This window comes from Streptomyces capparidis (assembly GCF_054782095.1).
On sequence record NZ_BAAGTD010000023.1, the window covers coordinates 57,672 to 115,342 of the forward strand.

The window sequence follows — 57,671 nt, forward strand, 5'->3', positions numbered from 1 at the left end:
CACCGCCTCCAAGGCCCTCAACGGCCGCAGCCAGGTGCGCGCCGAGACCCGGCAGCGGGTGATCGAGGCGGCCGAGCGGCTGTCGTTCCGGCCGAACCAGTTGGCCCGCGGCCTGCTCGCCGGGCGGACCGGCACCGTCGGCCTGCTCACCAGCGACCTGGAGGGCCGGTTCAGCATCCCGATTCTCATGGGCGCGGAGGACGCGTTCGGGGCGGGCGAGGTCGCGGTCTTCCTCTGCGACGCCCGCGGCGACGCGATCCGCGAGCAGCACCACGTCCGCGCGCTGCTCGGGCGCCGGGTGGACGGCCTGATCGTGGTGGGCAGCCGGACCGACCCGCGCCCGTCCCTGGGCCGCGAGCTGCCCGTGCCCGTGGTGTACGCGTACGCGCCGTCGGAGGACCCGGCGGACCTGTCCATCGTCCCCGACAACGTCGACGCCGGCCGGATCGCGGTGGAGCACCTGCTCGCCTGCGGCCGCACCCGGATCGCGCACATCACCGGCGACCCCGGGTACCTCGCGGCGCGGGACCGGGCGCAGGGGGCGGCGGCGGCCCTCGCCGACGCCGGGCTGGCCCTGGTCGGCGAGCCGCGGTTCGGGGCGTGGTCGGAGGGCTGGGGGCGGGCGGCCACGGCGCTGCTGCTGGACCGGCACCCAGAGCTGGACGCCGTCCTGTGCGGCAGCGATCAGATCGCCCGCGGCGTCATGGACGTGCTGCGCGAGCGCGGCCACCGGGTGCCGGAGGACGTGGCGGTCATGGGCTTCGACAACTGGCAGGTCCTCACCTCCGCCTCCCGCCCGCCGCTGACCAGCGTGGACATGAATCTGGAGCAGGTCGGCCGGGCGGCCGCGCGCGCCCTGTTCACCGCGATCGCCGGGGTGCGGCGCTCGGGAGTGGAGGCCGTGCGCTGCCGGGTGGTGATCAGGGGCTCGACGGCGCCGCTGTCCTGAACCCCGCGGCCGGCGCCACCGGGCCGCACCCGCCTCCCTTGACACCACACCACCTCGCTCCTACGTTGCGAAAACCTTTCAGGTCCTTTTCGCACTCCCCGGGCCGTGATCACCGGCCCCCATCGTGAGCGATCGCTCGTCGTCAACGGGACAGGGAGCATCCGATGAGAAGACGAAGGACGGCGGCCCCGGGCGGGGCCCTGCCCATCCCCACCGACCGGAGCGCCACCCGAGGACGCCGAGGAGCGGCGGGCCCGGCGACGATGAGGCGGCTCTCCGTCGCGCTGGCGCTCACCGCCTGCTCCGTCGTCGCCGCGCCGCCCGCCCACGGCGCCCAGACCATCGGGTTCCCGACCTTCACCGGCCCGGCGGTACCGGCCCCGCCCGTCGCCCACACCCCGGGCGACATGATGCGGGCCATCCACGACGCGGAGAGCTCGGGCACCGACTTCTGGATGGACCGCCTGCTGGCCCGCTCCGGCAACGACCCGGCCGGTCCGTGGCTGATGAGCCGCGGGCGGGCGCTGTTCATGAAGGAGCACGACCCGTCCCGGCTCGGGTTCGGCGGCAAGGTCGCCTACTGGGAGAGCATCGACGACAACCACGCCTACACCGTCGCGATCACCCCCGGCACCTTCACCGAGCAGGTGTCCCAGCGCAGGCAGGCGCCCAGCCACTGGAAGAGCGTGCACACCGGCGGCTCGGTCACGGTCGAGCAGACCAAGTTCATCACCGAGCACAACGTCGCCGTGACCAACCTGTCGATCAGGAACAGCGGCACCGGCTCGGCCACCCTGCGGCTGCGGGCCACCTCGCCGTACGCCGCGACGGGCAGCGGCAGCGAGCTGACCGGGCAGGTGAGCGCCCGCAACAACCTCACCACCATCCGCCCGCGGCTCACCGGCGACGGCTTCACCGCCTCCGGCGGCGGCCTCGACCGGACCGTGACGGTCGCGGCCGGGGCCACCGTGACCGCCAAGGTGGTGATGGGCTTCGTCACCGACGAGATCCCCGAGTCCCTCACGGAGTACCGCGCCTACGCGGGCCACTCCCCCGCGACCGCCTTCGCCACCCACGTCAGGGCCTACAACCTGTGGTGGGCGCAGAACGTGCCCTACATCGACGTGCCCGACCCCGCGATCAAGAAGAGCATCTACTACCGCTGGTGGCTGATGCGCTTCAACCACCTGGACGCCGACATCCCCGGGCAGACGTTCCAGTTCCCCACCTCCACCGAGGGCGTCCTCGGCTACAACAACGCGATCGCGCTGACCCAGCCCATGCACATCGACGACCTGAAGTACCTGCGCACCCCCGTCCAGGCGTACGGGAACTGGCTGAGCGTCGGGCAGGTCTCCAAGGGCGGCCGCTTCCTGGACAACCCGGGTGACCCGGAGAACTGGTCCAACAGCTATACCCAGTACATCGCCGAGGCGGCGTGGAGGAGCTATCAGATCCACGGCGGCCAGCCCGCCATCGCCCGCAGCCTCGCCCACTACGCGGAGGGCGACGTCAAGGGGCAGCTCGCCCACTACGACCGCGACGGCAACAAGCTCATCGAGTACGACTGGGGCGCGCTGACGGGCAACGACGCCGACGCGGTCTCCTTCCACTGGAAGCCCGGCGCCATGGACCGCGCCGAGTCCGCCTACCAGTACAGCGGCGCGCTCGCCGCCGCACAGGCGTACGAGACGGTCGGCGACACGGCCAAGGCCGCGGAGATGCGCACGCTGGCGGCGCAGATCAAGGACGCCATCACGAGCGTGCTGTGGAACCCCGACCGCCGATTGTTCGAGCACCGGCTGAAGTCCACCAACGAGTGGGTGCCCTGGAAGGAGATCAACAACTACTACCCGTTCGCGGTCGGAGCCGTCCCCGACACCGCGACGTACCGGCAGGCCCTGCGGCTGTTCAACGACCCGGCGCAGTACCCCGTGTTCCCCTTCTACACCGCCAACCAGGTCGACAAGAAGGCGGCCGCCGACGCCGGGAACCCCGGCTCGAACAACTTCTCCACCATCAACTCCACCGTGCAGTTCCGGCTGTACTCCTCGGTGCTGCGCAACTACCCCAACTCCTGGATGACCGCCACCGACTACAAGAAGCTGCTCTACTGGAACGCCTGGGCGCAGTACATCGGCGGCAACACCCAGTGGCCCGACGCCAACGAGTTCTGGGCCGACTGGAACGGCAGCACGATCGGCTACCGCTCCTGGATCCACCACAACATCCTGGGCAGCAGCAACTGGACGGTCATCGAGGACGTCGCCGGGCTGCGGCCGCGCAACGACGCGAAGGTCGAGCTGTCGCCGATCGACATCGGCTGGAGCCACTTCACCGTCAACAACCTGCGTTACCGCAACGCCGACCTGTCCATCGTCTGGGACGACCCCGCCGACGGCGTGGTGCGCTACCCCGGCATCCCGCAGGGCTACTCGATCTACGTCAACGGCGACCGGGCCGCCACCGTCGGCTCGCTGGTGCCCTTCACCTGGGATCCGGCCACCGGCGAGGTCACCACCAGCGGCACGGTCACCCACCGCACCGCCGTCCCCGGGCTCCGGGCCCCCGGCCAGGTCGTCCACACCGGCACCCGGATGGTGGACATGCTCGCCAAGGCGGGTGTCGACCTCACCGCGGACCTGCCCGACCTGGCCTCCGGGGCGACCGCCTCCGCCTCCCACACCGGCTCCGGCAGCCGCGTCTCCGGCGCGGTCGACGGATTCCCCACCAATGAGCCGTTCTGGGGTTCCGGCGGCTCCTCGGCCGCCCAGGACTGGTACGAGCTGGACCTCGGCGCGGCCCGCACATTCGACGAGGTGCGCCTGCACTTCAAGGACAGCCGCCCGGCGAGCTCCGCCTACCGGGCCCCGTCCGCGTACGCCGTCCAGTACCACGACGGCAGTGCCTGGGTGAACGTACCCGGCCAGACCAAGAGCCCGGCCGTGCCACGGGCCAACTACAACCTGGTGCGGTTCCCGGCCGTCAGCGCCCAGCGCGTACGGGTCCTGGCCACCCACGCCGCCGGGGCCAGGACGGGCCTGACCGAGATCAAGGTCCACCACCGGGGCGGCACCCCGCCACCGGCCAACCTGGCCGCGTCGGCGACCCCGTCCGCGTCGTACACCTCCCCCTGGGAGAGCGTGACCGCGGTCAACGACGGGATCGACCCGCCGTCGTCCGGCGACACCGTCAACCCGCGCTGGGGCACCTGGCCCGAGAGCGGGCAGCAGTGGGCCGAGCTGACCTGGCCGTCGACCCGGACCGTCGACAGGGCCGAGGTGTACTTCTTCGACGACGACCAGGGCATCGACCTGCCCGCCTCGTGGAAGCTCCAGTACTGGAACGGCACCGCCTACGCCGACGTGCCCGGCGCCGGCGCATACCCCCTGGCGAAGGACCGGTACAACAGCGTCGCGTTCACCGCCACGGCGACCACGCGGCTGCGGGTGCTGCTCACCGGCAGCGGCACGAACTCCGTCGGCCTGCTCGAAGCGAAGGTGTACGGCCCCTCGTCTCCCTCCTCCCGCCCATGAAGGATGTGCCCGCGGTGAACCGTTCCCGATGTCCGGCCGTGTTCCTGGCCGTCCTCACCATGGTGGTCGCCTTCCTGGCAGCGCCGCCGCCCGCCGCCGGTGCCGCCGCCGCGGCGTTCACGTCCACGGCGGTGAACCAGCACGGCGGCAACTGCCTGGACCTCCCGGGCGGCTCGTCGACCGCCGGGACACGGCTCCGCGCCTTCACCTGCGAGGCGGGCGCGCACCAGAGCTTCGGCTTCTCCCCGGTCTCCGGGACGGCCGACACCTACACGATCAGCACCCGGTCCGGCCAGTGCGTCGACGTCAACGGCGCGTCCACCGCGGACGACGCCGCCATCGTCCAGTGGCCCTGCCACGACGGGGCGAACCAGCGGTGGCGGCTGGTGCCCGCGCAGGTCGGCGGCACCGACAGGACGTACAACCTGGTCTCCGTGAGCTCGGGCAAGTGCGTCACGCCGAGCGGCGGCTCGGCGGCCTCCGGCACCGGCCTGGTGCAGTTGCCGTGCGGCACCGCGAACGGTGGGGTGTGGCGGCTGCCCGGCTCCACCGGCGGCGGCACCGGCGGCACCTTCAGCAATCCGCTCGTCCAGCGCGGGCCCGACCCCTGGCTCACCCACCACGACGGGTACTACTACCTCGCCACCACGACCTGGAACTCGACGATCACCATGCGCAAGGCCACCACGCTGGCCGGGCTGAAGACGGCCCCGGAGACAGTGGTGTTCAACCTCACCCGGCCCAACGGGGCGGGCACGATGTGGGCCCCCGAGTTCCACTTCCTCGACGGCCCCAACGGCAAGCGGTGGTACTTCTACTACACGGCCGGGCGGGAGCCGTTCGACCTGGGCACCCAGCGGATCCACGTCCTGGAGAGCGCGGGCCAGGACCCGATGGGGCCCTACACCTTCAAGGCCGACCTGCTCGACCCCACCCAGGACAACACCTGGGAGCTGGACCCGGGCATACTCCGGTTGAACGGCAAGCTGTACCTCCTCGGCACCTACTACAACGGCTCGCAGCCCATGTTCATCCGGCCGCTGTCCAACCCGTGGACGGCCAGTGGCACCCGCCGGGTGCTGTCCACCCCCACCTACGACTGGGAGACGGTGGGCGGCGCGGTCAACGAGGGCGCCGAGGTCCTCCAGCGCGACGGCAGGACGTTCATCGTCTACTCCGCCAGCCACTGCTCCACCCCCGACTACAAGCTGGGCATGCTCACCCACAACGGCGGCGACCCGCTCAGCTCCTCCTCCTGGGTCAAGTCACCGAACCCGGTCTTCCAGAGGTCCAACGCCAACGGCGTGTACGGCCCTGGCCACAACGGCTTCTTCAAGTCACCCGACGGCACCGAGGACTGGATCGTCTACCACGCCAACAGCTCCGCGAGCGGCGGCTGCGACATGAACCGCAGCACCCGAGCGCAGAAGTTCACCTGGAACGCCGACGGCACGCCGAACTTCGGCACCCCGGTGGCGCTCGGCACCACCCTGCCCGCACCGTCCGGGGAGTAGCCGCTCGCCCGGTCCGCCGCCCCGGCATCGGCCGGCGTCAGCGGGGCATTCGCCGCGATGCCCCGCTGACGCCTCGCCGCGCTCCTCGGGTCGTTCGGGGTGCGGGGCGCGGACGTTCGGCCGGCCCCGCCGTCCTACCGTCTGCCTTACGGGACCCCTCCCAACGTCTCCCCTCTACGGTCGCGCCTGATGACACCTCACGGCCCCGGGAGGCTGCATCGTCCGGGGCCGAGGAGGAGAACGCCAACAAGGAGGACGACCCCGTGCGGCACACCCTGTCAAACCCTCACCCAGCCCACAGACACAGGCAACTGCCCCTGGCGGTCGCCGTCCTCGTGACGGTGATAGCAGCACTCCTCGCCACCCCCCACACCGCCCAGGCCGCCAGCGTGGAGATCACCCCCTCCGCCACCGCCGTCACCGCCAGCACCCACGACGGCAACCTGCCCGCCAACACGGTGGACAACGACCACACCACCCGCTGGTCCGGCAAAGGCGACGGCGCCTGGCTGCAACTGGACCTCGGCACCACCAAGACCGTCAGCCACGTGAAACTCGCCGTCCACCAAGGCACCACACGCCAAAACATCTTCGAGATCCAGTACTGGAACGGCAGCACGTGGGTCACCACCCACAACGGCCGCACCAGCGGCACCACCACCAGCCTGGAAACATTCACCTTCACCCCCGTCCAGACCACCAAGATCCGCTACCTCGGCCACGGCTACACCGCCCCCACCGGCACCGGCGACTGGAACAGCCTCACCGAGGTCGAAATCTGGAGCGGCGACGGCGACGGGAGCACCCCGACACCCGGAACCCCCGTGAAGGTGCCGGTCGGCGGCACCGCCGTCACCGCCAGCACCCACGACGGCAACGTGCCCGCCAACGCCGTGGACAACGACCACACCACCCGCTGGTCCGGCAAGGGCGACGGCGCCTGGCTGCAACTCGACCTCGGCACGGCCACCACGGTCAGCCACGTGAAACTCGCCGTCCACCAGGGCACCACACGGCAGAACGTGTTCGAGATCCAGTACTGGAACGGCAGCACGTGGGTCACCGCCCACAACGGCCGCACCAGCGGCACCACCACCAGCCTGGAGACGTTCAGCTTCACCCCGGTCCAGACCACCAAGATCCGCTACCTCGGCCACGGCTACACCGCCTCCACCGGCACCGGCGACTGGAACAGCCTCACCGAGGTCGAGATCTGGACCGGCGACCCGGGCAACGGCGGCGGCGGTGAGGCGAAGGTCCCCGCGGATGTGCTCAACCTGACCAACTGGAAGCAGACGCTGCCCATCGGCCCGTCGGAGAGCCCCACCGAGATCAAGCAGCCGCAGCTCGACAGCTACTCCCACGACCCCTACTTCAAGGTCACCTCCACCGGTGACGCCGTGCAGTTCCGCGCCCCGGTCAAAGGCGTCACCACCAGCGGCTCGAGCTACCCGCGCTCGGAGCTGCGGGAGATGACCAACGGCGGCACGACCAACGCCGCCTGGTCCACGACGTCCGGCACCCACACCATGACGGTCCGCGAGGCGTTCACCCACCTGCCCAACAACAAGCCGCAGGTCGTCGGCGCCCAGATCCACGGCGGCGACGACGACGTCACCGCCCTGCGCCTGGACGGCACCAACCTCTACATCACCAACGGCGACGACTCCCGTTACCACCTGGTCACCAGCAACTACCAGCTCGGCACGGTGTTCGAGGTCAAGTACGTGGTGAAGGACGGCAGGATCTCCGTCTACTACAACGGCAGCCTGCGGACGACGCTCTCCCACTCCGACTCCACCAACTACTTCAAGGCCGGCGCCTACACGCAGGCCAACTGCACCAACTCCTCCCCGTGCAGCACCGACAACTACGGCGAGGTGAGGATCCACGCGCTGAGCGTCACGCACGACGACGGGCAGGCGTCCGACGAGACGCAGGCCGCCGTGCGGTACGGCTGGGGCACACCGCAGCCGATCTCCGACGAGTTCGACTACACCGGCCCGGTCGACCCCGAGAAGTGGGCGGTGCCCTCCGGTGAGGTCGGCGGCACGGCGGGATGCTGGGAGGGGCACGCCGGCAACGGCCGCCGGTGCGCGAAGAACAGCACCGTCGCGAACGGCATGCTCACCATGCTCGGCGAGGCGAACGGCGACTCGGGCTGGCTGCGGCAGAAGCTCGACATCCAGTACGGCCGGTGGGAGATACGGTCCCGCTCGCGGAACATCGGATCGAGCGGCGGGCTCTACCACCCGCTGCACCTGATCTGGCCCACCGCGGGCAACCGGCTCGAGAACGGCGAGTACGACTGGGTGGAGTACTCGAACCCCGACGCGCAGTGCCTGACGGCGTTCCTGCACTACCCGCAGAGCCCGTCGGACGAGAAGGAGCGCCGCGACCTCTGCCCGATGGACATGACGCAGTGGCACAACTTCGCGTTCGAGTGGACCTCGCAGGCGCTGGTCGGCTACGTCGACGGTGTCGAATGGTTCCGGCTGTCGGGCGGCGCCAACGCCGACCGCGGCAACATCCAGGCGATGCCCTCGGGGCATCTCAACATCCAGCTCGACAACTTCACCGGCGACGGCGGCCTGCGCCCCGCGGTGTTCGAGGTCGACTGGGTCAGGTTCTACAAGTGAGGCATCGCTGAATCCGTGCGACGGCGGCCGGGCACAGGCCGTCGGCGCGGCGCCGGGACGGCCCGCCGGTTCTCCGGCGGGCCGTCCCCCGTGTCCGGACCGTCCAGCCCGGCCCCATTTTCCTTGTGTGGCGCCACATGGGACTTGTTTGCCCGTACCGGCCGAATCGTAGTGTCTGGGCGGGACGCGGCATGCCGAATGTACCCCGATGAGCGGGAATGTCGCGGGCCATTCCATGCCCGTCCACACTAAATCTCAACCTGTGATACATGTCATATCCCGCCGGCAGATGATCATGCCTTTGGATATCCACATCCCCGTGGCGCGTGTGGCACGATGCCACCGTGCCGGCCTCGAACGAAGGAACTGACCGCAAGACCGCCGACGCGGGTCCCGCCACGCCGAGATTCGATCTCTCCGGAAATCGCTTATCCGGCCCGCGGACCCACTGATCACGCGATTCAATCGGGCGGCAAAACAGCGGACGACTTCCTGGAAGTCCTGGTCGGCTGTAAAACGGGGAGACAGAAATGCCGACGATGATTGTCATCGGATACAGGGAAGACCTGGACCGGGCTTTGCGACGCCGAAGCCTGGATCCTTTCTATGTCGTACAGACGTCGATGGGCTCGCCGGGGGGTCGGCGCTGCACTCACGTATCCGACGTCGAGAACGCCCAGGAGATACTGCGCGCCGTGCTCTCCGCGGAGATCGGAGATGCCGCGGGGGCGCTCTCCGTCCATGAGATGGGCGTGTTCGGGGCTGCCTATCTGCGGCAACAGCTCAGCCTTCCCGGGAACGCGGACCCGAAGACGGCGCTGTATTTCCGCGACAAGTACCTCCAGAAGAGCGGGTTGCCGGCCGACGTCAAGCGGGCGCGCTGCCGGTATGTGACCGGGGGCACGCCGTTCACGGAACTCGCCGACGAGCTCGGGAACGTCTTCGTCGTCAAACCCGCCACCGGGGCCGGCGCCCTGCGCACGAGCATCGTCCGCTCGCCGGAGGAATACGCCCGTGCCCTTGAGCTCTTCCCGGGCCGGTCGGACGTCGAGATCGTCGCCGAGTCCTTCATAGACGCCTCGGAAGTCTACATCGACGGTGTCTGGGTGAACGGCGACCTGAAATGGTCGTCCATGAGCCGCAACCACATCTCGCCGCTCAGGGCCGTACAGGGCGGCGTCCTGGCCGCGCACGTGCTGGACAGAAAGCGGCACTCGGCGATGTTCCAGCAGGCCGAGACCCTCGCCCGGCAGGCGCTCACCAGCCTCGGCGCGCCCGACTGCGTATTCCATCTGGAAGCGTTCACGGAAGAGCCGGGACTGACTTTCGGCGAGTGCGCCATCCGCCTCCCCGGCGCACTCTCCCCCCAGGTCAACAAACTGACGTACGGCGTCGATCTCCTCGACGTCGAAATCAGCCTCGCGCTCGGCAAGGAAGCGGACCGGCACGTCAGCGGCGGAACGCCGGACCGCTTCCACGGATACATACTCCTGCGCCGCCCCCGCAGCGGGAAGCTGACCCAGCAGGACTTCGAGCGCAACTTCGCCTTCGACGCCATCGAGTACGACTCGTCCCCCGACGCTCCGACCGGACCGTACGGCCGCGTGGGCACGGCGATCGTGTCCGACGAGGACGAGCTGAAGTTGCAGGCCACGATCGAGGACATCGTGCGCTTCAACGAGACCGGCGGCGGCTAGCGGGCGCAGCCCCGCGTTCGGCGGGGAAACACGGCGGTACGCGTCCCACCCGTGGCCGGCCCCATCGGCGGCGCTCGCCGTGGCCCGCGTGCCCGCGCCGTGGCCGGTGACGGCGCCGAGCGGGGCGGCCTGCCCGCGGCGCCGGACCGGTCCGGACCGGTCGTGGCGGCCGTCCGCGCCGCGTGCCCCCTCCCGCCTTCCCGCCCTTCCCGCGCGCCGCCGTCGAACCACCGTGCGCGCGTGCTCACGGCCGTGCGCCGTCATCCGTCCTCAGCATCAATGAAACGGTTCAAGAAGAAGTCTCGGGGCGAGCTCCGCCAACCGCCCGTCGCCGTCCAACCGGTGACGGGAGCTCAGCACCGCCGTCCCGGTGCTTCTTCTTCCGATCGGAGGTCTTCACCACCATGCCGGACCAACGTCAGGCTTCGACGCTCCCGCAGTTGCTCGCGCTCGCGGCTCGCGACACGTCCCGGGGCGTCACATTCGTCGGCGGATCGTTCCTGTCGTACGCCGAGTTGCTGGAGAGCGGCCGCCGGACATCGCACGGCCTGCGCGCCCACGGCACCGCCCCGGGCGACCGGGTGCTCATCGCCGTCAGCGACCCCGAGGCGTTCTTCCCCGCCTTCTGGGGATGCGTGCTGACCGGTGCCGTGCCGTGCCCGGTCGCGCCGCCGGCCGACCCCTCCCGGTGGCGGGCGCAACTGGAGCACCTGCGCACGCTCCTGGGGGACCCGCTGGTGCTCGTCTCCAAGGCGGCCCCCACCGACCTGCCCGACATCGGGCTGCGGACCGTGACGGTCGAGGAGTTGAACCACGCCTCGGCCGGGACCGACCGGTTCCACGAGCCCGCCCCGGACGACCTGGCCCTGCTGATGCTCACCTCCGGGTCCACCGGGTCGAGCAAGGCGGTCAGGCTCACCCACGCCAATCTGCTGGCGGCACAGGCCGGGAAGGCGGGGGCGCTGGAGCTGGGGCCCGAGGACACCTCGCTGAACTGGATCTCGGCCGATCACATCGCCGCGTTCGAGGCGCACCTGCTGCCGATGTTCAACGGCGCCGACCAGGTCATGACCACCCCGGCCACCGTGCTGGCGGACCCCGTGGAGTTCCTCAGGCTGATCGCGGCCCACCGGGTGAGGGTGACGTTCACGCCCAACTTCCTGTTCGGGCAGATCAACCAGGCGCTCGCGCAGCGGCCTGTCCCGCCCGGGGAGATCGACCTGTCACAGGTGCGGTACATCATCTCCGGCGGCGAGGCCACCGTGACCGCGACCGTGCGGGCGTTCCTGGACACGCTGTCCCGCCACGGGCTGCGCCGGGACGTGATCGTGCCCGCGTTCGGGATGACCGAGACGTGCGCGGGCAGCGTGTTCAACCGGGACTTCGCCGCCCGCGACCTGGAGACGGAGTTCCCGCCGCTGGGCCGCCCGGTGCGGGGGCTGCGGATCCGCATCACCGGCGGCGACGGCACGGTGCTGGCCTCCACCGACGAGCCGGGGGTGGCCGAGGCGGGCGAGGTGCAGTTGCACGGCCCGATGGTCACCGCCGGGTACTTCGGCAACGACCAGGCCACCGAGCAGGCGTTCACGCCGGACGGCTGGTTCCGCACCGGCGACCTCGGTCACCTGGACGCCGAGGGCCGGTTGATGCTGGTCGGCCGCACCAAGGACTCCATCATCGTCAATGGCGTCAACTACTACAGCCACGACCTGGAAGCGGCCCTGGACGAGCTGGACGGGGTCAGGCGCGGCCAGATCGCGGCCTTCCCGATCCGTCCCGACGGGGCCGACTCCGAGCAGCTCGCCGTCGCGTTCGTCCCGGCGGGCGATCCCGCCGACGACACGGCCGTGTACCGGACGATCGTGGCGATCCGCAGCTCCACGGTGATGCACTGGGGGTTCCGCCCCCAGTTGATCCTCCCCGTCACCGAGGCGCAGATCCCCCGCGGCAACCTCGGCAAGGTCCAGCGGTCCCGGCTGCGCGCGGCCGTCGAGGCCGGGGAGCTGGACCAGGCGGCGCGCCGGTCGGAGGAGGTGACGACCCGGTTCCTCGGCGGCTGGGTGCCGCCCGAGGGGGACGTCGAGACCACGCTCGCCGGGATCTACGCCCGGGTGCTGAACACCGAGAAGGTGCCGGCGACCGCCAGCTTCTTCGACCTGGGCGGGACCTCGCTCGACGTGCTGCGGCTCAAGCTGGAGATCCAGACCGGGTTCGGCATCGACGACGTGCCGATGTCCACGCTGCTCCAGGCCCCGACCGTGCGCGCGCTGGCCGGCCGCCTCACCGCCGGGCAGGGCGCCGGCGGGGACGCCGCCTACGATCCGCTGGTGCCGCTCCAGGTCACCGGGGAGGGGACGCCGCTGTTCTGCGTCCACCCCGGCCTCGGCGAGGTGCTGGTGTTCGTCAACCTCGCCAAGTACTTCACCGGCGAGCGGCCGTTCCACGCGCTGCGGGCACGCGGCTTCGGGGAGGGCGAGACCCACTTCGGGTCGTTCGACGAGATGGTCTCCACCTATGTGGCGGCGATCCGCCGGGTGCAGCCCAGCGGGCCGTACGCCGTCGCGGGGTACTCCTACGGCGGGGCGGTGGCGTTCGAGATCGCCAAGCGGCTGGAGGCCGAGGGCGACGAGGTCGGGTTCGTGGGCGTCTTCAACCTGCCCCCGCGGATCTCCGGCCGCATGAACGAGATCACCTTCACCGACGGCGCGATCAACCTGGCCCTGTTCCTCGAGTTGATCAGCGCCGCCGACATCGAGGAGCTGACCGCCGAGCTCCGCCCGCTGCCCGAGGCCGAGCAACTGGCCCGCCTGATCGATCAGGCACCGAAGCGGCGCCTGACCGAGCTGGACCTCACCGTCGAGCGGTTCACCGCCTGGGTGCACCTGGCGCAGAACATGGTGCACCTGGGCCGCGACTACGAACCGTCGGGGTCGGTCGAGCGGGTGCGGGTGTTCTACTGCACCCCGCTGCGCGGCACCAAGCAGGAGTGGCTGGACAACCAACTGCGCGACTGGGACGAGTTCACCCGCCGCCCCAACACCTACATCGAGGTCGAAGGGGAGCACTACACCCTGATGAGCCCGCAGCACGTGCACACGTTCCAGGCCACGCTGCGGCAGGAGCTGGCCCGCGCGCTCGGCCCGGGGCCGGCCGGGACCACCGCTGACACGACCGGGAGCCGCTGATCATGCAAGGCAGGAAGATTCTCGTCACCGGCGGGACCGGCCAGGTCGCCAGGCCCGTCGCCGAGGCGCTGGCCCGCGGGAACGAGGTGTGGTGCCTGGGCAGGTTCGGCGACGCGGACGCCCGCAAGGCCCTCGAGGCGGCGGGCGCCCGCACCGTCACCTGGGACATGGCCACCGATGACCTTCAGGGGCTGCCGCGCGACTTCACCCATGTGCTGCACTCGGCGGTGCACCGGGGCGACGGCCGGGACTTCGAGGAGGCCGCCCGCGTCAACGCCGCCGGGACCGCGCGGCTGATGGCGCACTGCTCCGCCGCCGAGGCGTTCCTGTACGTCTCGTCCGGGGTGGTCTACAACCGGGCCGACCGCACGCACCGGTACCGGGTGGGCGATCCGCTGGGCGCGGTGGCGCCGTGGCTGCCGACGTACCCCGTCGCCAAGCTCTCCGCCGAAGGGGTGGTGCGGGGCCTGGCCGAGGCGCTCTCGCTGCCCGCGGTGATAGCCCGGCTCAACATCGCCTACGGCCCGTACGGCCACGGCGGCGTGCCGATGATCCTGTTCGAGGAGATGCGCAGGGGACAGCCGTGCGCCGTGCCCCGCGAGGGGCAGAACCACTGCAACCTGCTGCACACCGACGACGTCGTCCGCCAGGTGCCGCTGCTGTGGGCAGCGGCGCGGACGCCCGCGCTGGTGGTGAACTGGGGCGGTGACGAGGAGGTCGGCGTCACCGACCTGCTGGAGTACATGTCGGCGCTCACCGGAGTGCCGGTCCGCCTGGAGCGCAGCGACTACAGCCGGGAGACGGCGATCTTCGACCACGACGCCCGCCGCGCCCTGATCGGCGACTGCACCGTGGACTGGCGGACCGGCATCGCCCGGACCCTGGCCGAGCTGTACGAGGAGTACCGCGAGCGCATCGAGGCGTACACCGAGGCGCACGGGGCCGATCCGGGCCCGCCGGACGCGAACCTCGACACCGCCACCGACACCGGAAGGGGCTGACATGCGCAGGCCCGCGGACATCGACGCGCTCCGGCACGTGCTGTGCGCCGCCCTCGGCTCCCCCGAACCGGTGTGCTCCCTGGCCGGGCTGGACCGGGACGCCGACGCGTTCGCCGCCCTCGCCCCCGCCGTGCTCGGGCGCCCCACCCTGGTCGGCGGGGCGGCCCTGTACGGCCCGACCAGCCCCGCCCCCACCGCGCAGGCCCTGGCCGAGCTGGCCCGCCGCGCCGAGGCGCTGGACGTGCCGCAGCTCCTGGTGCCCGGCGTGCGCCGCACCGACGACACCCGCGCGCTGCGGGCGGCCGGCCTGGTCCCGATCGCCGCCGGCGACGAGTGCGTCGTCCGGCTGAACGGGGAGGTGGACGACGTCCTGCGCACCCGTGTCGGCTCCGGCCGGCTGCGCGATCTGCGGCGCCGGCACCGCGCCGCCTCCCGCGACGTCACCTGGGAGCGGATCCGTCTGAGCGAGCTGGAGCGCAGGCCCTGGGCGCGCGAGGCGTTCGCGGACCTGCACCGGCGCCGCGCGGAGCGCCGAGGCGGCCGCCGCAACCCCTACCCCGTCGAGGCCCTCGACGCGCTGGCGGCCGGCCCGCTGGCGGACCGCACCGAGATGTTCGCGCGCCGCCGGGGGGACGCCGTCGTCCAGGTCGGGCTCACCACCAGGTCCCACAACGGCCGGGGGCTCTACCTCCTGACGCAGGCCGTCGACCACGACGATCCCGTGGCCCGGCGCGACCTGCACCTGGCGAGCCTGTACCGGCTGTACCTCGACGCCCGGCGCTCCGGCCTGGAGTGGGTCCACCTCGGGCGGGGGGACGCCGACCGGGCGCGCCGCCTCGGAGCCGACCTGTTCGTCCCCCTCGACCACTGGCTGCTCGCCGACGGCCTCGCCGCCCAGGAGCCGGCGGAGGAGGAGCCGGCGCTGTCGGAGTTCGCGGCTCCGCCCGTCACGACGGTGCCGGTCCCGGGCCCGGCCCGGTTCCGCAGCCGGCCGCGGTTCGACATGGTTGACCTGTCCGGCAACACCAACCCGTTCGTGGGCGCCGGAAGCCAGTACCCGCACCTCGACACGGCGGAGCTCGCCAGGACGTATCTGGCCGCGATCGCCGGGCTGCCCGGTCACGACGGCGTCGAGGCGCTGGGCCCGGACAATCTGCTGTTCACCAGCGGGGCGGTCGACGGGGTGGCGCTGCTCCTCGCGGCGCTGGCGTCGCCCGGCGAGCCCGTCTGCGTCACGCCGCCCACCTTCGAGCTCTACGGCCACTTCGCCCGCCTGCTGCGGCTGCCCGTCGTCGAGGTGCCGCTGCGCGGCGAGGACCTGTCCGAGCTCGACGTCGAGCGGATCCTGGCGGCCGACCCGCGGGTGACCGTGCTGTGCGACCCGAGCAACCCCGTCGGGACCAGGCTCGATCCGGCGCAGGTGCACGCCCTGGTGACCCGCACCCGCGGGCTGGTGGTGATCGACGAGGCCTATGTCGAGTTCAGCGAGGGCCCCTCGTACGCAGGGCTGATCGGGCAGTACGACAACCTCATCGTGCTCAGGACGATGTCGAAGGCGTGGGGGCTGGCCAGTGCCCGCTGCGGGATCGCCCTGGCCCGGCCCGGCGTCGTGGACGCGCTGCGGCGGGTGCAGGTGCCGTTCGGGTTCACCGACGCGTCGCAGCGCGCCGTGCGGGAGCGGCTGACCGCCTCCCGGCGGGTGCTCGCCGCCATCCGGCTCATCCGCGAGGAGCGCGAGCGGATGGCCGCGGCGTTGGCCGATCACCCCGCGGTGGACCGGGTGTTCCCCTCGGAGACCAACTTCCTGCTGGTCAGGCTGCACAAGCACGAGCGCGTCATGGACCACCTCCGTGGTGCGGGGATCATGGTCGCCGACACCGGGCAGCTCGTCCCCGCCACCTGCCGCGTCTCCATCGGCGACCGGCGCGCGAACAGCGCCCTGCTCGACGCGCTCTCCTCCGCCCTGTGAGCCGGACCTGGCAGCCGCCGAATTCCGCCGGAACACCCGCCGGAACACATCAAGACCGAAAGGACCCGGTTCGTGGGTGCTGATTTCCGATCCGATCTCCTCCTGGCGTCCACGGTGGTCGCCGAGGCATTCGCCCGCTGGAGTCCCCCGCTGCGGAAGGAATTCGACGACAACGCCGGCAACGGCCGGATCGGCCACACGCTGGTGAAGGAGGACGATTCCCTGCGAATCTGGGAGACCGATCTCCGGCCGGGCGAGCGCATTCCCGTCCACCGGCACGTTCTCGACTACACCTGGATAGCCCTGACGGACGGCCGGGCCCGCCAGCACTGCGGTGACGGAACCACCCGGGAGATCTCCTTTCTCCGCGGGCAGTCCCGCCATTTCCGTTTCACCGAGGGGCGGTACCACCTCCACGACCTGAAGAACATCGGCGACGAAGTCCTGTCGTTCCTGACCGTGGAGATGAAACTGGAGGCGAACGAGCCCATTCGGCTCTGACCGGAAAAGGGCCGTCCCCGTTGCGGAGTGTCGGCCGCAGGGCGCGTGCGCCCTGCGGCCGACGGCTCAGCGGTCCTTCTTGGTGACCACGAACCTGTCGATCACCAGGTGGTCGATCTCGGTGGCGAGGAAGCACTCCAGCGCGTCCCGCGGCGAGCACACGATGGGCTCACCGGCCACGTTGAACGAGGTGTTGAGCAGGCACGGCACGTCCGTCCGCGCGGTGAAGGCGCGCAGCAGCCGCGCGAGCGCGGGGTTCTGCCGCTCGTCGACCGTCTGGACCCGCGCCGTGCCGTCCACGTGGCACGCGCCGGGGATCCGCTCCCGGTACTCCTCCCGCACCGGGAAAACGAAGGTCATGTAGGGGGACGAGGTCTTCTTGCCCATCTCGAAGACGCGCGGAGCCTCCGATTCGAGGACGACGGGCGCGAACGGGCGGAAGGGCTCCCGGTGCTTCACCCGGAGGTTGATGATGTCCTTGATGTCGGGGAACGCCGGGTTGGCGAGGATGCTGCGGTTCCCCAGGGCGCGCGGCCCGAACTCGGTACGGCCCTGGAACCAGCCCACGACGTTCTTCCCGGCCAGCAGCTCCGCCGTCCTGTCGGCGACCGAGGCGGCGTCGGGCTCCTCCTGCCACTCGACGCGGTCCGCGTACTCCTCCAGCACCTGAAGGACCTGCCCCTCGTCGTACGAGGGCCCCAGGTAGGGGGTGGTGACCGCGTCGGCGGGACGGTTGCGCAGGCCGGCGGTGTACACGGCGGCGCCGATGGCGACACCCGGGTCGCTGGCCCCGAAGCTGACCTCCATGCCGGTGAACGACGACCGCTGGAGCATCTTGGTGTTGGCGACGCAGTTGAGCGCCAGCCCGCCCTCGAAGAGCAGGGTGTCCAGGCTCGACGCCGCGGTCAGCGCCCGCATCTGGTGGGCGGTGACGGCCTCGACCATGTGCTGCGCCAGTCCGGCGACCTTGACCCGGAAGTCGAACTCCTCCCGCTTCCCGCTGTCGCCGTCGAACAGCTCGTCGAACAGGGCGTAGTAGGCGTCCCGGTCCGCGGGGACGGAGAGGGTGTACGAGCCGTTCTCGTGCAGCCGCACGACGCGCTCCAGCAGGGGGTTGTGCCGCGGCGGCGCGCTGTAGGCGGCCAGGCCCATCACCTTGTACTCGTCGTTGTTGGGCACGAACCCCAGGTAGCGGGTGATCCTCCCGTAGACCACGCCCAGCGAACCGGCCATGGGGACGGCGCTCTCGTCGAACAGGTGGACAACGCCGTTCCGCAGCTCCCCCATCACCGCGGAGAGGGTCTCCGCCCGGCCGTCACTGACCAGGAAGGCCGCGTCGCCACCGCCGGCCAGGTAGGCCCCGCACATCAGATGCGCCAGGTGGTGGGGCACCAGGGCGAGCTTGTTGGGATCCAGCTCGTGGCCGGTGCGCTCGACGAAGTCGCCGTGCACCGCCTCACGGCTGAGCATGCCGGTGTAGAGCTCGCCGAGGCGGCGCAGGGCGTCGAACTTCGCCGGGACCGGCATGTCGCTGTCGCATATCTGCGAAATCATCTCCTCGGCCACGGTCGGCGAGAAGCGCCAGGGAAAAGCGAAGACGTCCACCTGGTCGAGGTCGACGCCGGCGAAGTCCAGGCACCATTTGATCGCGTTCGCCGGGAAATCGGAAGTCTTCTTGACCCGGCTCAGCCGCTCCTCCTCGACGGCCGCGACCAACTCGCCGTCGATCACGAGAGCCGCCGCGGCGTCGTGACCCACGAGGAGATTTCGCCCGACACCAGTCGCTCCGTACAGACGCCCGAAAAGCTCCGCACCCCTGGTGAATCCGTTGTAACCGAGCACAATCACTGGACCTCAGCCTCCCGAGAAGGACATCAGCGGCGGAGGAACAGGCTACTCGTCATATCAGCATTCGGTCACTGCCTTGTGGATCACGTTTTGCGGTGTGGGCAAAGGGGAGGAACGGCGTACGCGCCTCGCCCTGGCGTTTGGCGATGCCGGCCTGCGGGCGCGGGAGGCGGCGCTTCGTGGCCCCGCGTGTCCTTCCGCCTCGGGCCCGTGATGCACGCGGCGCCGCATCGCGCGCCGCGGCCCCGGCCCCGGCCCCGGCCCCGGCCCAAACGTGAGGCACCGAGGGCGCCCGCTCTCGCGGATCCTGATTCCGCGGTGCGCGGCGCTCGTCCGCTTCTCCGCTTCCTCAGTACGTCCTCGGTGTCACTACCCAGGTAAGCACACCACGCCACGAAAGAAAAGAGGCAAAAGGGAATTTTTACCCTCCTGGGCGCCGCGGCCCCGTGTCCGGAGCCGAAAGGCGGCCGCGCAGTCCGGAGCGGTCCGCGCGCAGTGGGGCGGAGGGCGGCCACCAGCGCCTCCGCACCCGAAACGCGCGGCGTCGGCCAACCCCTCTCCGGCCCGCGCCCAAGCAGGCCGGAGACCTGCGCCTGCGAGGATCTCATGCACCGGACGATGTCCGGGTCCAAGATCTAGCGTTTGGACGTTTCCGCAGGTCAGAGGCCTGATGACTGCCTCCAGGTAAGCAAATGGTCAGCATCGGGCCGGACGCTGTCCGGCTTGCCGACGTGCACCTGCGGCAGGGATCGGCCGCCCCGCCCGGAGCCCTGCCCGGAAGGCTCGATCCGTGGCTCGACAGCTCGCCCGTGGAGTGGACGTTCTTCAAGGAGAGTGGCTGCCGCGGCAGCGCAACCGGTCACCGGTCGCCTTCGCCGGGGGCGGCTGATGGCCACGATCTGCATGGATGTGGTGAGTCCCGCGGCCTCGGCTGCGGTGCGCAGGGTGTGTCCGCAGTCAGCGAAGGTGTGGCCGGGCTCGGCCGGGTTGTCGCGCGGGTGGCGGTGATCACGCACCCGTCTGCGTCCCGCCGATCCGGGTGGGAGATGGCGCCGAGCCCTGACAGGGCTCGGGCCCTTCACAACTTGTTCCACAACAGACCAAAAGCCTGGCCGGTCCGGAGCGAAGTATGGACATAGTGGACCGAAGGCCTCTAGCCTTGTCGGCGTACCGTCACGGTCGTCGATGTGACCCGACAGCGCGGCAACCATCGACTTCTCCCGTTTCCGAGCCGTTGCCCCCGCTCGGCGTAGTGGCCTGCTGAAGCACATTCCTGCGGGCCGAGGCGGCGACATCCCGCTACGGCATCGGCGCGGCAGCGCGCGCCCCAAGCCTGGCAGCCACCTGTTCAGGAAGGGGACTGCATTGTCATGTTCATGAATATCAAGGCTCCCGCGCGTTGGCAGGCCATCGGTTCGGCTCTGCTCCTGGTCGCCGCCGCTCTCATCGCGGCCTTGCCCAGCGCGACCCCGGCCTCGGCGCACCCGATCAACCCCGCCGACTTCCAGCAGGTCCAACTGGCCCGCGGGGTCGCGGAGGTCGGTGAACCGATGTCGCTGGCCGTACTCGCCGACCGGTCGGTGCTGCATACCGCTCGCAACGGGACCGTGCGCCGCACGGACGCGGGCGGCACCACCAGGGTGATCGGCAGCATCCCCGTGTACGCGCACGACGAGGACGGGTTGCAGGGCATCGGCGTCGACCCGGGTTTCGCCACCAACCGGCACATCTACCTCTACTACGCCCCGCCGCTGTCCACACCGGGAGGCGACGCACCCACCACCGGCGGCAACTGGTCGGCGTGGCAGGGGGTCAACCGGCTTTCCCGGTACACGCTCAACGCCGACTTCACGCTCAACCAGTCCAGCAGAGTGGACATCCTCGACGTGCCGGCCGACCGAGGTATCTGCTGCCACGCCGGCGGAGACATCGACTTCGACGCGGCAGGCAACCTGTACCTGTCCACAGGCGACGACACCAACCCGTTCGAGTCCGCCGGATATTCCCCACTCGACGAGCGGACCAACCGCAACCCGGCGTTCGACGCGCAGCGCACCGCCGCCAACACCAACGACCTGCGCGGCAAGATCTTGCGGATCAAGGTGAACGAGAACGGGTCGTACTCGATCCCGGCAGGCAACATGTTCCCGCCCGGCACGGCCAGGACCCGGCCGGAGATCTACGCGATGGGCCTGCGCAACCCGTTCCGGATGAGCGTGGACAAGGCCACCGGCATCGTCTACGTCGGCGACTACGGCCCCGATGCCGGCGCCACCTCGGCGCGCGGGCCGCAGGGCCAGGTCGAGTTCAATCGCGTCACGGGCCCTGGCTTCTACGGCTGGCCGTACTGCACCGGTACGAACACGACCTCCGAGACGTACGCCGAGTGGGACTTCGCCACCAACGGGGCAGGCGCGAAGTACAACTGCTCGGGCGGGCCGACGAACAACTCGTTCCGCAATACCGGCTTGAGCACGCTGCCCCCCGCCAAGGCCGCCTGGATCCGTTACGGAGGCGACGCCGGCAGCCCGCCCGCGTTCGGCGGCGGCTCGGAGTCACCGATGGCGGGCCCGGTGTACCGGTACGACCCCGACGTCAGCTCGCCCACGAAGTTCCCGCAGTCGTTCGACGGGCAGTTCTTCGCCACGGAGTTCGGCCGCGGCTGGATCAAGCCGATCCACCTCAACGCCGACGGCTCCCCGGGGTCCATCGACAGCTTCCCCTGGACCGGCAAGCAGGTGATCGACTCGGCGTTCGGCCCGGACGGCTCCTACTACGTCCTGGACTACGGCGCCGGGCTGTACCAGGGCGACCAGTACTCCGCCCTTTACCGCTTCGACCACGTCGGCAGCGGCAACCGGGCGCCCACGGCGATGGCCGGCGCCAACCGGACCTCCGGCGCGGCGCCGTTGACCGTGGCGTTCTCCTCGGCCGGCTCATCCGACCCCGAGGGTGGGGCACTGACATATGCGTGGAGCTTCGGTGACGGCACCAGCTCCACCGCCGCCAACCCGACCAAGACGTACGACACGAACGGCAACTACACGGCCACGCTGACCGTGCGCGACCCGCAGGGTGCCACCGGCACCGCCGACGTGCGGATCACGGTCGGCAACACCGCGCCGACGGTGACCATCAACAGCCCCGCCGCAGGGGAGATCTTCGCCTTCGGTGACACCGTGCCGTACAGCATCACCGTGACGGATCCGGAGGACGGCACGGTCGACTGCGCCAAGGTCAAGCTGACGTACATCGTCGGCCATGACAGCCACGGCCACCCGATCACCTCGAAGACCGGGTGCTCCGGCACGATCACCATCCCCGTCGACGGCGAGCACGACGACGCGGCGAACATCTTCGGTGTCTTCGACGCCGAGTACACCGACAGCGCCGGGCTCACCACGCACACGCAGCACATCCTTCAGCCGAAGCACCGGCAGGCCGAGCACTACAAGACATCGTCCGGCATCGCCACCTACGACAAGTCGACCGCCGAGGGCGGCAAGTCCGTCGGCGACATCGAGAACGGCGACTGGATCGCCTTCGAGCCGTACAAGCTGAGCAACGCCACGTCGTTCAGCGCCCGGGTGTCGTCAGCCGGCGCGGGTGGCACGTTGCAGGTCCGGGCCGGCTCGCCGACCGGCACCGTCCTCGGCTCCGCCACCGTCCCGGTCACCGGCTCGTGGACGAACTTCACCACCGTGAGCGGCTCGGTCTCCGGTGCACCGGCCGGCACCACCACGCTCTACCTGACCTTCACCGGCGGCTCCGGATTCCTCTTCGACGTCGACGCGTTCACCTTCAATCCCGGCGGAGGCCCGACACCCGGCACGGGTCCGGTCGTAGGACTCGCGGGCAAGTGCCTGGATGTCCGTGACGGCAACTCGGCGGACGGGACGGCGGTGCAGATCTCGTCGTGCACGGGCTCGGCGAGGCAGCAGTGGACGGTGACGCCGGGGTCGACGGTCAAGGCGCTGGGCAAGTGCCTGGACGTCAGCGGTAACAGCACGGCCGACGGGGCGAAAGTCCAGTTGTGGTCCTGCAACGGCGGCGCCAACCAGAACTGGCAGGCGAACCCGGACGGGTCGCTGCGCGGCCCGCAGTCGGGCAAGTGCCTGGACGTGTCGGGCGCCAACTCGACGGACGGCACCCTCGTACATCTGTGGACCTGCAACGGCGGAGCCAACCAGAAATGGACCCTGCCCTGATTTCTGTCACCGACAAGAGAGCGACGGACATGCGCAGACAACCCCGAACCCTGCTTGGTGGGGCGATCGCGACACTCTCCGCCCTGGCCCTCCTCGGGCAGCCCAGCCCCGTCCATGCCGCGGACACCCCCTACGACGTCCTCGTGTTCTCCAAGACGGCCGGTTTCCGACACGACTCGATCCCGGCGGGGATCCAGGCCATCCGCGACCTCGGCGCGGCGAACAGTTTCACGGTGACGGCCACGGAGGACGGCAACCACTTCACCACGAGCAACCTGAGCCGTTACGAGGCGGTGGTCTTCCTCAACACCACCGGCGATGTCCTGAACGACGCCCAGCAGGCGGCGTTCCAGTCGTACATCGGATCGGGCGGCGGCTTCGTCGGCGTCCACTCGGCCGCGGACACGGAGTACAACTGGCCGTTCTACGGCGATCTGGTCGGCGCCTACTTCGCCTCGCACCCCGCGATCCAGCAGGCAAACGTCAAGGTGGAGGGGCGCGCGCACGCGGCGACCGCCCACCTGCCGCAGACATGGACCCGCACCGACGAGTGGTACAACTTCCGGACCAACCCCCGTACCACCGCGCGCGTGCTCACCACGCTGGACGAGTCGTCGTACTCGGGCGGCTCGATGGGCGCCGACCACCCGCACACCTGGTGCAAGAGCCACTCGGGAGGCCGGTCCTTCTACACCGGCGGCGGGCACAGCCAGGCGTCGTACGCGGAGCCGGCGTTCCGGGCGCACCTGCTCGGCGGCATCCGGTACGCGGCAGGCCGGACCAAGGCCGACTGCCGGCCCGAGACCGGCTATGCGACCCTCTACAACGGCTCGACCACCGGCTGGTCGCAGGCCGGCCCGGGCGGCTTCACCAACTCGGACGCCACCCTCGCCTCGCACGGCGGCATGGGCATGCTCTGGTACAGCGCCCGGCAGTTCACCAACTACTCGCTGAAGCTGGACTGGAAGATGCCCGGCGACGACAACTCCGGCGTGATCGTGGGCTTCCCACCGTCGAGCGACCCGCAGTCGGCACTGAACAACGGCTACGAGGTCCAGATCGATGCCACCGACGCGCCTGACCGCACGACTGGCTCGATCTACGCCGTCAAGGCCCCGGACACGGCTGCCCGGGACGCGGCGCTCAACCCACCGGGCGAGTGGAACGCCTTCGAGTTGCTGGTGGAGGGCGAGCGGCTCCAGGTCTGGCTCAATGGCGTGAAGATCAATGACTTCACCAACACCGACCCCGCCCGCTCGCTCGCCGGCCACGTCGGCATCCAGAATCACGGCACGGGGGACGACGTGTCGTTCCGCAACGTCCGGCTCAAGGAGCTGGGCGGCGGCCCGACACCCGGTACGGGTCCGGTCGTGGGGCTCGCGGGCAAGTGCCTGGAGGTCCGCAACGGCGGCTCGGCGGACGGGACGGCGGTGCAGATCTCCTCGTGCACGGGCTCGGCGGGGCAGCAGTGGACGGTGACGCCCGGGTCGACGGTCAAGGCGCTGGGCAAGTGCCTGGACGTCAGCGGCAACAGCACGGCGGACGGGGCGAAAGTCCAGTTGTGGTCCTGCAACGGTGGCGCCAACCAGAACTGGCAGGCCGCCCCGGACGGGTCGCTGCGCAACCCGCAGTCGGGCAAGTGCCTGGACGTGTCCGGCGCCACCTCCGCGGACGGCACCCTCGTACACCTGTGGACCTGCCACGGCGGAGCCAACCAGAAATGGACCCTGCCCTGAGCTGACGCGGCATGCCGGAAGGGCCACCTGCCACTGCGCGGTGGCCCTTCCGAGTTCCATGAACGAACACCGGGTCGACCGACGGCCAGGTCGGCGCGCGGCTTTCTCTGTTCGGCAGGCAGAAGGACGGCTCCGCCGCTCAACGACGCCTCCACCGCGGTGGCGCCGACGGCGACAAGCACCAGTGGTTCGTAGGGTGGGATGCCCGGCGCGCGACCGCGCCGGGCATCCCGTCCGGACGGGCTAGACGGCGGTGAACCGCCACTGTTGGTTGGTGCCGCCGTGGCAGCTCCATTGCAGGAGTCGTGCGCCGTCGGCCGTGGAGCCGCCGTTGACGTCGACGCACAGTCCGCTGGGGAGGCTTTGCACCGTGTACACGCCGACCGTGGTGGTCGGTGTGACGAGGAACTTCTGCGGGCTGCTGTTGTCGCAGGTGGACTGCTGTAGGAACGCGCCCTGGGCGGTGGACCCGCCCGTGACGGCGAGGCACTTGTCGCTGTGCACCGCCTTCAGGTGGACGGCGCCGCCACCGGCGTCGACGGCCTGCCACTTCTGGTTGCTGCCGCCGGTGGCCGGCCACTGGACGATCTGGGCGCCGTCAGCGGTCGAGGCTTCGTTGACGTCCATGAATTTGCCGCTGTGCTGCGCCGCGACCGTCCAGGTGCGACCGGCCACGCCACCGCCGCCGCTGCCCGGTTCGCCGACCCCGTTGCCGCCGAAGGTGAGTGAGTCGAGGTCGAACCAGTTGTTCGAGGTGCCCTTGAACACCAGGTAGAGCCGGTGCGAGCCGGCGAGATCGGCGGTGTTCACCGCCGGCGTGGACTGGTAGTTGTTCCAGCCTCCGGTGCTGGGCACCGGTGTCGTGGCCAGGAGTGTGCCGGTCGGGGAGTCGGCGCGCAGTTCGATCGATCCGCCGCCGCTCGGCGACGACAGGCGGTAGCTCACGCTCGTGATGCCCGACAGGCTCATCGGGTTGAACGCGATCCAGTCGTTGTCGGAGATGTTGCCGACCCGCTTGCCGCTCTCCGCGCCGGCCTGCTCGACGACCTGCACACCCGACTGGTCCGTATAGAACTCGGCCTGCTTGTGCTTGGGCTGGAGGATCGTGTGGGCGTAGCCGGTGAGCGGGGCCGCACCGCCGGGGCCGCCGTCGTCGGTGTAGCGGGCGTTGAGGACGTAGTACAGGTTGGCGCCGTCAGGGTGCCCGCCGAGCAGCTTGGTTTCGATGGTGCCCGAGCACCCCGGGTAGTCCGTGGTCTCATGCTGGTGGTCGTCGTGGCCGAGGGCGGGATTGACGAGGACCTTGGTGCAGTCGATGGGCCCGCCGCCGGGGTCCGAGACGGACACTTTGTACGAGACGCGGTCGCCGAAGTTCAGCATGCCGCCGTTGGGCGGGATCGTGATGGTGACGATCGGTGCGGTGTTGCCCACGGTGATCGGCACGTTGGCGAAGGCCGTCTTCCCGGTGTTGTCGGTGACCTTGAGCTGGGCGGTGTAGTTGCCGTTGGCGGTGTAGGTGTGTGACGGGTTGGCCGCCGTGGACGTGGTGCCGTCGCCGAACGCCCAGTGGTAGCTGAGCGTGCTGCCGGGATCCGGGTCCGTGGACCCCGCGCTGCTGAACTGCACGTTCAGTGGCGCGTCCCCGTTGGTGGGCGTTCCGGTGGCTTTGGCGATCGGCGACCGTCCGCCGTGGTTGTAGTCGATGCGGTAGAGCCCTGAGTCGTTGTTGCCACCGCCGAAGTTGGTGCCCCACTCGAGCAGGTACAGCGAGCCGTCGGGCCCGAACTCCATGTCCATCGGCTTGAGGAACTTGGCGGCGGGCATGAAGGGGTTGGTTCGGGTGACGGCGGTCGCGGAGTCGAAGTGGACCTCCTTGACGGTGTGGCGCGACCACTCGTAGAAGAAGTGGACCCCGTCGTAGTAGGGCGGGAACTTCGTCCCGGACGGGTTCGCGGCGTTGTAGCGGTAGACCGGTCCGCCCATCGGCCCCGAGCCGCCGGATCCGAGTTCGGGGAAGTTCGGCGAGACGCCGTAGCCGTACCACATGTTCGGCGCGACGATCGGCTTGAGGCTGGTCAGGCCGGTGTTGTTCGGCGAGTTGTTGACCGGCGCGTTGCAGTTGAACTTGGGGCCGACGACGCGGGTGTCCGGGTTGTAGGGCGCGTAGGCCTGGTTGTCGCCGTGGCAGAACGGCCAGCCGTAGTTGCCCGGGGCCTTGATGACATTGAGCTCGACGAGCCCTTCGGGGCCGCGGTTCGTCGCGGGAGGGTTCCGGTCCGGGCCGTAGTCCGCGAGGTAGACCCACCCGTTGGCCGGGTCGATCGAGAAGCGGAACGGGTTGCGGAAGCCCATCGCGTAGATCTCCGGCCGGGTCTGCGCTGTGCCCTGCGGGTAGAGGTTGCCGGCCGGGACGGTGTAGCCGCCGCCCGCCGACGGCCGGATGCGCAGGAGCTTGCCCCTCAGGTCGTTGGTGTTGCCGGCGGTGCGGGCGGCGTCGAGGTTGGCCTTGCCCGGCCGCCAGTCCAGCGGGGCGTAGCCCTGCCAGTTGGAGTCGAGGTTCGGTGGGACGTCGTCCCCGGTGCCGATGTAGAGGTTCCCGTCGGGGCCGAACTCGATGTACCCGCCGGTGTGTCCGGGTTCGGCGAACGTGCGGTCCCGGGTCGCGGGGATGTCGATGATCGTCACCTGGCTCGACATGCTCAGGGTGTCGCCGGTGAGCGTGAACCGGGAGACCCGGTTGATGTCGGTCGGGACTCCGGCCGGGGAGTGATACAGGTACACGTAGCCGTTGCTGGCGAAGTCGGGGTCGAGTGCCAGTCCGGTGAGGCCGTCCTCGCCGCCGGTGTAGACGTTGAGCGTGCCGGCTGTCACGGTGCTGTTCGTGGTCGGTTTGAAGATCTTGAGCTGCCCGGCCCGCTGGACGTACAGCACCCGCCCGTCCGGGGCGACCGCGAGGGCCATGGGGTCCGCGGTGTTGTCGTCGAGGGTGCGCTTCTCGAAGTTGCTCCACACGGTGCCGCCGCAGTCGCCGGGCTCGTTGCCGGCCGCCCACTTGACGCCCCCGAGGACGTGGTTGCGGAAGTGGGTCTCGCTGTAGGCCGCGCTGGTGTGCCCCATGCCGGTGGCCCACACGCGGCCGCCGCCGGTGTTGCGGCACCAGGAGATGGGGTGGTCCGGCCCCATGGCGCGGGGGCCCGGGTTGTACGTGCGCTCGTCCGCGGTGACCAGGACATGGACGTCGCCGCGGGGGTTGCGGTCGAAGTTGTACCACTCCTCGCTGCGGTTCCAACGGTCCGGCAGGCCGGCCGTCGACGGGTGCTTCTTGTCCGCGACGATGGCGGTGCCGCCCAGCACGCCGGGAGAGTGCTCCGGCATGTGAGCGCCGCCGTTGATGGTCTGGTCCCACCACGGGTACTCGTTCTCGATGCCCATGTCCGTGGCGTTGTGGATCGCGACGATGCCCTTGCCGCTGGCGAGGTAGCCCTCCACCGCCTGACGTTGGGCCGCCGTGGTCCACACCATTCCCGAGGTCTGGAACATGATGAGCACGTCGAAGGTGGCGAGGTTGGCCGGGGTGAAAACGCTCGCGTCCTCGCTATGGACCAACTCGAAGTTGTTGGCCGCCGCCTGCTCCCGGAACATCGTGAGTCCGGCGGGGATCGAATCATGCCGGTAGCCGACCGTCTTCGTGAAGACCAGGGCTCGGAAGGTCGGCGCCGCTGACGCCGGTGGGGCGGTGACGAGCGACAGGAGCACGCTCGCGATCGCCCCGAAGATAAATATGATGCGACGCATGCCGTCTCCTATTTCGGCGGAGCAACGATGGCATGACCACGGGCACGCGCCGGCCGCACCTGCTGTGCGCCAGAGTGCGTGAGCGCGTCGTAGGCGCGCGTGTGCCGTCAGCTCGTCGTCCCGTCCGCCGTGACGGGCAGTCAAGTTCCTACGGAAGAGGGGGGCGTCACACCGGAAGCGACCGTCTCCCGTGGTCTGCGGGTCAGCATGCAGCCGCGTATCGCAACAGTCAATATGGATCGGGCGCAACCGAGTCCATAACACATTTTGCGCATCAATCGTCGTGGGTCGGTGCGCGACTGTCGTCGGGCCGAGCCCATAACACATTTTCGCGCATCAGTCGTAGTTGGTGGGTGCGCGACTGTGGACGGGCCGATTCGATAACAGATTTTGGCGTATCAATCGCGGTCGAATGATCGCCGTTCCGCATCGCGCAGTTCGGACGGCGAACGTCCTGCTGTGATGTCCGGTGGTATTGCCAGGCGCTCATCAAGACTCTTACCCTGGGGGCCGCGATGTCGCCATCGCGTCCGGCGAAGGTTCGCGGCTATTCGACGACAGCTCGCGGGCGGGAGCTGCCATTCCCTGCCGACCGTACCCAAATGATTCCGCAATCGGTGAATCGATCCTGCTGACGACGCGAATGCAGAGGTTCCCACGATGTCTGGCCTGCTGCCGTCGCCGCTGCTCGCGCTGCGAGGCATCGGCAAGTCGTTCCTCGGCGTGCGGGTGCTCGATGGCGTCGACCTCCAGGTCCGGCCGGGTGAGGTGCACGCGGTCGTCGGCGAGAACGGCGCCGGCAAGTCCACACTCATGAAGGTGGTGTCCGGCGTCCACCAACCCGACGAGGGAACGGTCGTGTTCGCCGGCGCACCGCGGACGTTCCGCAGCCCGCGTGAGGCCCGACAGGCCGGTATCGGCATCGTCTACCAAGAGCTGACCCTGCTGCCCGAGCGCACCGTCGCGGAGAACGTCTGGCTGGGCCGCGAGCCCCTGCGTCGCGGGCTCGTCGACCGTAGGGCGATGCTCAGCCACACCGCGCGGCTCCTCGACTCGATCGGAGAGGGTTCGTTGCCGCCCGACACGCGCGTGGGGCGACTCGGCGTGGCGCAACAACAGGTGGTCGAGATCGTCAAGGCGCTCGCCCTCGACGCGCGGCTGCTCATCATGGACGAGCCCACCGCGGCTCTCGCCGACCACGAAGTCGACCAGCTCTACGCGCTCGTACGGCGGCTACAGGCGCACGGGATAGGCGTGCTGTACGTCTCGCACCGCCTCAAGGAGGTCTTCGACCTGTGCAGCCGGATCACCGTGCTCAAGGACGGCCGGGCGGTGGCCTCCTTGGACACCGCGGACACCAGCCCCGATCAGCTCGTGCGTCACATGGTGGGCCGTGAGCTGTCGAGCTACTACCCCGCCCCGGCGAAGCCGCAGGAGCTGGGCCCGGTGCGGCTGACCGTCCGGGGCGGAGGCAACCGGAAGCTGCGCGGCATCGACCTGGGGCTGCGCGCCGGCGAGGTGCTCGGCGTCGGCGGCCTTCAGGGCTCCGGCCGGTCGGCGCTGGCCCGCGCACTGTTCGGCGCCGCACCGTTCAGCACCGGCCGGGTGACCGTCGACGGAGCGCCGGTCCGGCTGCGCTCGCCCCGCGCCGCGATGCGGGCCGGTATCGCCTACGTCTCCGAGGACCGCAAGGGCGAGGGGATCGTCGCCGAGCAGTCGGTCCTCGACAACGCGCTGTTGGCCGGCCGCGCCGTCCGCCCGGGCCGGCTCGGCCGCGGTGCCCGGACCACGCGGGTCCGGGAGCTGCTCGCGGCCGTTGAGCTGCACGCCGCAGGGGAGGACCAGGAGATCCGTTTCCTGTCCGGGGGCAACCAGCAGAAGGTCGTGCTGGCCAGGTGGCTCGCGCTCGCCCCGAGGATCCTGCTCTTCGACGAGCCGACCCGGGGCATCGACGTGGGCGCCAAGTCGGCGATCCACGATCTCGTCCGCCGGCTGGCCCGCGACGGCGCCGCCGTGCTGATGGTCTCGTCCGAGCTGCCCGAGCTGCTCGGCATGAGCGACCGGATCATCGTCATGCGCGACGGCCGGATCGCCGGCGAGCTACCCGCCGGCGCGACAGAGGAGGAGGTCGTCGCCCTGGCGGTCGGCACCGCGCGGGAGGCGGCCGGATGAGCGGCGCGCTGTCCCTGCCGGCCCGGCGGACCCCGCCCGGCGTGTTCGTCGCCCTGGTCCTCACCCTGGCGATCGGCTGGCTCATCGTCACTGTCGACGGCGGCCGGCTGTTCAGCGTGCCGACGACGGTGAGCCTGCTGCACGTCGCCGCCGGTCTGGGCCTCGTCGCGGTCGGCCAGACGCTGGTCATCGTCGGGGGCTCGCTGGACCTGTCCGTGGCGTACGTGGTCAGTCTGAGCACCCTCGTCGCCGCCGAGACCATGGCCGGTGACGACGGTGCGCTGCTGCCGGCGATCGGCCTGACGCTCGCCGTCAGCGCCACGATCGGCCTCGTCAACGGCCTGCTCGTCACCGCGGCGCGGATCAACCCCTTCATCGCGACCGTCGGCGTCGGACTGCTGCTGAAGGGATACCTCGACAACGGATACGACGGCCCGGCCGGCAAGACCGCACCCGCCCTGGTGCAGGGCCTGGGGTACCAGCGCATCGGCCCGGTGCCGCTGTCGTTCCTGCTGCTGCTGGCCGTCGCCGCCGCGGCCTGGTTCCTGCTGGCGCGCACCCGCTTCGGCCACCACCTGATCGCCGTGGGCGGTGACCCGGAGGTCGCCCGGCTCTCCGGCGTGCGGGGCAGCCGGGTCCTCGTCACCGCCCATGTGCTGTGCGCCCTCTGCGCCGGCCTCGCCGGTGTCTACCTCGCCAGTCGCCTCGGCGCCGGCGCACCGAGGGTAGGCACCGAGGGACTGTACGACCTGGAGTCGATCGCCGCGGTGGTGCTCGGCGGCACCGCCCTGGCCGGCGGGCGCGGCGGCGTCGTCGGCACGGTCGGCGGCGTGCTGCTGCTCGCGAGCATCGACGCCATCTTCAACCAGCTCGAGGTCGACGCGTTCTTCAAGCAGGTGATCCGTGGCGTGATCATCATCGCGGCGGTCGCCGTCTACGCCCGCCGGGCGATGCGAAAGGCGTCATAGCATGCAGATCGCACGCCCGCCGCGGCTCCTCACCTTCCGCTCCGGCAGTCTCGCACCGATCCTCGTGATCCTGGCCGTGTTGCTGATTCTGCTGACCGCCCGCCAACCGGACTTCCTCTCGCCGCCGTCGCTGATGTCGTTCCTCGGCCGCTCCGCGCCGGTCATCCTGCTCGCCGCCGGCCAGTACTTCGTGATCGTCTCCGGCGAGTTGGACCTGTCCGTCGGCTCTCTGGTCACCGCGCAAGTGGTCATCGCCGCCCGGCTGATCGACGGCGATCCGTCGGCCGGCTGGCCTGTCGCCGTGCTCCTGCTCGTGTTCGGCATCGCCGTGGGCCTCGTCAACGGCCTCGTCACCACGCTGCTGGGGGTGCCGTCGTTCATCACGACCCTCGGGATGTTCCTGATCCTCGTCGGTGCCGTGTACCTGTGGACCGACGGTGCCCCGAAGGGCGGCCTCTCCGAGGAGTTCCGCCGACTCGGTCGGTCGGCGTTCGAGGATGTGCCCGTGCTGGGCCGGATACCGTACGCCCTGGTCGTCCTGCTGGTGGCGGCCGCCGCGGCGCTGGTGCTGACGCGTTCGGACTTCGGCCACACCCTGGTCGCCGTCGGCGGCAACCCGCGGACCGCCGAGCTGAGCGGCGTGCGCGTGTGGCGCGCCAAGACCATGGCGTTCGTCCTCAGCGGAGTCGCCGCCACCCTCGCGGCGGTCCTCATCGGCGGGTACAGCGGAGTGTCGTTCCAGGCCGGTGCCGGCCTCGAGTTCGGCGCGATCACCGCGGCGGTCCTCGGCGGTGTCGCCCTGGGCGGGGGCCGCGGTTCGGTCGTCGGCGCGATGCTGGGCGCGCTGACCCTGGAGACGCTCTTCACGCTCATGAACTTCTACGGCGTCTCCGGCGCCCTCGAACCGACCGTCCAGGGCGCGATCATTCTGTTCACCGTGGCGGCGGCGTCCTTCCGTTTCCCGTCCAGATAAGGGGGATTCAGTGAGGCATTCCATGACGGTGCTGGCCGTGAGCACCTTACTGGTGATGGCCGGCTGCTCCACCGACGGGCCGGCCACCGGCGCATCGGGGTCGCCCTCCGCGGGCACCGGGTCGGGCACCGGGGAGCAGTCGAAGTTCTTCGTGCAGGCCGACTACGACAAGCAGCTCGCGCTCCTGGACGCCGCGCCCACCGGGCCGGCCGGCAAGCCCTGGGAGCAGGCGCTCAACCCGGCGATGGTGGAGACCGCGAAGTTCAGGAAGCCCGGGCCGCACAAGATCTGCTTCTCCAACGCGGGGCTGAACAACCCCTGGCGCCAGGTCGGTTTCAAGACCATGCGGGCCGAGGTCGACACGCACCGCGGCCGGATCTCCGAGTTCGTCCACGTCGACGCCGAAGGCAAGGACCAGAAGCAGATCGCCGACATCAACGACCTGCTCGGCAAGGGCTGCCACGCGCTCATCGTCTCGCCGAACACCACCGCGACGCTCACCCCGGCCGTGGAGGCCGCCTGCCGGAAGGGCCTGCCGGTCATCGTCTTCGACCGCGGCGTCGACACGACCTGCCCGGTGACGTTCATCAACCCGATCGGCGGCTACGGATTCGGCCATGTCGCGGCGGAGTTCGTCACCCAGAAGATGAAGCGGGGCGGCAAGGTGCTCGCGCTGCGCATCCTGCCCGGCGTCGACGTGCTGGAGACCCGTTGGTCCGCGGCGAAGGTCGCCTTCGACAAGGCGGGCGTCGACGTCGTCGGCGTCGAGTTCACCGACGGCGACCCGGCCAGGACCAAGAAGATCGTCAACGACTACATCCAGCGGTACGGCACGATCGACGGCGTCTGGATGGACGCCGGGGCGGTCGCGGGCGCGGCCGTCGAGGCGTTCGAGGACGCCGGCAAGCCCGTGCCGCCGATCAACGGCGAGGACCAGCTCGACTTCCTGAAGCTGTGGAAGGACAAGAAGCTCACGGCGATCGCCCCGACCTACCCGACCTACCAGTGGCGCACCCCGATCATCGCCGCGCTGAAGATCCTCGACGGCGAGCAGGTGCCGAACCCGTGGAAGCTGCCGCAGCCGACCATCACCGAGGACAACCTGGACGAGTACATCGACCCCACCATGCCGCCACTGCACTACGCGATGTGCGGCTGCACCGAACTGCCCGGCTACCCGCGGCGCTGGAAGTAGTCCGGTGTACACCATCGGTGTCAACCCGTGGGTCTGGGCCTCGCCGGTCGACGACGAGGCCATGGCCGAGCTGGTGCCGCGGATCGCCGCGTTCGGTTTCGACGCGGTCGAGCTGCCGATCGAGCAACCCGGCGACTGGGACCCGGCCCGCACCCGGGACCTGCTGGCGGCGTACGGCCTGCGCGCGGTCGGTATCTGTGCGGTCACCTCGCCCGGACGTGACCTCGTGAACGCCCCGCCGGAGGCCGTCGCCTCCACCGTGGCGTACCTGAAAACGTGTGTGGACAGTGCGGTCGCCGTCGGCGCGCCCTGCGTCGGCGGCCCGGTCTACGCCGCGGTGGGGCGGACCTGGCGCATGTCACCGGTGGAGCGCGCGGCCTGCTACGCGGACGTCCGCCGCGCCCTGCGGCCAGTGGCCGACCACGCGGGGGAACGAGGCGTGAGCATCGGCGTGGAGGCCCTCAACCGCTATGAGACGAGCGTCGTCAACACGGTCGAGCAGGCGGTGGAGCTGATCGACGGCCTGCCCGCGAACGTCGGTCTCATGATCGACACCTATCACATGAACATCGAGGAGGCCGACCCCTACGAGGCGCTCGTCACGGCTGGTCCGCACATCAAGCACGTCCAGGTCAGCGGCACCGACCGCGGCGCCCCGGGCGCCGACCACTTCGACTGGCCGCGCTTCCTCGCCGGCCTGGCCACGACCGGCTACGGCGGCGCGGTGTGCATCGAGTCGTTCACCGCGCAGAACGACGCCATCGCCACCGCGGCCTCGATCTGGCGGCCGCTTGCCCCGTCGCAGGACGCCCTCGCCCGTGACGGGCTGTCCTACCTCCGAACTGTCCTGCGCGGCCTGGAAAACGCCCCCACGACCGAGTGACAGTCCCCTCCGCCAGCTCACCCCCGCACGCCGAGCAGCCCGGTCGCGCCTCGAGTCTTCCGCCCGGGAACCGCCACAAGGAGAAAAGGTGTTCACAACTCTCACAATACGAAGGCGGCTGCTGGCCGCAGCCGCCACAGTCGGTCTGATGACGACCGCCGTGATGGCGTTCCCCGCGCCCGCGGCCGCGGCTCCCCACACCCTGTACGTCTCGCCGTCCGGCACCGGCACCGACTGTTCCAGCGCGCAGCCGTGCTCACTGACAGCCGCGCAGGCTGCGGTGCGATCGCTCAACGACGCCATGTCGGACGACATCGTGGTGCAGTTGGCCGACGGTGTGTACCGGCTGACCCAACCCCTACGGCTGACGGCGGAGGACTCCGGCTCAGGCGGCCACACGGTCGTGTGGCAGGCCGCCCCGTCGGCGCGCCCGGTGATCACCGGTGCCCGGGCGGTCACCGGCTGGTCGGTGGCGGACGCGTCCAGGAACATCTGGAAGGCCGACGTGCCCGCCGGTCTCGACGCCCGGCAGCTCTATGTCGACGGCGCTGTCGCCACCCGGGCACGCACACAGGTGAACAGGGCCGATTTCACGGCCTCCAGCGCCGGGCTGAGGTTCTCGAGCAGTGCGTTGAGCTATCTCAACAACCTGGCCGGCCAGAGCCGGATCGAGGTGGAGAGCGTCAACTCCTTCACCGACCGGTACTCCCCGGTGCAGAGCATCAGTTCGAACTTCATCACGATGCAGCAGCCGGCGTGGAACAACAACAACTTCGGCTACGACACCCTCATGCGGCCGCACCGGGCCGGACCGTTCTACCTGTCCAACGCGTACGAGTTCCTGGACTCGCCCGGCGAGTGGTACCTCAACCCCACGGCCGGATCCCTGTACTACATCCCCCGGGCCGGGCAGAACATGAGCACCGCCAGCGTGGAACTGCCGAGGCTCCAGTCGCTGGTGAGCGTCGGGGGCACGTACAGCGAGCCGGCGCACCACGTCACGTTCAGCGGGATCACCTTCACCGGTACGAGCTGGCTGGGCCCCAGCAGCAACCAGGGTTACGTGGACCAGCAGACCGGCGCGTACATCTCCGGCAACTGGAGTTGGCCGAGCTTCGACTCCTGCCACAACGGCTGCGCGCAGTTCGAGGCCGCCCGGCCGCACTGGCAGCAGATGCCGGCCGCCGTGCAGGTCTCCGCCGCCAACACCATCACCTTCAGCGACTCCCGGTTCGTCAACCTGGGCCAGACGGCCATCGGTATCGGCAACGACGCCAACGCGCACGCCAGCGGCGTCGGCCTGGGCGCCAGCAACATCACGGTGACCCGGTCGGAGATCGCCCGGAGCTCGGCCGGTGGCATCCTCGTGGGCGGCGTGCGCGCCGACGCCCACCACCCCAGCGACCAGCGCATGGTCAACAGGGACATCACGATCAGCAACAACCGCATCCACGACCTCGGGGCGGACTACCGGGGCATCGTCTCCGTCCTGACCACGTACGTCACCAACAGCACCGTCGCCCAGAACGAGGTCTACAACATGCCGTACTCCGGCATGTCGATCGGGTACGGCTGGGGCGCCAACGACGCGGGCGGCAGCACCCACTATGCCAACCGCGGCCTGTACAACTACCAGCCGCGCTACACGACACCGACCACCGCGTCCAACAACCGGCTCATCGGCAACTACATCCACGATGTCATGCAGCAGATGAACGACGGCGGCTGCATCTACACGCTCGGATGGAACCCGGGCGCGCAGATCAGCCGGAACCACTGCCTGCGGACCAACGGATACTTCGGGGTGTACTTCGACGAGGGGTCGAAGTACTACACGGCCACCAACAATGTCTTCTCGAACACCGGTACGTGGGCGACGGCCAACTACTGGGGTGGCGAGAACATGGGGAACTGGACCGTCACCAACAACTGGTCGACCAACGGCAGCACGAACATCACCAACGGGGACCGAGGCAACGTGGTCTCCGGCAATGTCACGGTCACCAACGGCAACTGGCCTTCCGGCGCCCAGGACGTGATGGCGTCCGCCGGACCGCAGGGCACCACCCCGCCGCCCACGGGTCAGCAGATCGTGGGCGCGCAGTCCGGCCGCTGCCTGACCGTCCCCGGCGCCGGCACCACCAACGGCACCCAGACCGAACTCTGGGACTGCACCGGCGCAGCCGGCCAGACCTGGACCCACACCGCGGGCAAACAACTGACCGTCCACGGCGGCAAGTGCCTGGACGCCAGCGGACGCGGCACCGCCAACGGCACCGCGGTCATCATCTGGGACTGCAACGGCCAGAACAACCAGCAGTGGAACGTCAACCCCAACGGCACCATCACCGGCGTCCAGTCCGGACTGTGCCTCGACGCCAACGCCGGCGGCACCGCCAACGGCACCAAGGCCATCCTCTGGTCATGCAACGGCGGCACCAACCAGCAGTGGGCACTGCGCTAGCGGAATGCGTCGGCCTCGCTCGCGGCAGGACCCGTGGGCCGCGAGCGAGGCTCGCCTCTAACGCCGCAGCCGGGTCGGCTCCTCCGGCCCCCTGCGGCGCACCACCCATGCCTCGGTGATGTGGGTGAACATCGCCTCGGCCGCGCCCTTGGGATCGTGCGCGGCGATCCGCTCGTAGATGCGCCGATGGCCGTGGTTGGACGCGACGCAGAAGGCGCGGCCGGTCCGGCCCATGTAGCGGGCCGAGTCGATGACCTGGCGCTCCAGCGAGCGGACCACGGCACGGCCGATGCGGTTCCCCGACGCCTGCATGACGGTGTCGTGGAACGCCCGGTCCCCTTCGTGGTACGACGCGGGGTCGTCGACGAGCTCGTCCATCCGCTCCACCAGATTGCGCAGATGGTCGATCACCTCGGCGTTCGCCAAGCGGGCGGCGACGTTGGCCATGTCGGACTCCAGCGCGCGGCGGGTCGCGACGAGGTGATCGAGGATGGCCAGGCTCTCGTCCTCGGCGATGGTCGCGCCGAGGACCAGCTCGTCGAGCATGTTCCACTTCTCCGGCGGGGTGACCATCGTGCCGGCGCCCTGGCGGACCTGCACCAGCCCCTTCTCCTGAAGTATCTTCACCGCCTCGCGGACCACGGTGCGGCTGACCGAGAAGGTCTCGCAGAGCACGGGCTCGGGGGGTAGCGGCGAACCGGACGGATGGACTCCACGAACGATCCGCTCCACCAGCTCAGCTGTGACGGCGGCGGCAAGGTTCGCTGGGCGCCGGCTCCAAGCGGGAGCCCCGGAGGCCCCTGCGGATGACTGCGGTACTGCCGTCATGAGACCCCCCCAGGGACCCGTGCCGCACCACGGATGCCCGCCAACTATACGCCATCCGGTTGACGTCATACGTCATACGAGTTACATACGTCATACGAGTTGCGTTTCTCCTCAAGCTCAACTGCCGGGCAGCCGGCACACCTCAGGAGAGTGGGGCAGCAATGAAGCAGCGAACACTGTGGTCGGCGATCCTGGGTGCCGGGCTCGTCGTCTTGGCCGGCTGCGGAAGCGCCTCCGACCCGGGTTCGGCGTCCGGTGGTTCGCAGGGCAAGCTCGTCGTATGGGACTGGAAGTCCGGCGACGCCACGGCGTCCTCGTACGTCAAGAAGGCCAAGGCCGACTTCGCCAAGCAGCATCCCGGCGTGACGGTCGAGTTCGTCGCGCAGCCGTACGAGCAGTACTACACCTTGCTCGGGGCCGCCATCCAGGCCGGCAAGGGGCCGGACGTCATGCTCTTCAACGGCGGCGGGCAGATCCGCGACCGCGCGGACTCCCTTCTGCCGTTGGACGAGTACGTCCTCGATGACAAGGAGCGGCTGGCCGGGTGGGAGGCCTTCACCAAGGACGGCAAGACCTACGCCGCTCCGGTGACCTTGCAAGGTCACCCGATCTACTACAACAAGTCGCTCTACCGGAAGGCAGGGCTGGACCCGGAGCAGCCGGCCACCCGCTGGGACGAGTTCGTCGCCGACTGCCGGACCATCACCGAGGCGACCGGTGCCAGGTGCTTCGCGCAGGGCAACAAGGAGGGCATCGGTATCCAGTTCTTCCTGTCCGGGCTCGGCTCGGGCACCCTGTCGCCCACGGAGTACGACGACTGGATCGCCGGTGAACGAGACTGGTCCTCACCGGCGGTCAAGCGGATCTTCTCGCTCTGGAAGGAGGTCAACGACAAAGGCCTGAACAACGACGGGGCGAACTCGACGGCGATGTTCAACGACGCGTTCGCGGTGTTCCAGTCCAACAAGGCCGCCCACGTCATCGGATTGATGTCGGACGTCGGGCACTGGAAGGACTTCGCCGAGTTCCTCGACGCCGACGATGTCGGCGTCATGAAGGCGCCGGTCGTCACGGCCGGTGCCACTCCGAGCCTTCCCTACGACGGCGGCATCGGCTACGCCGTCGCGAAGTGGACCAAGGAACCCGAGGCCGCCGCCGACCTGGTGCGCTCCCTGACCTCGACCGACGCACTGAAGTCGTTCTACACCGACGCGGGCGCCGTCGCGGCCGACCGCACCGTGGACGTCTCGGGCGGTGGCCCAGCCGTCGCCACCATCGGCTCCGAGATCGACCGTGGCAAGCCCGCCCTGCACGTGGCGCTGTCGTCCAAGACCCTGGACCTGATGGGGCGGCTGTCTCAGCAACTGCTGAGCGGATCGGTCACGGTCGACGCGGCGGTCAAGCAGCTTGCGGCGTCCGACCAGGCGGGCTGAGGCCATGTCACCCATTGGTTCGTCGAACCGCGCTGCTCATGCAGGGCGGACCGACGGGGCGCGAGCAGGTGAGGCGGTAGACGGCCGCGGGCCTGCGTCGAAGGCTCCGCGAGTCCGGGGCGGTCGGCGCGCCGACCGCCTCGCCCCCTACATCCTGGTCGCTCCCGCTGTCCTGATCATCGTGGTGCTCCGGCTCTGGCCACTGGGAGTGGGTGTCAACTTCTCCTTCACCGGTGACGGCGAACGCAACGGCGCCACGGTGGGGTTCGACAACTACGCGGAGCTCATCGACGACCCGCTGTTCCGCACCGCGCTGCGCAATGTCGGACTGCTGGTGCTGCTGCTGCCGGTCGCGGTCGCGATCCCGGGACTGCTCGCCACCTTCATCCATCTGCGGGTGCCGGGACACCGGATCTTCCGGAGCGTCTACTTCTTCCCGGCCGTGCTCTCACCGGTGATCGTCGGAGCGATCTTCAACCTGCTCCTGGCCTTCGACGGTCCGCTGAACGCCGTGCTCGGCGACTTGGGGCTCGGCCCGGTGGACTGGCTCGGCGATCCCGACGTGGCCATGTTCACCGTCGTCGGCGTGCACATCTGGGCGACGTCAGGGATGGCGCTGGTGGTGTTCCTGGCCGGGTTCGCGACCCTGGATCCCGCGCTCCTGGACGCCGCCCGGGTCGACGGCGCCTCGCTCGCGCGGATGATCTGGCACGTCATCATCCCGGGTCTGTCCCGCACCATCCAGTTCGTCGTCGTCACCACGATGATCGGGATGCTGACCTCGATGTTCGGGCTGCTCTACGTCATGACCAGTGGTGGCCCGGAAGGGTCGACCTATCTGCCCGAGTACTACATCTGGGTCCAACAGGGGCAGATGAGCCGCCCGGCGCTCGCGTCGGCCGCGTCCACAGTCCTCTTCCTCATCATGCTGGTCGTGGGCCTGTTGCAGGTGGGCCTGCTGCGCCGGGCGGGGAGGGAGGACTGATGTCCCGCCTGGGACGGAGCAGATGGCCGGTCGCCGTGCCGATGGCGCTCCTCGCCCTGGCCACGATCTACCCGCTGCTGTTCACCGTCAACGTCGCGATGAAGACCCGCCGGGAATACATCCTCGACCGGTTCTCCCTGGCAAGCACTCTCAGGTGGGACAACTTCAGCGCCGCGTGGAACAGCGACGGCATGGGGCGGTACTTCCTCAACTCCGTGATCGTGGTGACCTGCGCCGTGGCGCTGTTGCTGCTCATCGGGTCCATGGCCGGGTTCGCGCTGGCCCAGGTGCGGTTCCGCGGCTCGTCCGCGCTGACTCTGGTCTGCCTCGCGGCGCTGTTCATCCCGTTCCAGGTGATCATGGTGCCGCTGGCCAGGATCATGGCCGACGGTGGTCTCATCGACACCTATCCGGGGCTGATCCTCGCCTACGTCGCGCAGTTCCTGCCGTTCACCGTCTTCTTGTTGACGAGCTACTACCGAGCGGTGCCCACCGAGCTCGTCGACGCCGCACGGATCGACGGCAACACCCTGTACGGCGTCTACCGGCGGATCATGCTGCCGATGGGTGCCCCGGCGCTGCTGTCGGTGGGCATCCTCGACGCGCTGTTCTGCTGGAACGACGTGCTCATCTCGCTGCTGATGATGCCGTCGGCCGACCACCGCACCCTGATGGTGGGCATCACCTCGCTGCGCGGCCAGTACTCCGCCGACATCCCCACTTTCGCAGCCGGTGTCCTGATCGCCGGGCTCCCCGTGTTGGTGACCTACCTGTTCCTCCAGCGCCAGATCGCTGATGGCGTGACGGCCGGCGCGACGAAGGGATGACGCATGCGCATCACCGGGTACAGAACCCTGACGACGGCACAGCGATGGGGCCGACCTGTCGGTGACGCCAACGGCGTCTACGCCGACGGCGTCGTGCCCGTGCCGGTCGTCATCGTCGAGACCGATGAGGGGATCACCGGAGTCGGCCTGGGACCGCACGTGGAAGCCGAGGCGATCTTCGCCGCCATCGACGGCCAGGACCCGCGCGCGGTGACGTCCCTCTACGACCGCATGCTGCGGCACACCTTCAAAGCCGGGCATGCCGGCGTGGTGTTCGGCACGATCGGCGCGTTCGACACGGCGTTGTGGGACATCAAGGCACAGACCGCGGGTGAGCCGCTGTGGCGGTTGCTCGGCGGCAACGACCGCACGGTCCACGCCTACGCCTCCGGCCTGGACATCGGCCTCACCGACGACGAGCTCGTCGCCGCCTACCAGGTCTACGCCGAACGCGGGCTGAGGGCGGCGAAGCTCAAGGGAGGCCTGGACATCGAGTGTGACCGGCACCGGCTGTCGCTCGTACGCGAGGTGTTGACCGAGGCTGCGCACGGGACCCGGCCAGGGCTCATGCTGGATGTGAACGAGTCCTGGAGCCGCAAACAGGCGGTACGCCACGTCGCCGAACTGGAACGCACACTCGACCTGACCTGGATCGAGGAGCCGGTCCGGCGCTGGGACGCCGACGGCCTGGCCGCTGTCAGCCGTGGCGTACGGACGGCGGTCGCCAGTGGGGAGAACCTCACCGGCCTTGAGCAGTTCCGCCCGCTGATCGCGGCCGGAGGCGTCGACGTCGTCCAGACGGCCGCGGTCTGGGGAGTCACGCACTTCCTGCGTGTCGCCGCGCTGGCGCACGCCTACGACCTGCCGGTCAGCCCGATCGGCAACACACCTGTCGCGCTGCTGCACGCCGCGACGTCGGTGCCCAACCACCTCGTCAGCGAACTGCAAGGCCTGGAGCCGCCGATCGGCGTCGCGATGGACCTGCACGTCGAGGACGGCGCCTTCGTGCTCGGCGACACGCCGGGCCTGGGCATCCGGATCGACGAAACGGTGCTGACCGCGGCCCCTCAGGGCACGGCACACGCAGCCGACGGACCGCACATACGGCCGGAGCAGGCCGGCCGGCGGCTGCTCGCGGTCACTCCTGGACCGTGCCGATCCACCGCGGAAGCGACGTTCGACACCATGAGGATGGAGGATCGATGAAGGCGGTTGTCCACCACGGGGCCCGCACCCCCGAGATCGAGAGCCGGGCCGCCGAGGCACCGGCCCTGGGGAAGGAGTGGCGCGGGCACGACGTCAACGTCAACGCCATCGCACCGGGCTGCACCGCCACCGACGACACCGAGGCATTGCGCGCGGACCCCCAGCGCGACCAGGCGATCCTCGGCCGGATCCCGGCCGGTCGCTGGAGACGCGCCGACGATCCCGCCGGGGCCACGGTGTTCTTCGTCTCCCCGGCGTCGGACCACGTCAACGCCATCGTTCTTCCCGTTGATGGCGGATGGCTGGGGCGATGATGGGCCACCAAGCACTGCCAGCCGGCCGCACCCGAGTCGATCGTGCGTGCGAGCCCGACGGGGGCGAGGTGCGCGGCACCTGGGGCGGCCTCGCCCGAGGCAACGTGTACGGGCTCGTGGAGCGAGCCGGCCGAGCCGACGAGCCGAACCTGGTCGTCGCCGCACAGGCCGGCGATCCACGAGCGCTCGACGACCTGGCCGCGACGTACCTGCCGCTGGTATACGCGATCGTGCGCAGGGCACTGGGTGAGCTCGCGGACGTCGACGACGTGGTGCAGGAGACGATGCTGCGGGTCCTTCCCGAGCTGCGCACATTGCGCGCCCCGGAGTGCTTCCGGCCCTGGCTGGCCACGATCGCGACACGACAGATCAGCACCCATCTGCACCGGCGGCAGGCGGACGCCGAACGGACGGCCCCCCTCGACGAGATGACCGACCCGCCGGACGCCGACGCCGAGAACCTGGCCCTGATCCACGTCGAGCTGTCCGGTCATCGCCGAAAGGCCGTACGCGCCAGTCGATGGCTCGACCCGGACGCCCGAGCGCTGCTGTCGCTGTGGTCGCTGGAGACCGCGGGCCGACTGACGAGAGCGGAGCTCGCGGCGGCGCTGGGCACGAGCGTGGCTCACGCGGGTGTGCGCGTCCAGCGGATGCGCAACCAACTGGAGCTGAGCCGGTCACTCGTCGCCGCGCTGGAAGCCAGTCCCCGGTGCCCACATCTGACCGCCGCGCTGGGGGGCTGGGACGGCGTACCGAGCACGCTGTGGCGTAAGCGCATCACCCGGCACACCCGATCCTGTGCGGACTGCGGCCGGGCCGCCGACGGACTGGTACCCCTTGAGCGACTGATCGTCGCCCTGGCGCTGCTCCCGTCTCGCCGGCGCGGTCGGCCATGGTGTTTCGGCACTACGGCGAACGCGAATGCGACTGTTCAAGCCGGTCGCCGATAACGAAAACTGCCGCGATTCACACACGTCTGTCACTCCAATTCGCCGTCGGAAAAGGTTATGAGGGGTGGCCGTCAACAGTCCTGCTTCTCCGGTTGGTTGCACGACGGCTCAAGCCCGCAAATATCGACGACTCCCTCTTGAATGGACCATGTCAATCTGTCAGTCTTTTGGTCGTCGACCCGTGACGTTCCCCATTCATGACCTGTGACCGGGGGAAGCCAAAAGCGATCCACGGATTGCCGGTGCCCACACAGTGATGTGGCTCCGACTGCGAAAGGTGCCGACCATCCCCCTGCCGTGGCGGGCGGGGCCACTCACCCAGACCAACTCCACCTGCCGACCGGGGATTCGGGCGAAGCCGGGGAGCGAGGCTTTCCAGGCGCCACGGCAGCGGCATGACGCTGACATGCTCGCTGCGCGAGCGATCTGGGAGGGGGCCGGCGCGGAGAGGGCAAGCTCCGCGCCGGCTCGCCCGGCTGCCGGCAGTGGCGGACAGTCCACCACGGCGGTGGTGTGATCAGTCCGGTCAACCGGCAGAGCGGCCTCGCCCCGGACGTGTGGGAGGCCGCCACCGCCGACGGAGCCCGCGTCTCCCCGTGGGCAGCCACTGGCAGCACCAACCAGCGATTCCAACTCCACCGCATCCAGCCCCAGGGCGAACTGCGGTCCCACCGACCAGTCAGAGCCATGTCACCGAGCAGCGAGGGAGTCGCATGATATCGATCCACAGATGGTTGTTCGGGCGAGCCGTGTTGGCGGCATTGCTCGTTCTGGCCATGGCCGGCATGGCAGGAGTCAGCGTCGCGGCCGACACGTCGCCCACCGCCGGAACCACCCTTGCGGGGACCGCCGGATGCGGACGTGCCCCCACACTGACGAGCGGTACGCACACGATTCAAAGCGGCGGTAAGAATCGCTCCTTCATCCTGAGCATCCCTGAGAACTACGACAACACCCGCCAACACCGACTGGTCTTCGGATTCCACTGGTTGGGCGGCACCGCCGGGCAGGTCGCCGGCGGCGGAAGCGATGGCGATGTCTATGCCCACTACGGGCTCCGGCGACTGGCGAACAACAGCGCGATCTTCGTGGCTCCGCAGGGCCTCAACAACGGCTGGGGCAACTCCGGCGGCGAGGACGTGACCTTCGTCGACGACATGATCAGGCGTATCGACAACGACCTCTGTGTCGACACCACGCAGCGCTTCGCCCTCGGCTTCAGCTACGGCGGAGCCATGAGCTACGCACTCGCATGTGCCAGGCCGAACGTCTTCCGTGCGGTCGCCGCGATAGCCGCGCCCGGGGGGATCAGCGGGTGCAGCGGGGGCACCCAGCCCTTCGCGTACATGGGAATCCACGGCATCAACGACAACATCGGCGCCGGTCGCGGGATGCGGGACAGGTTCGTCAGGAACAACGGCTGCACTCCCCAGAACCCGCCGGAGCCCGCGTCGGGCAGCCGCACCCACATCACCACCGCCTACTCGGGCTGCCGAGAGGGGTATCCGGTCGTCTGGGCCGCGTTCGACGGAGGTCACCAGCAAGGCCCCGTGGACGGGTGCGCCGGCTGTGAGAGCGGCGCCAGGAGCTGGGTCAAGGGAGAGATCTGGAGCTTCTTCACGAGTGTCGGCCCGAACCCGACTCCTCCGGACCCGACCACATTCCGGCTGCGGAGCCAGTCCGCCGACCGTTGCCTGGACGTCAGCGGTGCCACCTCGTCCAACGGCGCCCAGATGATCATCTGGGACTGCCACACCGGCACCAACCAGCAGTTCACTCAGACCGGACAGACCCTGCGGGTGATGGGCAGATGCCTGGACGTGCCGAGCAACGCCGCCTCCGGTGCCCGAGCACGGATCTGGGACTGCACCGGCGGCGCGAACCAGCAATGGAATGTGAACACCGACGGAACCGTCAGTAACGTCCAGACCGGACTCTGCCTGGACGTCGACGGCGGCAGCACCGCCAACGGCGCTGCGGTGATCGTGTGGAGCTGCCACACCGGCGTCAACCAACGCTGGGCCCGAGCGTAAGCAGAGGTGTGAAGGCGGCCGCACAGCCGCGGCCGCCTTCATCTCCGGTCGGCCCAGCCCTTCGGAAGTCCGTCTCCCGTGTCCCTCACTTGCCTGATCTGCCGCCAGGTGAGTGAGCATCCGATCGGCATCAGTCTCCTCACATTCCGAGACGGATGTCCGAGCAGACGCCTCGTCGGCGGCGTCGCAACAGCCTGGTTCGCGTGAAAGTGCAGGCAGTGAGCCTTCTCCCCGGACTGAAGCGACGTTCCTCACAATCGTCGACTCCGACGCGTGCCCGTGTAGAGTAAAGACCGCCTTTGACCTGCGCAAAGCAGGCAGGGAGCCGTCTTCCAGGAGTCCAAAGTGCTGCGTACTCTGTTCAAGTCCAAGATCCACCGTGCCACCGTGACCGAGGCCGACCTGCACTACGTGGGATCGGTGACGGTGGACGCCGAGCTGATGGAGGCAGCGGACCTGCTTCCGGGCGAGCTGGTGCACATCGTGGACATCACCAACGGGGCCCGGCTCGAGACCTATGTCATCGAGGGGCGCCGCGGCTCGGGCGTCATCGGCATCAACGGGGCGGCGGCCCACCTGGTGCACCCCGGGGACCTGGTCATCCTGATCAGCTACGCCCAGGTGGAGGACGCCGAGGCCCGCAGCATGCGCCCGAGGATCGTGCACGTCGACGCGGACAACCGCATCGTGGGCCTGGGCGCGGACGCCTCCGAGCCGGTGCCCGGCGATCCGGGGACGCGGCGCGCTCCGAACGCCGTGGCCGCCGGCTGAGCCGCTCGCACGGGGCCGCCCGCACGGCAGCGGGCGGCCCGGCGGGCGCTCAGGGCCGCTCCTCCTCGGCGGGCTCGCCGCGGATCACCACGACCGGGCAGCGCGCGTGCTGGATGCAGTGCTGCCCGACCGAGCCGAGCAGGGCGCCCGCGAAGCCGCCGTGGCCGCGGCTGCCCAGCACCAGCAGCGCCGCCCCCTCGGCGGCGTCCAGCAGGGCCCGGGCCGCCTGGCCGTGCGCCACCCGGGTGCGGACCCGCGCGCCGGGCTCGGGGCCGGCCGTCTTCCCCACCGTCTCCTCCAGCGCCCGGCGGGCGGCCTCCTCGAAGGTCCCCACCTCGTCGGGACCGAGGGAGGGCACACTGCCCCAGCCGAAGTGTTGCGGGTACTCCCAGGCGGCGACCGCCTCGACGACGCCCCCGGTCAGCTCCGCCTGGCGCAGCGCCCAGCGCAGTGCCCGCGCGGACGGCTCCGAGCCGTCCACGCCCACCACGATCCGGCCGCCGGGTGCGTGTGTGTCGTCCGTCCGGCTCATCCCTGCCTCCTCCTCGGGTCCGGGTGCCGCCGTCGGCGAGGCGCCGCGGCACTCCGCGTCGGTGCCCCGTCCCCGGGAGGGTATGCACGCCGGGCGGTGCCCGCGGTCTCCGGCGTCAGTGCGCCGCCGGGCGCTCGTCCGGGGTGACCAGCAGCGTCACCGTGCGGTTCCTGGGGGCGTCGGGGAACGGGGCCCCGCGCTGGTCCCCGCTGGTCAGGGTGAAGGCCGTCAGGGGCGGGCCGCCTTCGCGGGACAGGTGGTCCACCGCCACTCGGGCGCGGGCCAGGGCGAGGGCGGAGCCGCCGCTGCTCGGGCTCCCGGGCACGGTGGCGGTGTGGCCGGTCACGGTCGTCGTCACCTCCATGTCCGCGAGCCCGCGGCCGATCCTCTCCAGCAGCGCCGCGCCCTCCCGGGTGATCACCGTGCCGTGCGGGAACAGCCCGGTCCCGAAGGCCACGGTGACGCTCGCGTCGCCGCGCCGGAGGAACACGCCCGGCATCGCGAGCCTTTCCTCGACGGCGTCCAGGACACGCGCCCGGCGGCCGGCCGCCGCCGCGGCGGCGGTCTCGGCGGAGTCCAGGCGGCCCTGGAGGGCGTCGGCGCGCCGGGTCTCCCGGTGCAGCTCCTCCCGCAGCCGATCGGTGCCGGAGGGCGCGCCGCGCTGCGCGCCCTCCGCGCCCGTGTCCGCGCCGGAGGCCAGCCAGGCGCCCCCGCCGGCCAGGAGGAGGCCCGCCACCGCGGCGGCCACCACCGCGCGGCGGGGCCGGACGGCGGGGCGGGCCCGCAGACGGCCGGAGCGGATCTCGGCGATGGTGCGGCGGCCCGCCGCGGCGTCCGCGTCGTCGGGGGCCAGGGCCTGCACACGGGCCCAGCACGCGTCCGCCTCGGCCAGCTCGCCGCGCTGGGCGTGCACCCTGGCCCGCAGGTCGAGCAGGGCCAGGGTGCCCGCCGCGCCGCCGCCCGGCCCGCCGGGTTCACCGGGTCGGTCCGGTTCGCGGAGGATGCGGGCCGCCAGGTCCAGGTCCCCGGCGCGGGCGGCCGAGGCGGCCCGGCTCAGCGCCGGCGGGGGCTCCACCGCCGTGTGCGGTCGCTCGCTCATGCCCTGCCCAGCCAGACGATCGTGTTCTGCTCGTGCTTCGGCAGCAGGCGGATCATGCGCTGGTTCACCGCGTCCAGGGCCCGGCTGTCGTTCGCCTCGATGGCGCGCTCGCCCTCCCGCGCCAGCGCGCCGACCCGGCCGGAGGGGGCGAGCATGTCCAGCAGGGCGTGGAAGAGCCGGACCGGCCAGTCCGGGCTGCGTCGTTCCAGCTCGAACAGGAACCGGCCGGTCCTGTCGATCAGCGCCCGCACCGCCGCCGAGTCCTGCGCCCCGATGACCTCCTCGGCGCGGCCGCGCAGGTCCTCCAGCTCCAGTCGGTCCGCGACGTCGCCGGACCCGCGGACCAACTGCTCCCCCTCGGCGAGCATGCCGCGCAGCTCCCGCACCAGGCCGGGCAGGCCCACCGCGTCCGCGATGTCGTCCAGCTCCGCGTGGAGGTCGCGCAGGCGCTCCTCGGCCGCCGCGGCGGCGCCGACGTCCACCGCGGCGGCGAGCACCTGGTCGCGGGCCGTGGCGACGGTGCCCTCCTCGTCGAGCCTGGCCAGGCGGCGCTCCGCGTCGGCGGAGCCCACGGCGGTGGCCGTGCCGCGCAGCGCCGCCAGCCGGCCCTCCGCCTCCTCCAGTTGCTGCCTCAGTTGCCCGGGAGCCGCGGTGGTGACGTTGTCCAGGTCGATCTCGGCCTCGAACTGGGCCTGCACCAGCGGCACGTCGGCCACCACCGTGACCAGGCTGGAGGTGTCCACCTCGACGGTGACCTCGACCTCGCTGCCCGCGGGCAGGTCGATCCGCACGTCCCGCGGCCGGATCTCCAGCACGCCCACCCCGCGGTTGCGGTCCGCGCGGCCGCGCTCGCCCTGCACCACCGGGATGCGGATCACCGCGTCCGCGTCGGAGCGATCCAGCGGGGCGGAGGTGCGGAACACCTCGCGGACCGTGGCGGGCAGGGTGGCGCCCTTGCGCACCAGCGGGGCGAACACCTGGTCGGCGAGCTGGATGCCCAGCGAGTGGGCGAGCCGCACCCCGCCGAACTCGATGTCCCGGTGGGTGAACGACAGGGTGTCGGGGGTCAGCCCGCACCGCGCCCCCGTCCGGTCCGTCAGCTCGACGGTGAAGCGCGAGGTGGTGTGCGGGTCGATGTCCACCTCGGTGACGAAGGCGCCCGACGGGTTCAGCGGGATGCGGGCGGAGTGGAACGGCGGCCTGCCCCGCGGGTTGCTCAGCCGCACCGAGTACGCCGTCCAGTCCTCGGCCGACGGGCCGCGCAGGCGTCCGGCGACGGTGGGCCGCAGGGTGGTGACGCTGGGCTCGTAGGACAGCTCGACGCCGAACTCCCCGGGGGCGGCGGGCGCGGACGGCGACCGCGGGCGGCGGATCGTGCTCGCGAAGACGGCCGCGCCGCGGGCCACCACGGTGGTCGGGTCGAGGCTGGTGTCCAGCTCGACGCCCAGGCCGTGCCGCGGGTCCGCCAGCCGCTCCCGCAGCCCCGGGGAGAGGGTGACGCCGCCGACGAGCAGGAGCCGGTCGATGTCGTCCGCGTCCAGACAGGCGTCCTTGAGCGCCTTGCGGCACAGGTTGACGGCCCGCGCGTAGTACGGCTCGGCGATCGCGTCCAGCTCGTCGCGGCGCAGCGTGTACTCGAACGTCTCGGTGTTCCCCCGGCCGTCGCCGATCTCGGTGGTGATGTCGACGCGGTCGCGGCGGGAGAGCTGGATCTTCGCCTCCTCGGCCGCGCCCTTGAGCGCCAGGAAGGCCGGGCGCCACAGCGGGTCGTCCCGGCGCATGCCGCTCCAGCCCAGCTCGCGGGCGGCCGACGGCGCCAGCACCCGCTCGACCAGCGCCCAGTCGATCAGCTTGCCGCCGAGGTAGGGGTCTCCGGCGTGGTTGAGCACGCGCAGGTCGCCGTCGCGCTTGCTGACCACGGCGGCGTCGAAGGTGCCGCCGCCGAAGTCGAACACCATCCAGTACGCCCGGTCCCCCGCCTCCTGGAAGCCGTGGGCGAACGCCGCCGCCGTCGGCTCCTGCACCAGCGGGCACGCCGCGTCGAAGCCGGCCAGCGCCGCCGCCTCGCTGGTCGCCTTGTTCTGGTTCAGGGCGAACGCCGCGGGCACGGTGATCACCGCGGCGTCCGGGGGTGCGCCGCAGCGGTGCTCGGCGTCCGCGCGCAGCGACTTGAGCACCTCGGCCGACAACTGCTGCGGGGTCAGGGAGACGCCGGCCCGGGCGAAGGTCCTGCGGGCGTCGGCCAGGCCCATCTCCAGCTTGAACTCCGCCGCGGCGTTGTCCGGGTCCCGCTCCGCCTGGGCCTTGGCCCGCAGCCCCACGTGGACCGCGTCCCGCCTGGGCAGCCACACCGCGGACGGCGTGATGTCCCAGTTGTCGACGTTCTTGATGACCATCGTCCCGCCGTCCTTCACCACGGCGATGGCGCTGTTGGTGGTGCCGAGGTCGATGCCGAAGTCGATGGTGTCCCGGGTGTCACGCATGACCGGTCCTCTCCTTGTCCGCGTCCTTGTCCGCGTCCTTGTCCGCCCCGGGCGGGGCCCCGTCGTCCCGGACGGGGCAGCCGACGATCACCCGGCCCATCTGGATGCGCCGGTCGTGCAGGTAGATCGTGGGTCGGACCGTCTCCAGGACCGTCTCCTCGGTCAGCGACGGGTCGTCCTGGAAGACCATGACCTCCAGGGAGCGGCCGCTGTGGAAGGCATCGCCTTCGTGGTCCTGCACGACCAGTCCGCCCTCGGTCAGCGCGTCCAGGCAGGCCCGCAGGTAGCGGCCGGTCTGCCGGGAGCGCCTCGACGGCGCCTCCCCCGGCCTGGCGAGCCTGCGTTGGGCCCGCCACAGGTTCGTGGCGGCGTCGGCGAGCGCCTTGTCGTCCAAGGAGGCCGGGGCTTCCGGGGAGTCCGGCGACGTCGCCCCTGGCTCGTCCCTGGCCGGCTCCGTCGCCGCCGCGGTGACGGCCGCCGGCGGCCGCTCCGGCTCGTCGCGCGGCGGCACCCGGAACGGCGGCGGCCCGATGCGGAACGCCCGGTGGTGGCCGCGCTGCCGCAGCTCCTCCGCCAACCGGGGCGGCACCGGCCGCCTCACGTCGTCACCCCGGCGGCACCGCCGTGGCGCAGGGACGCGGCCCGCACGGCCATCCCCGTCTCCTTCCCTGCCGAATACCTCACCCGAGCCCTCCCGAGAACGGGAGGTCGTCGTTCCTGCTCGCCACGCACACCGCGTAGAGCTGGGCCTTCGGGTCGTCCCACCAGGCGCGCGCCGGATAGGAGACGTTGACGCGGAAGCCCGACGGCAGCTCCCGCTCGTCCGCGACCCGGGCGCAGGCCCTCTCCGCCTCGGCGGAGACCGCCTTGTCGCCCGGCCAGGGGTCGCCCTGCCGGTACAGGACCGGGTAGCCGAGGATCTCGCCCCAGTGGCGGTCGGAGCAGTGCACCACGGGCACGTCGTGCCGCGAGGTGTCCCAGCCGCGCCGGTCCGCGAGGCAACCGCCCACCGGGGCGTTCTGCCGGATCCGCGGGCCGGCCAGGCTCATCCGCACGGCCGCGTCCTCGGCCCCGCGGCCCGGGTCGGTGAGCCGCTCGCGGGGCAGCGGCTTGTCGTCGGCGCGGTGCAGGACGCAGGTCGCGTAGTTCTCGTACGCCTTCCCGCCGGTGTTCCAGTCCTCGGCGCCGCCGCGTACGTGGTCGGTCGTGTACTGCTCGGCGGGCAGGCCCTGCCGGGCGAGCAGCAGCCCGCACGAGAAGCGGGCCAGCGCCTCGGCCTGGTCGTCGCCGGGGTAGGGGGAGGGCACCGCGCCGAGCCGCGCGTAGCCGAGGATTTCGCCCCGGTGCGGCTCTTCGCACGGGACCACGGGCGCCTCGGCCCTCTCGCCCCGCCAGTTGGCCCTGGACTCGATGCACGAGCCCACCGGGACGTTGTCCGCGACCTTCTCCGCGTGGACGAGGGAGGTGGCGGGCGCGGGGGTGTGCTCGGCGATGCGGTACCAGGTCCAGATCAGGCCGGCGAGCAGCGCGAGCACCACCGCGGGCTTGACGATCGGGCGCACGCCGTCCCGCAGGCCGTCGAGGAGGTACGCGAGGGCCGTCACCGCGTCGTCCCACAGGCTCCCGTACCCGCCGTGGACCCCGCCGTGCACCGGCCCCCGGCGGCCGTGGCCGCGGGTGTCCGCGCCGGGGCGCGGCAGGCCCATGACGTCGAAGTACCGATCGAGGGTGTCGTCGTCCGGCTCCCGGGAGAGGAACCGGTCGAGGTCCGCCGCGCCGGCGGGCTGCCGCCGCGCCGGCCGGGTGCCGAGACCGGCCAGCATCCGGTCGATCTCCGCGGTCCCGCCGCCGCCGCGCAACTGCCGTTTGGCGTCGAGCAGCAACCCCCTGGCCACGTCGGGGCGGCCGATGGCGACCAGCTCGTCCACTCGCGCCCTGAGCAGGTCGAACGTCCTGACGATCTGGTCGAGCGTGGCGCTGTTGCTCCGGATCGACTCCAGGCCGCGCGGATCCGACGCCAGTTCGCGTGCCGTGCCGAGCCACCGGCGCGCGTCGCGGGCCGCGGCGGGCCCGCTGTCGTCGATCAGCTTGGCGGCGCAGTTGTTGAACAGGACGGCGGCGCCGTCGCGCGCGCCCGCCGTGCGGCGGTGGCGGCCGTGCGGGACGAGCGCCTCCAGCTTCTTCAGGGCCGGCACGGCCCGCTCGTACAGCACCCTGGCGGCCTGCCCGGGTCTGTCCGCGTCGAGCTCGGCGACGGCCTTGTCCAGGGCCGCGGCCACGGCGTCGTACAGGTGCGCGGCCGCCTCCTCCAGGGCGTCGTCCACCGCCCGCGGCGGCACCAGCGGCCAGCCGCGGGCTCGGCCGGCCAGCCTGCCCGCCTCGTCCGCCGAATCCGCGACGGCGGCCGAGGCGAGCTCGACCAGCGGCGTGAGCAGGTGCTCCGGCATCCTGGCGCGGAGCGTGTCGATGAACGACTCGTCCAACTGCCGTTCGTCGAGGGCCTCGATGCGGTGCCTGACGTGGTCCCAGAAGGCGGCGCGGCGCAGGAGCCGGGCCCACCGCTCCGACGCCTCGGACCACAGTCGGTCGAGGGCGCCGGGCTCCGCGCCGCCCTCCACCTCGAGGTCGAGGGCGGCGCTGTGCGCCCGGACGGCCGCGTCGTGGTCGCGGTGCAGCGAACGGGTGCAGCCGCAGGGGGCGCCGTCCGCCGGGCCCCACAGCCAGAGCACCTCGTGCACCAGCCGGCACCTGGGGTCCTCCAGGATGCGGTCGAACGCCGTGCGGACGTCGTCGGGCCCGACGGGCAGGCGGTGGCCGAGGCCGGCGTCGGCGCCGACGTCGAGCCGGGCGGCTACCTGCTGCCGGCGCTGCCGCACGGTCCTGCGGTCCGCGTCGGTCGGCAGCCCGGTGACGCGGAACGCGTTGACGCGGTACATGCGGGGGCCCGCGATGTCGCGCAGCGCGACGGCCGTCATGTCCACCGCGCACCTCCGCCGTGCCGCGTCGGCGGGGCGGGCAGGGCTGCCCCGCTGTGAACGAGCCGCCGGTGACGGCGGTGGGACCGAGTCACGCGCCACCCCCCATGGCACCCTGACAGAATCCGGCTCCCCCTGTCGTGGAGCGGGTGTGCCGCCCATCGTGCGCCGCCGGGTCCGGGACCCCTCCCGAAGGCACTCCGGCCGGGGCATATGGGGACGTCTGATGCAGGCTCCGGGCAGAGAATGCGCACAGCTCGTCACAGGCAGTAGGTTCGGTTCGCGCGCGGGCGTGTCGCGTGCGCGTTGACGGACCCGGATGAGGGGGGAAACCGTGCGACCCGGAGAGGTTTTCGCCGGCCGCTATGTCCTCAAGGAGGTCATCGGCGCCGGACGGTGCGACGACGTGTGGCTGGCCCACGACACGGTGGTGGGGCAGGACGTGGCGCTGAAACCGGAGCGGATCGAGGGGGACCGGGAGACCGCCGTGCGGCGGCTGCTGGGCGAGCCGCGCGCCATGGCCAAGTTCCGCGACCACCCCCATGTCGTGACGCTGTTCGACGTCGTGACCGCGCCGCAGGAGGGGGACGAGCCGGAGACGTACTGGTTCATCACGGAGTACGTGCCCGGCGGCGGCCTGGACCGGCGGCCGCCGATGTCTCCCGAGGAGGCCGCCCGCGTCGGCGCCCAGCTCGCCGACGCGCTCGCCGCCCTGCACCGGGCGGGCATCGTCCACTGCGACGTCAAGCCCGCCAACATCGGCCTCACCCGGCGCGGCACCGCGAAGCTGCTGGACTTCGGCGCCGCGTACCGGGTTGGCGGCACGGAGACCATCACGGCCAACGGCCCGTTCAGCTTCACCCCGGACTACGCCGCGCCCGAGCTGGCCCGGGGCAACGTCCCCCGGCCGGCCTCGGACGTGTTCTGCCTGGGCACCACCCTGTACGCGCTGGTCACCGGCGCGCCGCCGCGCGGCGGCGGGCCCGGGAGCGGCGGCCGCGGGGAGGTCGGGGAGAGCGAGGACAGCGCGCGCCTGAGGTACTGGAAGGCGGAGCAGGGCCTCGTGGAGATGGACGCCGCCGCCGTGGGACCGCTGTACCCGGTGCTGACCGCCATGCTTCGGCGCGATCCGTGCCAGCGTCCCAGCGCCGCCGAGGTCAAGCTGCTCCTGGAGGCCGTCGCCGGGTCCGGGCCGAACCCCCCGCGGGGCAGGCCTGCCGGGCGCCTGCGGGGGCGGTGGCCGCTGCTCGCCGGGGCCCTGGTGGCCGCCGCGGCGCTGGCCTTAGGGCTCGTCGTCATCCCCGGCGGCGGTGACGACGGCAAGGCCGGCGGCGGGTCCAGCCCGAGCCGCGGCGGGGGGAGCGCCTCCACGAGCGCTCCGCGGGCCCTGATCGGCGATCCGCGCACCGCCGACATGTGCGCCCTGGTGGACACCGACGCCCTCAGCCGCTTCGGCGACGCCCGGGTGGACTGGGACTACGGGAACTTCGACCGCTGCGACGTGCTCGTCCAGTCCGACAGCGAGACCCGGATCGACGTGTCGGTCCACCTGCGCCGGGGTGCGCAGCCGGAGTCGGGGGAGCCGGAGGAGACCGTCGGGACGATCAGCATCACCGACGAGCAGCCGCAGAGCGAGGAGTGCGGGAAGCTGCTGACGCCGGAGAGGGAAGCCGGCGGCTTCGTCGTCGGGGTCCGCGCGCAGGTGGGCGACGGCACCGTGGACGGCGGCAACGCGACGCTGTGCACGGTCGCCGGTACCGCGGCCCGGAGCGCGGCCGCGGTCCTGGACCGGGGCCCGCTCCCCCGCCGCTCCTCGGCCTACCCACGGACCTCGCTGGCCTGGGCGGAAGCCTGCGCGCTGATCGACGCGCGGGCGCTGTCCGCCGTCCCCGAGCTGGCGGCCGGGTCGCCGGAGGCGGGCGCCGGGAACTGGAGCTGCGAGTGGCAGGGCAAGGACGACGTGGACGCGGAGCTGGCCTTCTTCCGCGACGAGCCGAAGACCGCGGCGGACGGCACCCCCGTCACCATGAGCGGGTACGACGCCTTCGTCGTGCCGGAGGGCAACGGGAAGGACACCTGCACGGTCTTCGTCGAGTACCGCCGGTACAACGGCCGGAGCACCGAGACGTACGCCGAGATGCTGCGCCTGTACGTCACCGGCGACCGGCCCGAGGACGAGCTGTGCGCGAGGGCCACCGCCCTCGCCCGACCCGCCGCCGCCGCGCTGCGCGCGCGATGACGCCCCCGGCGGGGCGGCGGGTCCGTCCGTCAGCACTCGGCGTCCGGCCAGGCGTCGTCGTCCTCCATCAGCTCCAGGTCCGGCGGGACGAGCGTGGTGGACTCCACCAGTCCCTTGAGCAGGTTGTGCAGCAGGCCGTTGTCGGCGGGGCGGCCCTGTGACTTGTCGTGCATCAGCGGGTACCTGAAGCCGGTGCGGTGCAGGCGGCGGCGCACGGCCTCGATCCGGTACTCGATCCTGCGCTCGTTCCAGTTGCCGTCCGGGCGGAGGTAGGCGAGCTGCTTGGCGGCCATGGCGTAGGTCAGGGGCCGCGGGTCCTCCTCGTACAGCAGGTAGCGCTGGCCGAGGACGACGAGCAGCAGCCGTTCGTCGTCGTCGAGCGGCCAGATCTCCGGTCGCAGCGTGTCGGCGCGCCGCCGTGACACCGGCCCCTGGTCGCCGTGGTCCGCCACGTACAGCTCGACCAGGTGCTCCCGGTAGCCGGAGCCCTTCACGAACAGCGGGGTGTAGCCGGGGGCGAGCGGGATCGGGTCGGTGCTCATGTGCATCATCCGGCCGCGTGGCAGCCGGACGAGCTGCTGCCCGGTGTTGCGCAGCCACCACTGCCCCCGGCGGTACGTCAGCTCGCCGTGCCGTCGGCTCACCCGCAGGTCGTCCACGCCGACGCCCAGGTCCACGTCCGGCTTCTCGCCGCGCCCGAAGCGGACCGTCAGGCCCGGTCGGGGCGGGGCGCTGAGGTCGCCGGTGACCGTGCGGGCGTGCAGGGTGCCTGGCGCGGCGGGCGCGACACCGCGCGCGAGGCTGGTGGAGAGGGGCATCGCTGGTCTCCTCGGTTCGTCCGGTCGTCGCCTGATTGTCGACACGCGCACGGCGCACTCACCAGGGTGCGCGCCCCCTTCCGGGACCCCTCCCCATGATCACGGCGGGGGGCTCGTGCCGCCGGCCCGGAGTTCCTGCCGGTGACGAGCCCGCCGGTGCGCGACTCGTGGGCCTGCGCCGGGCCGCGGTCCTGTGGAAGGTCATGTACGTGGTGGGGTCGGGGGTCCCCTCCGGTACGGACGTGTACGGGCGGAGGACCGGAACGAGTGCGGGTGCCCGCATGGTGCGGCCTCGGCGTCGGGACCCCTCCCGAAGCCGATCACCGGGTCCGCCGGGCCGGGCGGGGCGCCGGAGGGGCGGTGCGAGGATGGGCGCCGTGATCACCACAGAGCCCCTGCGTCCCGAGGACCGCGCCGCCTGGGAAGAGCTGGCCCGCGGCTACAAGGCGTTCTACCGGACCCCGGTGCCCGACGAGCTGTACGAGGAGACCTGGCGGCGGCTGCCGGCCGGCGGGGAGCTGCACGGGCTGGGCGCGTGGCTGGACGGGCGGCTGGTCGGCATCGCGCACCACCTGTTCCACGCCACCTTCTGGATGGCGGACTCCTGCTACCCCCAGGACCTGTTCGTGGACGAGTCGGCGCGCGGCCGGGGCGCGGCGCGGGCGCTGATCGAGCGGGTGGCCCGGGAGGCGCGAAGCCGCGGCGCCGCCCGCCTGTACTGGACGACCAAGGAGGACAACGCCTCCGCCCGCGCCCTGTACGACAAGGTGGCGCGCCACAACGGCTTCATCCGCTACGACCTCCCCCTGGAGGGGAGCGCGTAGCGGCCGGTCCCGGGGTGGGGAGCCGCTCAGGAGACGACGGGCACCGGGACGGCCCGGGGTTAGGTGCGGAGCCGGTGGATCGCGCGGGGCCACCGCCACGGCCGGTCGACGCCGGGGACGA

The 57,671-nt window shown here is 71.0% G+C and carries 37 protein-coding genes (1 of these 37 only partly in view); 28 read left to right on the plus strand and 9 right to left on the minus strand.

The window, feature by feature from the left end:
• From ACYVO2_RS19640 to ACYVO2_RS19680, 9 genes are all read left to right on the plus strand, one after another.
• Nucleotides 1-949, plus strand: the 3' portion of a protein-coding gene (locus ACYVO2_RS19640; protein WP_461009189.1) for a LacI family DNA-binding transcriptional regulator. It extends 80 nt beyond the left edge of the window; only the last 949 of its 1,029 coding nucleotides appear in the window; its start codon lies off the left edge, out of view; the stop codon is at nucleotides 947-949.
• A gap of 263 nt (nucleotides 950-1,212) precedes the next feature.
• The gene (locus ACYVO2_RS19645; RefSeq protein ID WP_461009248.1) at nucleotides 1,213-4,485 is read left to right on the plus strand and encodes a discoidin domain-containing protein; all 3,273 of its coding nucleotides are present in this window, start codon (nucleotides 1,213-1,215) and stop codon (nucleotides 4,483-4,485) included.
• Nucleotides 4,486-4,499: 14 nt separating this feature from the next.
• The gene (locus ACYVO2_RS19650) at nucleotides 4,500-5,999 is read left to right on the plus strand and encodes a family 43 glycosylhydrolase (RefSeq protein ID WP_461009190.1); all 1,500 of its coding nucleotides are present in this window, start codon (nucleotides 4,500-4,502) and stop codon (nucleotides 5,997-5,999) included.
• Between the two features lie 341 nt (nucleotides 6,000-6,340).
• The gene (locus tag ACYVO2_RS19655; RefSeq protein ID WP_461009191.1) at nucleotides 6,341-8,638 is read left to right on the plus strand and encodes a polysaccharide lyase family 7 protein; all 2,298 of its coding nucleotides are present in this window, start codon (nucleotides 6,341-6,343) and stop codon (nucleotides 8,636-8,638) included.
• A gap of 530 nt (nucleotides 8,639-9,168) precedes the next feature.
• A complete protein-coding gene (locus ACYVO2_RS19660; RefSeq protein WP_461009192.1) occupies nucleotides 9,169-10,335 on the plus strand; it encodes an ATP-grasp domain-containing protein in 1,167 nt (388 codons plus the stop codon).
• A 404-nt stretch (nucleotides 10,336-10,739) separates the two neighbouring features.
• Entirely contained in the window at nucleotides 10,740-13,520 is a 2,781-nt protein-coding gene (locus tag ACYVO2_RS19665; RefSeq protein ID WP_461009193.1) for an alpha/beta fold hydrolase, read from the plus strand.
• Between the two features lie 2 nt (nucleotides 13,521-13,522).
• Nucleotides 13,523-14,521, plus strand: a complete 999-nt coding sequence (locus tag ACYVO2_RS19670) for an NAD-dependent epimerase/dehydratase family protein (protein WP_461009194.1) — start codon at nucleotides 13,523-13,525, stop codon at nucleotides 14,519-14,521.
• Between the two features lies 1 nt (nucleotide 14,522).
• A complete protein-coding gene (locus ACYVO2_RS19675) occupies nucleotides 14,523-16,490 on the plus strand; it encodes a pyridoxal phosphate-dependent aminotransferase (protein ID WP_461009195.1) in 1,968 nt (655 codons plus the stop codon).
• Nucleotides 16,491-16,562: 72 nt separating this feature from the next.
• On the plus strand, nucleotides 16,563-16,991 hold the full coding sequence (locus tag ACYVO2_RS19680; protein ID WP_461009196.1) for a cupin domain-containing protein: 429 nt from the start codon (nucleotides 16,563-16,565) through the stop codon (nucleotides 16,989-16,991).
• Nucleotides 16,992-17,057: 66 nt separating this feature from the next.
• Here ACYVO2_RS19680 and ACYVO2_RS19685 read toward each other — a convergent pair whose 3' ends face one another.
• Nucleotides 17,058-18,839 (minus strand): carbamoyltransferase family protein, encoded by a 1,782-nt coding sequence (locus ACYVO2_RS19685; RefSeq protein ID WP_461009197.1) that lies wholly within the window; start codon nucleotides 18,837-18,839, stop codon nucleotides 17,058-17,060.
• 1,370 nt (nucleotides 18,840-20,209) lie between these two features.
• Between ACYVO2_RS19685 and ACYVO2_RS19690 the strand changes: the two genes are divergently transcribed.
• A complete protein-coding gene (locus tag ACYVO2_RS19690) occupies nucleotides 20,210-23,047 on the plus strand; it encodes a carbohydrate-binding protein (RefSeq protein ID WP_461009198.1) in 2,838 nt (945 codons plus the stop codon).
• A gap of 29 nt (nucleotides 23,048-23,076) precedes the next feature.
• Entirely contained in the window at nucleotides 23,077-24,783 is a 1,707-nt protein-coding gene (locus ACYVO2_RS19695) for a ThuA domain-containing protein (protein ID WP_461009199.1), read from the plus strand.
• 243 nt (nucleotides 24,784-25,026) lie between these two features.
• On the opposite strand, the gene ACYVO2_RS19700 is transcribed toward ACYVO2_RS19695, so the two are convergent.
• The gene (locus ACYVO2_RS19700) at nucleotides 25,027-28,578 is read right to left on the minus strand and encodes a ThuA domain-containing protein (protein WP_461009200.1); all 3,552 of its coding nucleotides are present in this window, start codon (nucleotides 28,576-28,578) and stop codon (nucleotides 25,027-25,029) included.
• 660 nt (nucleotides 28,579-29,238) lie between these two features.
• Here ACYVO2_RS19700 and ACYVO2_RS19705 point away from each other — a divergent pair.
• The 6 genes from ACYVO2_RS19705 to ACYVO2_RS19730 all read left to right on the plus strand — a co-directional run bounded on the left by ACYVO2_RS19705 (nucleotide 29,239) and on the right by ACYVO2_RS19730 (nucleotide 37,233).
• Nucleotides 29,239-30,750 carry a sugar ABC transporter ATP-binding protein gene (locus ACYVO2_RS19705; RefSeq protein WP_461009201.1) on the plus strand — a complete coding sequence of 504 codons (1,512 nt, stop codon included), beginning with the start codon at nucleotides 29,239-29,241 and terminating at the stop codon, nucleotides 30,748-30,750.
• Nucleotides 30,747-31,718, plus strand: coding sequence for an ABC transporter permease (locus ACYVO2_RS19710; protein WP_461009202.1), 972 nt, complete (start codon nucleotides 30,747-30,749; stop codon nucleotides 31,716-31,718). The genes ACYVO2_RS19705 and ACYVO2_RS19710 overlap by 4 nt, the downstream gene beginning before the upstream one ends.
• Nucleotide 31,719: 1 nt before the next feature.
• Nucleotides 31,720-32,691 (plus strand): ABC transporter permease, encoded by a 972-nt coding sequence (locus tag ACYVO2_RS19715; RefSeq protein WP_461009203.1) that lies wholly within the window; start codon nucleotides 31,720-31,722, stop codon nucleotides 32,689-32,691.
• 22 nt (nucleotides 32,692-32,713) lie between these two features.
• Nucleotides 32,714-33,886: a substrate-binding domain-containing protein gene (locus ACYVO2_RS19720; protein ID WP_461009204.1), complete on the plus strand. Its 1,173-nt coding sequence runs from the start codon at nucleotides 32,714-32,716 to the stop codon at nucleotides 33,884-33,886.
• Nucleotides 33,887-33,890: 4 nt separating this feature from the next.
• Entirely contained in the window at nucleotides 33,891-34,769 is an 879-nt protein-coding gene (locus ACYVO2_RS19725; RefSeq protein ID WP_461009205.1) for a sugar phosphate isomerase/epimerase family protein, read from the plus strand.
• A gap of 148 nt (nucleotides 34,770-34,917) precedes the next feature.
• Nucleotides 34,918-37,233 (plus strand): RICIN domain-containing protein, encoded by a 2,316-nt coding sequence (locus tag ACYVO2_RS19730; RefSeq protein ID WP_461009206.1) that lies wholly within the window; start codon nucleotides 34,918-34,920, stop codon nucleotides 37,231-37,233.
• Between the two features lie 57 nt (nucleotides 37,234-37,290).
• On the opposite strand, the gene ACYVO2_RS19735 is transcribed toward ACYVO2_RS19730, so the two are convergent.
• Nucleotides 37,291-38,061 (minus strand): FadR/GntR family transcriptional regulator, encoded by a 771-nt coding sequence (locus tag ACYVO2_RS19735; RefSeq protein WP_461009207.1) that lies wholly within the window; start codon nucleotides 38,059-38,061, stop codon nucleotides 37,291-37,293.
• A 161-nt stretch (nucleotides 38,062-38,222) separates the two neighbouring features.
• Between ACYVO2_RS19735 and ACYVO2_RS19740 the strand changes: the two genes are divergently transcribed.
• From ACYVO2_RS19740 to panD, 9 genes are all read left to right on the plus strand, one after another.
• Nucleotides 38,223-39,494: an ABC transporter substrate-binding protein gene (locus tag ACYVO2_RS19740; RefSeq protein ID WP_461009208.1), complete on the plus strand. Its 1,272-nt coding sequence runs from the start codon at nucleotides 38,223-38,225 to the stop codon at nucleotides 39,492-39,494.
• Between the two features lie 184 nt (nucleotides 39,495-39,678).
• On the plus strand, nucleotides 39,679-40,479 hold the full coding sequence (locus ACYVO2_RS19745) for a carbohydrate ABC transporter permease (protein WP_461009249.1): 801 nt from the start codon (nucleotides 39,679-39,681) through the stop codon (nucleotides 40,477-40,479).
• Entirely contained in the window at nucleotides 40,479-41,306 is an 828-nt protein-coding gene (locus ACYVO2_RS19750) for a carbohydrate ABC transporter permease (protein WP_461009209.1), read from the plus strand. Before ACYVO2_RS19745 ends, ACYVO2_RS19750 begins: the two co-directional genes overlap by 1 nt.
• Nucleotides 41,307-41,309: 3 nt before the next feature.
• Entirely contained in the window at nucleotides 41,310-42,512 is a 1,203-nt protein-coding gene (locus tag ACYVO2_RS19755; protein ID WP_461009210.1) for a mandelate racemase/muconate lactonizing enzyme family protein, read from the plus strand.
• The gene (locus ACYVO2_RS19760; protein ID WP_461009211.1) at nucleotides 42,509-42,826 is read left to right on the plus strand and encodes an SDR family oxidoreductase; all 318 of its coding nucleotides are present in this window, start codon (nucleotides 42,509-42,511) and stop codon (nucleotides 42,824-42,826) included. The genes ACYVO2_RS19755 and ACYVO2_RS19760 overlap by 4 nt, the downstream gene beginning before the upstream one ends.
• A gap of 68 nt (nucleotides 42,827-42,894) precedes the next feature.
• Nucleotides 42,895-43,776, plus strand: coding sequence for an RNA polymerase sigma factor (locus ACYVO2_RS19765; protein WP_461009212.1), 882 nt, complete (start codon nucleotides 42,895-42,897; stop codon nucleotides 43,774-43,776).
• 426 nt (nucleotides 43,777-44,202) lie between these two features.
• Nucleotides 44,203-44,493, plus strand: a complete 291-nt coding sequence (locus tag ACYVO2_RS19770; RefSeq protein ID WP_461009250.1) for an RICIN domain-containing protein — start codon at nucleotides 44,203-44,205, stop codon at nucleotides 44,491-44,493.
• The gene (locus ACYVO2_RS19775; protein ID WP_461009213.1) at nucleotides 44,490-45,809 is read left to right on the plus strand and encodes an RICIN domain-containing protein; all 1,320 of its coding nucleotides are present in this window, start codon (nucleotides 44,490-44,492) and stop codon (nucleotides 45,807-45,809) included. The genes ACYVO2_RS19770 and ACYVO2_RS19775 overlap by 4 nt, the downstream gene beginning before the upstream one ends.
• A gap of 345 nt (nucleotides 45,810-46,154) precedes the next feature.
• The gene (panD, locus tag ACYVO2_RS19780) at nucleotides 46,155-46,580 is read left to right on the plus strand and encodes an aspartate 1-decarboxylase (RefSeq protein ID WP_461009214.1); all 426 of its coding nucleotides are present in this window, start codon (nucleotides 46,155-46,157) and stop codon (nucleotides 46,578-46,580) included.
• A gap of 49 nt (nucleotides 46,581-46,629) precedes the next feature.
• On the opposite strand, the gene ACYVO2_RS19785 is transcribed toward panD, so the two are convergent.
• The 5 genes from ACYVO2_RS19785 to ACYVO2_RS19805 all read right to left on the minus strand — a co-directional run bounded on the left by ACYVO2_RS19785 (nucleotide 46,630) and on the right by ACYVO2_RS19805 (nucleotide 53,669).
• Nucleotides 46,630-47,112 (minus strand): universal stress protein, encoded by a 483-nt coding sequence (locus ACYVO2_RS19785; RefSeq protein ID WP_461009215.1) that lies wholly within the window; start codon nucleotides 47,110-47,112, stop codon nucleotides 46,630-46,632.
• Nucleotides 47,113-47,227: 115 nt separating this feature from the next.
• On the minus strand, nucleotides 47,228-48,211 hold the full coding sequence (locus ACYVO2_RS19790) for a hypothetical protein (protein ID WP_461009216.1): 984 nt from the start codon (nucleotides 48,209-48,211) through the stop codon (nucleotides 47,228-47,230).
• Nucleotides 48,208-50,694, minus strand: coding sequence for an Hsp70 family protein (locus ACYVO2_RS19795; protein ID WP_461009217.1), 2,487 nt, complete (start codon nucleotides 50,692-50,694; stop codon nucleotides 48,208-48,210). Before ACYVO2_RS19795 ends, ACYVO2_RS19790 begins: the two co-directional genes overlap by 4 nt.
• Nucleotides 50,687-51,295: a hypothetical protein gene (locus tag ACYVO2_RS19800; protein WP_461009218.1), complete on the minus strand. Its 609-nt coding sequence runs from the start codon at nucleotides 51,293-51,295 to the stop codon at nucleotides 50,687-50,689. Before ACYVO2_RS19800 ends, ACYVO2_RS19795 begins: the two co-directional genes overlap by 8 nt.
• A gap of 79 nt (nucleotides 51,296-51,374) precedes the next feature.
• Complete coding sequence (locus ACYVO2_RS19805) at nucleotides 51,375-53,669, minus strand: hypothetical protein (RefSeq protein ID WP_461009219.1); 2,295 nt, start codon at nucleotides 53,667-53,669, stop codon at nucleotides 51,375-51,377.
• 334 nt (nucleotides 53,670-54,003) lie between these two features.
• On the opposite strand from ACYVO2_RS19805, the gene ACYVO2_RS19810 reads away from it, so the two are divergent.
• Nucleotides 54,004-55,908, plus strand: coding sequence for a serine/threonine-protein kinase (locus ACYVO2_RS19810; protein WP_461009220.1), 1,905 nt, complete (start codon nucleotides 54,004-54,006; stop codon nucleotides 55,906-55,908).
• 29 nt (nucleotides 55,909-55,937) lie between these two features.
• On the opposite strand, the gene ACYVO2_RS19815 is transcribed toward ACYVO2_RS19810, so the two are convergent.
• Nucleotides 55,938-56,726, minus strand: a complete 789-nt coding sequence (locus ACYVO2_RS19815) for an FHA domain-containing protein (RefSeq protein ID WP_461009221.1) — start codon at nucleotides 56,724-56,726, stop codon at nucleotides 55,938-55,940.
• 281 nt (nucleotides 56,727-57,007) lie between these two features.
• Here ACYVO2_RS19815 and ACYVO2_RS19820 point away from each other — a divergent pair, with 281 nt between their 5' ends.
• Nucleotides 57,008-57,550, plus strand: a complete 543-nt coding sequence (locus tag ACYVO2_RS19820) for a GNAT family N-acetyltransferase (RefSeq protein WP_461009222.1) — start codon at nucleotides 57,008-57,010, stop codon at nucleotides 57,548-57,550.
• Nucleotides 57,551-57,671 lie beyond the last annotated feature (121 nt).

Bases quoted from the DNA above. Each gene is read 5' to 3' on its own strand.
- ACYVO2_RS19790 (WP_461009216.1), bottom strand. From the start codon at position 48,211: ATGAGCGAGCGACCGCACACGGCGGTGGAGCCCCCGCCGGCGCTGAGC.
- ACYVO2_RS19670 (WP_461009194.1), top strand. From the start codon at position 13,523: ATGCAAGGCAGGAAGATTCTCGTCACCGGCGGGACCGGCCAGGTCGCC.
- ACYVO2_RS19820 (WP_461009222.1), top strand. From the start codon at position 57,008: ATGGTGCGGCCTCGGCGTCGGGACCCCTCCCGAAGCCGATCACCGGGT.
- ACYVO2_RS19710 (WP_461009202.1), top strand. From the start codon at position 30,747: ATGAGCGGCGCGCTGTCCCTGCCGGCCCGGCGGACCCCGCCCGGCGTG.
- ACYVO2_RS19795 (WP_461009217.1), bottom strand. From the start codon at position 50,694: ATGCGTGACACCCGGGACACCATCGACTTCGGCATCGACCTCGGCACC.
- ACYVO2_RS19700 (WP_461009200.1), bottom strand. From the start codon at position 28,578: ATGCGTCGCATCATATTTATCTTCGGGGCGATCGCGAGCGTGCTCCTG.
- ACYVO2_RS19730 (WP_461009206.1), top strand. From the start codon at position 34,918: ATGACGACCGCCGTGATGGCGTTCCCCGCGCCCGCGGCCGCGGCTCCC.
- ACYVO2_RS19660 (WP_461009192.1), top strand. From the start codon at position 9,169: ATGCCGACGATGATTGTCATCGGATACAGGGAAGACCTGGACCGGGCT.
- ACYVO2_RS19665 (WP_461009193.1), top strand. From the start codon at position 10,740: ATGCCGGACCAACGTCAGGCTTCGACGCTCCCGCAGTTGCTCGCGCTC.
- ACYVO2_RS19690 (WP_461009198.1), top strand. From the start codon at position 20,210: ATGTTCATGAATATCAAGGCTCCCGCGCGTTGGCAGGCCATCGGTTCG.
- ACYVO2_RS19805 (WP_461009219.1), bottom strand. From the start codon at position 53,669: ATGACGGCCGTCGCGCTGCGCGACATCGCGGGCCCCCGCATGTACCGC.
- ACYVO2_RS19675 (WP_461009195.1), top strand. From the start codon at position 14,523: ATGCGCAGGCCCGCGGACATCGACGCGCTCCGGCACGTGCTGTGCGCC.
- ACYVO2_RS19735 (WP_461009207.1), bottom strand. From the start codon at position 38,061: ATGACGGCAGTACCGCAGTCATCCGCAGGGGCCTCCGGGGCTCCCGCT.
- ACYVO2_RS19755 (WP_461009210.1), top strand. From the start codon at position 41,310: ATGCGCATCACCGGGTACAGAACCCTGACGACGGCACAGCGATGGGGC.
- ACYVO2_RS19775 (WP_461009213.1), top strand. From the start codon at position 44,490: ATGATATCGATCCACAGATGGTTGTTCGGGCGAGCCGTGTTGGCGGCA.
- ACYVO2_RS19720 (WP_461009204.1), top strand. From the start codon at position 32,714: ATGACGGTGCTGGCCGTGAGCACCTTACTGGTGATGGCCGGCTGCTCC.
- ACYVO2_RS19705 (WP_461009201.1), top strand. From the start codon at position 29,239: ATGTCTGGCCTGCTGCCGTCGCCGCTGCTCGCGCTGCGAGGCATCGGC.
- ACYVO2_RS19645 (WP_461009248.1), top strand. From the start codon at position 1,213: ATGAGGCGGCTCTCCGTCGCGCTGGCGCTCACCGCCTGCTCCGTCGTC.
- ACYVO2_RS19740 (WP_461009208.1), top strand. From the start codon at position 38,223: ATGAAGCAGCGAACACTGTGGTCGGCGATCCTGGGTGCCGGGCTCGTC.
- ACYVO2_RS19695 (WP_461009199.1), top strand. From the start codon at position 23,077: ATGCGCAGACAACCCCGAACCCTGCTTGGTGGGGCGATCGCGACACTC.
- ACYVO2_RS19750 (WP_461009209.1), top strand. From the start codon at position 40,479: ATGTCCCGCCTGGGACGGAGCAGATGGCCGGTCGCCGTGCCGATGGCG.
- ACYVO2_RS19785 (WP_461009215.1), bottom strand. From the start codon at position 47,112: ATGAGCCGGACGGACGACACACACGCACCCGGCGGCCGGATCGTGGTG.
- ACYVO2_RS19815 (WP_461009221.1), bottom strand. From the start codon at position 56,726: ATGCCCCTCTCCACCAGCCTCGCGCGCGGTGTCGCGCCCGCCGCGCCA.
- ACYVO2_RS19715 (WP_461009203.1), top strand. From the start codon at position 31,720: ATGCAGATCGCACGCCCGCCGCGGCTCCTCACCTTCCGCTCCGGCAGT.
- ACYVO2_RS19760 (WP_461009211.1), top strand. From the start codon at position 42,509: ATGAAGGCGGTTGTCCACCACGGGGCCCGCACCCCCGAGATCGAGAGC.